Consider the following 56,277-nt stretch of genomic DNA (forward strand, 5'->3'; position numbering starts at 1 on the left):
GAACGCGATCTGAGCCACGATCGTCATTGGGACGTTTTCAACAGGACGGTCGCGCTGTATCCCGGCATCAAACCCGATCTGATCGCCGCACTGTACGCGGTGATGCCGGATCAGTGGATGCCCTTCGTCGATGCCCTCCCCGTCCTTCGTGAACTCAAGTCGCGCGGCGTCAAAATCGTGGTGCTGTCCAATATCGGGTTGGACATTCGTCCGCTTCTCGAGCGCACCGGTATAAGCGAACTACTCGACGGCGTCGTGCTGTCCTTCGAGGTGGGTCTGGTGAAGCCCGATCCGGCGATCTTCGCCCGCGCGCTGGACCTACTCGACGTTCCGGGCAGCCAGACCCTGATGGTCGGCGACAGCCCACGAGACGACGTCGGCGGAGTTCCTCTCCAGATCCGAACGTTGATCCTGCCTCGAACAGATGGTCCGGTTCACGGCCTGGAAACGGTTCTCCAGATGGTCGGGAATCGGCCACTCTCCTAGTCCGGCCGTGCGTCAATTCGAGCGGTCCGTTCTCGGCACGATCGGATCGATGGGCTGCTCGGGACTGTTTTCGGCTTCCAACCAGTCGGCCAGGTTGAACGTGCTGCCGCACATGCCGCATCCCGCCCGACCGAAAAGGTAGGTGAGCCCGTCAGCGAGGGTCGCGTCGCCGCCCGCGATGGCCGTATCGTGCATCCAGCGACGTATTCCTGCCAGTTCGCGAGCCGGGGCGGGGTAAAGCGGGACATGGTGGGTGTCGCCGTCGTCATAGTCGCGGATCGCTGAGTAATGCCCATAGTCGCCGATGACGACCGTGAGCCGCGTAAGGCAATGGGGGCAGCTGACGTGGTAATGCTCATCGGTGAAGTCAAGGCTGATCGAGGCCCAGAAGGTGTAGCCGGCGAAGGCGAGGGTGTCCCGCAGCCGCTCGATGAGCGCCGGCCCGGCCCGTGCGGCGAGGCGGGCCTGGCCGAGGCGGTGCAGCACCGCTAGAGCCTGCGGATCGGTCCGGACCAGGTCGTCGTGTTCGTGGTATCGGTGCAGCGTGCGTGTGATCACCGCGGCGATATCCAGCGCCCGGTCGCGGTGCTCGCCGGCATCGGATCGCGCGAGCCGGCCGAGTTCGGGCAGAGCCGCGAACCCGGCCGAGCAGCAGCATTCGGCCTCGACGATCAGCCGGCCATCGAGCTCGTCCCATAGGGCGGCATCGGGCTCGCGCCCGAGCCGGTCGAGCAACTCCCCGACGATGGCACCCGAGTCACCTCGCGCGTCGCGCACCGAAGTCCAATCGATCACCGATCGACTGGCCTTCGGCGAGGAAACGCAGCCGTCATCGGGGCGTTGGGCGGTAGACGAGTTCCTGGGTGCGCCCGTCGAGTGTCCGGCTTTCGAGCAGTTCGAGGTCGAAGTCGCCGGCGCCCCGGAGGATCGGGCTGGTGCCGGTCTGTCCGGAGATGACCGGGAAGATCGTCACCTGCAGGCGGTCGACCAGTCCGGCGGCCATCAGGGCCCAGTTCAGCGACAGGCTGGCCTGCGAACGCAGCGGTACGTCGGATTCCTGCTTGAGTCGCGCGACGATGTCCACCGCGTCGCCGCTGACGATTTTCGCGTCGGGCCAGCCGAGCGTGTCCCGCAACGTCGACGAGATCACCGTTGCCGGCATCCGCATCGTGCGGACGTTCCACTCGTCGAGCGTGTGGGGATCGATGCCGGCGGACATGATCTGCGCGTTCTCCCGGAAGGTGGTGGCTCCGAAGACCATGCGCTGCTCGGTGTCGAAGATCGCCGCGCGGTGCGCGAGCAGTTCAGGACCTTGCTTGCTCCAGTATCCGCCCCAGTCGCCAGGCTCGGCGTACGAGCCGTAGCCGTCGAGGGTGGAGAAGACGTCCCAGGTGTACGTGGCGGTCATGTCGGTTCCCTTCATTCGTGGCGGCTGTTCTCACCGTGTCTACGAACAGCCGTCACCCGATCCGACACACCGCGCAAAACTTTTTGCGAAGGGATCGCCGTCAGTCGGTCGGGGTGCGCAGCATGGTGTCGAGCCGGCCGTCGCGGTCAGTGTCGATATAGGTGACGTCTGGCACCCCGTCACCGTCGAGGTCGACCTGCACCACATCGGCGATGCCGTCGCCATCGAGGTCGGTGACCACCTCCACCGAGCCGTCCCGGTGCCGGCTCACGATCGAGTGCGCCGCGGTGTCGACCCGGGGTGCCGGCTCGGGGATGGGCGCCGGCTCCTGCCCGTAAGACGGCTGCGGGCCGGGCTCGCTCGCGTACGCCCCAGCCGGGTCGGTGGCCAGGTCCGCGCCGGCGCCGGCCGGGTCGATCTCCTCTTCCGAGGGGTAGACATCACCGCGCAGGGCGGGATCACCGTAGCTGCTCATCGGCGTACCGTTCCCAGACGGAGCCGGCGGTAATCGTTACCGTGCGTAGTCGCGACGTAAGCCTTCATCGGCCGATGATCTCATGGACCGCTTCGGCGATCGCCGGTATCGCGGCACGGTCGGTGATTCCGGCGATGCAGGCTTCGATCGCCTGGCGAATGACGCTCTGCTCCCGATGACTGACCTCGATGACGGTATCGCCGCGAAAGTCGGGACGGACCACGACCAGCCGGTAGGCGCCGGTCGGGTCGGCATCCGGATACCAGCCAAGATCGACGAGGTAGCCGTCCGGGTCGACCTGCCAGGCGCCGTCGACGACCCTGCAACTGCGCATCTGCAACAGGTCCTGGGAATGGTGCGGGCCGGACTCGACGAACGTGTTGTACTCGACCAACCAGCCAGCGGGAACGCGCAACGGCACCAGGGCTCCCGGGACATCCACACCAGGCACGGTACTCGGCTGTCATGGCTACCCTGTGGTGGACGGATCAGGGGGTGGTGCGTTGCAGCCGGGGTCGGGTGGATGGTGGCGGTGGCCCGCGTCGACGACTGTGGGTTCGCTGGTGCTCGCCGGCATCGCGGCTTGGTCGATGCTCTGGTACGCCAAGCGGTACGGCACCAACGATGCGTTCGTCGAAGACTTCCGCGGGTGGATCGGCGTTGCCGTCCTCTCGCTCGGCATCTGGATGGTGCTTTTCCTCCGCGGTGTCGCCACGGTGTGCGCACACCGTCGGATATGGCCGCAGAGCCGGCTCTGGTGGATGTGGCATATCGGCGCCTACGCGCTCCTGGTCGCCGTGGTGCTGGCACTGCTCGCGCTGAACAACGCCACGCAGACGATCGTCGTACCGATCGAGGGTTTTGCCGTCGTCACCCGCGCGCTGATCCTGCTGGCCGGCGTGGCCGCGGGCCCGTGGGTGCTGATCGTGTGGCTGGCGCACCAACAGTTGCGGGCGCTGCGGGTGGAGGTGGGGCAGATTCGCTCGCCGAAGCCGGCCGAGCAATTCGAGATCGGAGCTGTGGACGGCCCAGGGATCAACGCGACGGTGAAGCGCAGTCTCGCGGTCTGGAAAGTCATCGAACGATCCGCCCTGTCGTTGGCGGTGCTGGTCTCCAGCGCCGTGTTCCTCAGCGGCGCGCTCCGCTTGGCCCTGATCAACTCCGGGGCGCTCGACGAGGCGGTCTTCCCCGTTTCGGCGGTTCTCGGATACGGCGCCTTCTTCGCCGTCGTGCTGGCCGCTGTGGTCGTGCCCCTCGTACTGGCCTGGCGGTCGACCACTATGCGTCTGGTCGAGCGCGCTGTCGGCGTGCCGAGGTGGGGAATTCCAGACCAGACCTGGCTCGACGCCCAGGACCGTCTTTATACGCGACTGCGTCTCGACGCCAACATCCTGCGCCGCCCGATCAGCGCCTTGAGCATCGCCTCCCGCTACTCACCGCCCTATTGGCCACCCTCGTGCCCACGACATAGCCGGCCGCGCCTCAGAGGCTTATCCAGCAGTACAGGTGGTCGCCAGCCGCCTGGGCACGGCGGGCCAGCCCGCTCAGCTCGGTCAGCACGCCGGTCAGGGGCTCGATCGCGTCGTCGCCGCCGTAGATCTCTTCGATGCCGGACCACCACGTCGCCAGCTCTGGCACCTGTGCCGCCTCGACACCCGCCAACGCGTCACGCGCCTGATCGTCCAGCACGACGACCCACGGACCCTCGTAGTCTTCCGCGGACTCGGCGCCTGCTGGCCAGACCAGCCCTCCGCCTATCACGTCAGCACCGTCATCGTCGACGCCGAGGATGCGCTCGACGAGCTGGCCAAGCGTCACAGCCGGCTCTATCCCCTTGGCATCGACCGAATCAGCGGCCGGCTCCTGTCCATGATGGATCGGTGAGCCGCCGTCGGTCACCTGCATCAGCTTGGCCACCGACGCCGCGTCGGCCGCGCGGAAGTAATCACACAGCACACCCACGCGCCACACCATACGCCCGCCCTGCGACAAACCCGCCGAAGCGCGCTCGTTTCAGGGATGTGGACACGTGACGTGGTCGACCTGGAAAAGAGGCGGGCTCGGGGTTTTCGCCGCGCGCGCGACGAATCCGAAGGTGACCGAGGCTCCGGCCGAGATGGACCCATTATGACTCGCGTTGACCGCGGTGGCGGCGGTCCCCGAGGTCGTGATGACGGCGTTCCAGTGCGCGACGACAACGGTGGGTTCTTGGAAGGTCCAGGTGACGAGCCACTTCTCGTAGGCGGGTGGCTTCAGATTCGTGACGGTCACCTCCGCCTGGTAGCCGCCGGCCCATATCGACTGGAGCTTCCACAGGCAGTGGCAATCGGGGCATTTGGCCAGTGCTGGGCTGGCGGGGATCGCGACGAGCCCGGCAGCCGCAAGCGTTGCGACGAGCATTCGAGCAAGCCAAAGTCGCATGAGGACTCCCAGTCGTCAGATAGGACGGGGGAACACGGGTAGCGTAGACTGCCCGAGCGTGTTGGGCATAGATCGGATTGACTGCGCCCCCGAAGACCACCTCCAGGATGCCGGGGCGGTCTTCGCGGTGTTCGACCAGCAAGACTCAGGCAACGTGTCGTATGGCGTCGAGGTCGACGGTGGACGGTATTTCGTCAAGACCGCCGGACGCCCCGATCTCGACCTGCCACACCTCACCCACGGTCAGCGCGTCGGACTGCTGCGCAACGCGATCCGGATCGCCCACAAGTACCCGCACCCGGCTCTGCCGCGACTGGAGCGTGTCATCGAGTCACCGCACGGACCGATGCTGGTCTACACCTGGGTCGACGGCGAGCTCCTCGGTGTCCCTCGCGACAGGCGCGATGATCCGGCTTCGGCGTACCACAGGTTCCGGCACCTGCCGATTGAGCGCGTCGTCGCCGCGCTCGACACCATCGTCGACGTTCACGACCTGCTCGGCCGGGGCGGCGAGATAGCCTGCGATTTCTACGACGGGTGCCTGCTCTACAATTTCACCACCCATCGTCTGTCTATTATGGACCTGGATAATTACCGTGCTGGCCCGTTCCGCAATGAGATGGGCCGGATGTTCGGGTCGACCCGCTTCATGGCACCGGAAGAGTTCGTCAAAGGCGCGATGATCGACCAGCGAACCTCTGTGTTCACACTGGGGCGTACGGTGCTGGTTCTGCTCGGTGACGGCACCATGAACCCGGAGGCGTTTCGCGGTGCCGACGGGCTCTGGAGCGTCGCGACGCGCGCATGCGAAACCGAGCCCGAACGGCGTCACGGCAACCTGGCGGAGTTCTGTGCGGAGTGGCGCACGGCCAGGTCGAGGCACCGCGGCGGCATATAACTTTTCGGCGGCCGGCGTGTCGGCCGGCGTGTCGCCTGGCGGGGCAACGATCACCGCACAAACGTACGAGAATCAATGCGTGCGGGAAACGTTGGAGCAGCTCAGGGAGATCGCCGGCCACTGCGCCGGCACCCCCGCATGGTCGCTGTCCAACCCCGACCTCGTCGACGCCCTCCACGCCGCGCACGACGCGCAGCAGATGCTCGCCGCCACCACACTCCACCTCATCCGCGAAATCGAAGGCCGCAACCTCCCCATCGCCCAGCAGGCCGCCAGCACCGCCGTCTGGCTCCGCGAACGCCTCCACGTCAGCATCCACACCGCCCGCCGCACCGTCGACCTGGCCAAGACACTCGACCAACGCCCGACACTGGATGCAGCGCTATCCACGGCGGCGGTCAACGTCGAGCAGGCCCACATCGTCGCCAAGACCGTCCACGACCTCGCCGACGAAGCCGCACCGGATGTGGTGGACCTGGCCGAGAAAGCCCTGATCGCGGAGTTCGCCGGCTGGGAACCATCCGCCTTCCGCAAGGCAGCGCATCGGATCCTGGCGCACGTGGCACCGGAAGTGGCCGACGAAGCCGACCGGCGCGCCGCCGAACGAGACGAGAAACGCGCCCAACGGACACGGGCGTTCACGCTGACCAACAACGGTGACGGCCGGTTCCGGGTCACCGGCTGGCTGGACGCTGAGGCCGCCGCGATCGTCAACGCCGCCCTGGATCCGTTGTGTAAGCCCGACCTCGAACGCACACCGGCCCAACGCCGCGCCGACGCGCTAGTTGAGGTGTGCCGGCTGGCGCTACGCACCAAGCAGCTGCCGGACAACGGTGGGGACCGGCCACAGGTCGTGATCACCGTGCCGTACGACGTCGTGCGTAAGGAGCTTGGGCACGGACAGCTGGACACCGGCGAACGACTCACCGCCGAACAGGTGCGACGCTTGGCCTGCGACGCCCACATCCTGCCGATCGTCCTGGGCGGGCAGGGACAGATCCTCGACGTCGGACAGCAACGGCGGCTGTTCACCGGACCACTACGACGGGCGTTGGTCGTACGGGATGGTGGATGTGCTTTCCCCGGATGCGACCGACCACCGCAGTGGTGCGACGGCCACCACATTCGACATTGGACAGACGGCGGCGATACCGCGCTGAACAATGGCGTCCTGTTGTGTGGATACCATCATCGGCTTATCCATCGCGGGGAGTGGGAGGTGCGGATGGCCGATGACGGCAGGCCCGAGTTCATTCCACCGGCCTATGTGGATAGCGAGCGCAAACCTCGCCGCAACATCTACCACCAGCGGACATAGGACTCATTACCCACCTGCCAGACCAGACCTCACTCAAATGCCGATGAGCGCTCGCGACTTAGCGGATCTGGATCGTGGTCGGGGGTACGGAGGTGTGCTGGAGGCCGTCTGGTCCCTCGACGTAACCGGAGGCGCTCCAGGTCGCGGCCGCCCGGCGGTAGGGGTTGCCGTCGACGGTGGACACGCCTGCTGCGAACCATTGTGGACTGCCGTCGCAGACGGTTGGCGTGAGGTAGCCGATGCCGCGGCGGGTCGCGCCGTTGACGCGTTGCTCGACGCTCAGGTCGATGACGCCGCGGTCCGGGACACCGTCGGGGAATGGGCCGCACCTGTACTGCCCGACGAGGACGACCGTGGTCGGAGCGTCGCTGAGCAGGGCCCAGCGGGCTCCGACCGTGAGGCCGGCGTCAGCGGTGGCGGTGGCAGCCGGTGTGAGGACGAGAACGAGGGAGAGGACCAGCATGAGGGTGGTCGCGATCCGGCGCATCACACCCCTCCTATCGTGGTCTGGCGATTGCGGCCCTTGGAAGCCATGGGGAGCGTATCCAGGGTCGCTGATCGATCGGCTCGGCCGATCGTGTAGTCGCCCTCCCGCTTCAGGTCGAAGCTGACATGGGTGCCGATCCACCGCCGGGCCGTCTGTCACCTCCCACTCGACCCGCTCGGCCGGGCGCCGTTACCCCATCTGGTCTCGCAGGGCGGCCAGCGGGCCGTCCCAGTCGCGGGCGAGCGCGGCGAGGAACTGCTGGGCCACCTTCATGGGCGCGGAGTCCAACCGGTAACGGACCCGGCGCCGCTCGCCCGGCTCGGCCACCACCAGCCCCGCCTCGGCCAGCAGGGCAAGATGTTTGGCGATGGCCTGCCGGGTGATCGGCAGCCGGGCGGCCAGGTCGGTGGCGGTGGCCGGCCCTTCGGCCGCGAGCGCGGCGAGGATGCCGCGCCGGCTCGGGTCGGCCAGGGCGGCGAAGACCTCCTGCGCCACAGCCTCGGGGTCAGGCTTGTCCATCGAGGTACGCCACCAGCTCGCCCAGTTCGTTGGTCCAGCCGTCGGTGTTTCCGGACAGCGCGGTCTTGTGCTCGGACTCCGGCAGCTGCGCGAACCCGGTCTCGACCATGGTCAGTGCGGTGCCGGCGCCGGCGGGCTCCAGCGTGAACTCGACGTACGTACGGCGCGGATCGCCTTCGGGAAGGCCATAGATCGGCCAGGTGTAGCCGAACACGCGCGGCGGCTCGACCCGCTCGATGGTGAGCGTGGCGGTGTCACCGCTGTCCCAGCTCAGCCTGACCTGACCACCCACACGCAGGTCGATCTCGGCACCGCTGTTGGCGAACCAGGTGCCCAGGCCCTCCGCGGTGGTCAGCGCCGCCCAAACCCGCTCCGGCGGGTGCGCCAGCTTGACCGTGCGCTCGATGCGGTCGGGGAATGCCATGTCGTCTCCTCAATAGCAACCGTTCAGTTGCTACTGAAGCTATAGCAATCACCTGGTTGCGTCAAGCCGCGCGGGGTGAGGCTGCGGGAGCAACGGTCTCGCGCACGACGGACGTCGCGGTAGCCCGGCATGTCTTGGAATAGATTTTCTAGGTCGGGGTGACCTTCCAGAGCCGGACGTGAGCGCTGTTCCACGTGGTGGCGATCGCGCCGGTCCGGGGGCTGGCCGCCATCGTCCCCTCGCGCGGGTCGACGGGCTCGCCGCCGAAGGTGGTGACCTGGCGGCCGGTGCTCAGGTCCCAGAGGCGAAAGGCGTCCTTGAAGTCGGTGCTGACCAGTAGCTTGTCGGACAGGAAGGCGAGCTGCCCGCCGTGTAGCGTCGGCTGCTCGGTGAGGGTGGTGATTTTGCCGCTCGCGACGTCGAGCAGGCTGATCGCGTTGGTGACGGTGGTCAGCGCCAGTGTCTTGCCGTTTGGGCTGAAGACGGCGCGTTCGAAGCCGTCGAGACGCTTGGTTTGCTTGCCGGTAGCCACATTCCACAGTTGGACGGTGCCGAGGTCGGGTGTGGACGCTCCGGTGAAGGTGGAGCTGCCGGTAGCCAGCACCCGGCCGTCCGGGGAAAACGACACCGACCACGCCGTCTCCCTGGCGGTGGTCAGGACGGCGTATTCGCCGCCGTTGGTCGGGCCCCACAGCCGTACCTTGCCATCGAGGTGGGCCGAGGCGAGTGTGCGGCCCGTCGGACTGAACTGGATGTCGACCGGGGTGTGCCCGATATCGTCCATTGTGGTCTGTACGTCGCCGGTGGCCACGTTCCAGATCCTGATCTCGCGCCCGGCGGCGCTGACGTAGGCACCCGCGACCGAACGGCCATCCGGAGCGAACGCGAGCGTGTCGGCGGCGCCCTTGACGAGGGTCTTCACCTTGGCTCCGGTGCGCACGTCCCACAGTTGGACGGTGCTGTCCAGGCCGGCGGACACCATCCGGGTCCCGTCCGGGCTGAACGCCAGGCTGTCGACCAGGTCGCTGTGCCCTTTCAGGGTCACGCCGGCGGCGACCGGCGAAACCGGCGGCGACGGGGAAGCAGGTGGCGTCGCGGACGCACTACCCGTCACGCGCGACCCCTGCCCCTGCTCCCGCTGTCCATTGTCGAGCCAGTCCTGGACGGGCACGGCGGCGGCCAGCAGGATGGCGACCGCCGCGGCGGCCCACCACCGCCGCGCCCCGCGCCGGCCCGCGACCGGCGGCGAAATGGGCTCGGTGTCCAACGTGGACGTGGCCTCGGCGGGGACCGTCGGGGCAGCCGCGGTCGGTGCCGCCGCAGCGAACAGGCTGCCCTCGGCGACCGCCAGTTCGGGCCGCTCCAGGGCTACCGGTGCGACACCCAGCCGCTGGTGCAACAGCGTCGCGGCGAGCGGCATCCGGGAGCCGCCACCCACCAGGACCAACCCGACCAGCCGCTCGGCGGTGACCCCGGCCGCCGAGATGGCCGCCTCGGTCGCCTCGACGGTGCGGGAAAGCATCGGCAACGCCAGCCGTTCCAACTCCTCGCGGGTCAGCGGCGCCGTCTCGCTGAAGACGGGCAGCGCCACGGTGGTCGCGGCCGCCCGCGAGAGCAGCTCCTTCGCCTCGCGCACGTCGTCGCGCAGCTGGCGCAGGCCGCGCCGATCAGCGTCGGTCTCGGCCGCGAGCATCGCACGCCAACGCGCGGGATCCCGGCGGGCGTAGGCGCCGCCGAGGTGTTCGATGACGGCCGCGTCGATGTCGAGCCCGCCGGCGTCGGCCAGGCCCCGAACGGCGGCCACCTCGAAGCCCGACGCGGTGCGGCGGATCACCGAGGCGTCGAACGTGCCGACGCCCAGATCGTAGACCGCCAGGTGGCCGCCGACCGGCAAGCGGTCACCGACCGCCCGCAGGAAGTGGTGAGCCGCCGCGACCGGCTCGTCGACGAGGCGTACCGCGGTCAGGCCGGCCGCCTCGGCTGCGGCGGACAGCACCGCTCGGCGTGGCCCGCCCCAGCCCGCGGGGCAGGTCAGAACCGTTTCGGTGGGCGCCTCGCCGGCCACCCGGGCGGCCTCGGCGCCGACCCGGCCGAGCACAGCCGCGATCAGCGCGGTCACCGGCGTCTCGTCCGCGCCGAGGAGCACCGCGCCGTCGTCGACGCACCGCTTCGGGTTCGGCTCCAACCGGTCCGGTGCGCCCCGGCCGGCGAACAGCGCGTCGCGCCCGGACAGCAGCGGACCGGCCGGATCGCGCCACACCGCCGACGGCAGCAGCTCGGAGCCGTCGAACAGTAGCGGCTTGATCGCCCCGTCCGGCCAGCGGAGCACGGCCACCGTCGTCGAGGTGCCGAAGTCGACACCGAGGCGATAACCTGCCATGCCCGTCGATGCTACCGATCCCCGGCACACCGCCGGCCGGGTCCGCTCGTGGGGCGACTTGCTTTTTTGCGCAACCGCCCATTGCGCCTTTGCGAAGTGGCCCGGGCCGCCCGTGCGCTTGTATTCCCAGCCAGACGGCCCTGCCGGAGGTGCGGTGGGGAACGGGGCGTCATGTAGGGGGAACGATGGGCACTGCCGCGGACATCCGTTTTCAGGTGCTGGGGCCGTGGGAGGTGACCGGCGCGCGCGGTCCGGTGCCGATTCCGGCCGGCCGGATGCGGGTGCTGCTGGCCTCGTTGATGATGTCGATCGGGCGTGCGGTGCCGATCAAGACGCTCGCGGAGCGGGTCTGGCCGGAGCAGCGGCCGTCCCGTGTGCCAGCCACCCTGCACACGTATGTGGCGCGGCTGCGCCGCCTGTTGGGGCAGGACGCCATCCAGACCACGCCGGGCCACTACCAGCTCGCGGTGGCACCACACCGGATCGATCTGTGGCTGTTTCGCGACCTGCTGCGCCGGGCGAGCGCCGCCGGCGAGGCGCACCTGGAACTGGATCTGCTGCGGCAGGCGCAGGCACTGTGGCGGGGCCAGCCGTTCACCGGCGTGGACTCGACCTGGCTGGACCATGAGGTGTCGCCGCTGATGATGGACGAGTGGTTCGACGCCACCGAGCGGCGGATCGACCTGGAGATGCGTTCGAACAACCCAGGCGATCGGATCGGCGAGCTGCGCGAGCTGGTGACCGCGTATCCGGCACGTGAGTCGCTCTGGGTACGGCTGGTCGCCGCCCTGCACCGTTCGGGACGGCGGGCCGAGGCACTCGACGCGTACCAGCAGGCCCGCGACGTGCTCACCGCTGAGCTGGGCCGGGAGCCGGGCGACGCGCTGCGGCGGACGCACCGTCGGGTCCTACTGGATGGCGGCACGGCGCAGCCCGCACGGGGCACGCCGGTCTGTCACCTGCCGCGTGAACTGACGACCTTCCGCGATCGGGCGGAGCTGGCGCAGTTGCGCCGGCTGACGGCCACGATCGAGCGGAACGAACGGCTCACCCATATCGTGGCGATCGAGGGTCCTCAGGGTATCGGCAAGACCACGCTGGCGGTCCATTGGGCGCGTCAGGTCGCGGCCGCGTATCCGGATCTGCGCATGCATCTCGACCTTCGAGGGTACGGTCCGGGCGAGCCGATGACGGCGTCAGCGGCCCTGGAGGCGCTGCTGCGCGGCGCGGGCGTGCCCACCGACCTGATTCCGCCGGGGGCCGACGAACGGGCCGCGATGTTGCGTGGCACGCTCGCTGGTCGCCGGGTGTTGCTGTTGTTGGACAACGCGCGCGACGCGAACCAGGTTCGCCCGCTGTTGCCCGGTGCGGACAGCCTGGTCGTGGTGACCAGCCGCACCCGGTTGCGTGGCCTGTCGATCCGGGACGGGGCGCGCCAAGTCACGCTCGGCCCGCTGCCGCCGCACGAGGCGCTCGCACCCGTGGGCGGTCGATAACGGCCTCCTTCCTCGAGCGGTGCCAGCCTGGTTGCGCTTCTGTGCTTAAATCCGTGCCGAGAGTGGACCTCACGGGGGACGGATCCATGACCGGCGGCGTGCGAAAACTGACGATCGGCAAGGCTGTGCCGCTCCTACCACGGTGGGGGCTGTCCGCCGACGCGGACCTGGTTTATCGCTATCTGGTCAGCTTCGGCCCGCAAACCACCACCGCGGTCGCGGCGAGCCTGGGTCTGGGGCTGCGACGGGTCCGCACCGCGCTGGAGCAGCTCGAGGAGCCGAGCCTGGTCCAGAGCGTCGGCGAGCCGTCCGGCTCCGGTTTCGACGCGACCTGGCACGCGATACCGGTGAACAAGGCGGTGACGACCCTGCGACGGCGCGCCGCACCGCGGGTACCGGCGGCGGCCGCCGTCGCGTCCCAGCCTGTCGCGGACCGCCGTTTCGCGGTCCGGCATCTGCCTGACCGCGCGGCCAGCCGCCGGCGCATCGCCGAACTGGTGACGGTGGAAAGCGTGGAGCATCTGTCGATGAATCCGGAGGAGGTGATCAGCTCCGAGGCCCTCGCGGTCGCCGCTCCCATGGACATCGCGTTGCTCGAGCGCCGGGTGCGGCTGCAGTCGTTGGGGCGCGCACCCACCGACGGAGACCGCCTGTCGCGACACGCGACGCGTCTGGCCCAATTGGGAGGGATGTACCGCGAGGCCACGCGCCTGCCGCACAAGCTGATGATCTTCGACCGGCGGATCGCGTTGGTCGCCGTCGACCCACTCGACCTTGACCACGGCACCTGGGAGTTCGACGATCCCACCGCCGTCGACTCGTTGGTCCGGCTGTTTCTTCGCCACTGGACGGATGCCACCGACCCGCACCGGGACGGAGTGCGGGACATCGTGCTCACGCCGCGGGAGAAGGCGGTGATCGCACTGCTCGCCGAAGGGCACACCGACGACACGGCCGCGCAGCGACTCGGCATGTCCCGCCGTTCCATCACCTACGCGCTCCGGGGACTGATGGACCGGATCGGCGTGGAGAACCGATTCCAACTCGGGCTGGCCCTTGGCGCCATGTACGCCGCCACCCCACCGCAGAACACGTTCACCGAGGGAGACGACCGATGAGACGCTTCGGAACGGCGTTGGCCGCGATCCTGCTCACGCTGCTGGCCGCCACTCCGGCGGCGGCCACCGAGCTCCCGTGGGAGCGACTGTCCTGTACGGCCGGCAGCCTCGACACGATCGAAACCGGCACCACGAACGGCATTCACTTCCTCACCCTGGCCGGGCACCTCGACTGCGCCGACCCAGCGGGCACCGGCGCTACCTTCGGTTTCGCCAGCTATCGGGGAGGGGATAACGGGTGGGCACCACAGTCGACAATGGGACGGTACGCGCCTGTCCCTCCGACGCCGTTCTCCATGCAAAAGACGGTGCGGCCCGGGCAGCCGACATTCGGCATCTGTGTCGTCACCGACAAGGTGGTTCGCGTGGCGTGCGTCGAGGTCGCATGGGATCCGGCACAGCAGATCGCCGTGGCACGCCCGCTGCCCACCAAACACCCGCTGGTCAACGTGAGTGCCACGGTTTACGACGGGCCCGGCAACGCGTCGACCAGCCCCGCCTGCGGCACCTGCTGGTGACGGCAGGATCGGGCCTACGCGATCAGTCGCACAGGCCGAGTGACCGGACCAGATCGACCATCTCGGCGCGATAGAGAGGGCCGGCCGCGCGGGGTCAGGCGAGGGTCTGGCCGCCGTCGACGGTGAGGACGCTGCCGGTGACGTACGGGTTGGCCATCAGGAAGACGGCCGCGGCGGCCACCTCTTCCGCGCTGCCCAGTCGCCCGAGCGGCGTCGCCGCCCCGGCTGCCAGGATCGCCCCGTCCGCCGCCGTACCCGGGTCGGCGCCGTGGCCGAGGAACGCGCGGATCAGCGGCGTGTCGGTGCTGCCGGCCCGGATCGCGTTCACCCGGATCCGTCGCGATGCGAGCTCCACGGCCAGTCCCCGGGTCAGGGCCTCGATAGCGCCCAGGCCGGCCGCCGCCAGGGCGGTTCCCGGCAGCGGGCGCTTGATGAAGTCACCGGAGACGAAGGTCAGCGATCCGCCGGCGGGCAGCCGGGACTCGGTCACGCGGGCCGCCGCGTAGGCGGCCCAGAGCCGGCTGTTCACCACGACCGCGCCGAGCTTACGATCGATCGCCGCGAGCGGCCCCATCGCCAGCGTTCCGGCGGTGACCAGCACATGGTCGATCGAGTCGACCGGATCGAGCGCGTGCCGCAGCGCGTCTTCCTCGCTGGCATCCGCCGCGGCGGTGACGACAATGTCGTCAGGTCCGGGCGCGGCCGCGCGGATGACCGCCGCCGCGGCGGCCAGCCGAGCCTCGTCGCGGGCTACCACGACCACGCGCGCGCCGATGGTGCGCAGCAGGACACCGGCGGCCAGACCGATCCCGGAGCTGCCACCGGCCACCACGACCGTCTGCCCGGCCAGTGCGTGCGGCAGCGGAGTCCGAAGTGGAACCGGTGTCTCACTCATGTTTCCTCCGACGGGTTGGCCACCCCCCGTCGGCGCGGCCTCTGGCATCGAGGCTATGCACACCCCCTGCGACGATCCATGATTAGAACGCTCGATTTCCTAGCAGATCGTCTCGCTGCCACGGGCTACCGTTGCCCCCGTGGACGTACTCGACGACGTGCTGACGGTGACCCGAGTGGGCGGCGGCCTCTCCGGTCGCCTGGTGGCTCGCGCACCGTGGGGCCTGCGCTTCGACGCGGCCGGTGCCGCCAACTTCCACATCGTCATGCGGGGAGAATGCTGGCTTCGGTTGGACGGCGACGCCGACCCCGTGCTCCTGCGGGCGGGTGACGTGACGCTGCTACCACGAGGCGACCCGTACACCGCCGCGGACCACCCCGACCGGCCCACGATCCCGTTCGCCAGCGCGCTGACCGAACGTGATCACGCCCGCACCGCGACAGTCGGCGGCGACGGGAAACAGACGGTCATCATCTGCGGCGCCTACGACTTCGGTACGGACCTGACCCATCCACTGCTCTCCGCGCTGCCTCCGTTCCTGCACCTGCCCGCGACGCACGCGACAGGCGGCGGTGCCGTCGACACGGCCGTCCGCCTGGTCGCCGCCGAACTCGACGATCCACGACCGGGACGGCAAGGCGTGACCGCTCGACTCGTCGACGTGCTGCTGGTCTACATCCTGCGCGCCTGCCAGCAGCGATACGGCAACGCCACCCCCGGCTGGATCGGTGCACTCGGTGACCCTCAGATCGGCCGCGCGGTGGCACTCATGCACGAAGCACCCGAGCGGCGCTGGACGGTGGCCGAGCTCGCCCAAGCCGTGGGCCTGTCCCGGGCGGCGTTCGCGCGCCGCTTCACCGCTCTGGCCGGCGAGCCGCCCCTGGCCTACCTGACTCGGTGGCGCATGATCACGGCCGCGACGCTACTCCGGGAAAACACCGAGCCGCTGTCAGTCATCGCCAGCCGGGTCGGCTACGAATCGGAGTTCGCGTTCGCCCGCATTTTCCGCCGCACCCACGGCCAGCCTCCTGGCCGCTACCGAGCCCTGGCCCATACCCGATAGCGACCAGGCACACGTAGAGCGTGCGCGCTGGAACTTGGTCAGTCGACGCACACCGCTTCGTGTGTCGACCGGAAGACCCAGGTGCCGCCACCGGGAGACATGTAGATCATGAAGGTGTTGTAGGTGCCGGGGGTGCAGTCGTGTCCGACCGCGAGGACGGCGGCCCGGGCCCTCTGTTCGGCCGCGCTCTGCCCGGCCGCGTAGGTGCTGCCCGCCCCATCGGCAGTGGCGCTTCGGGGGGTGTCGTATCCGTCGGCGTGCGCGGCCACGGGCGCGGCTAGCAGGCCGACCGCCGCCACCGCTGAGACGACGCCGAGCCGGTGGAGCCAGGTGACTTTTCGCATGTTCTCTCCCATCCTTAGATACCGAAGTTCGGATTCATCCCCGTCCGCGCGGAGGCGAAAGTCTTCTCGTACGCGTCCAGGCTCCGGTCACTGGAGAACAGCTCACGGGCCAGGAGCGCCTTCTCCTCCCGCCAGTCTCGCGAGGTGGCCGCCATCTCCAGGATCGCGCTCTCCAGTGCCTCCGGGTCACGCGGCGGCACCAGCTTGCCGAAGCCCGTGGAGGTGACCGGGGACCGGCCGCCGGGCAGGTTGGTGGTGACCGACGGTATCCCGCACATCATCGCCTCGGCCTGCACGATGCCGAAGGATTCGGCCACCGACGGCAGGGCGAACACGTCGATGGAGGCGTAGAAGTCGTCGATCTCACGCCCTCGCAGTTCGCCCAGTACGGCGATGCGCCGGTCCTCGCCGATCTCGGCGCGCACATCGGCCAGGTTGTCGCCACCGGCCACGGTCAGGTAGTTGCCCGCGATCAGCAGCCGGGCGTCGGGGTCGGTGATGCGACGGAAGGCTCGCACGAGGTACACGATGCCCTTGTCCTCGACGATCCTGCCGAGGAAACCCACGTGGAGGCCGCCGCCCTTCCGGTAGCTCGGCTGGCCGCCACGCCGGTCCAGGCACGGTGCCGGGATCGCTTGGAACTCCCGTCGCCGCATGAGAGGCCAGAATTTCGAGTCGTGGGCCTGATCCTCGCTGTAGGCGACCACCGCGGCGGAGCGGCGGATCGCCGACCGCGAGGTGACGTCGGAGGCGCGCATGGCGACCGTGTTGAGCAGTCCCGGCGGCAGGTACAGGTCAATGTGGAGGGTGCTGACGATCGGGGTGCGGCGCACGAGGTTCGCCACGATCGCGGCGTCGGCCATCGGCAGGTTGAGGTGAAGCACCCCGGACCGGCGGGCGAGCCGGGCCGTCATCGCCGGGTAGCCGGGGCTCAGCGGCGTCCGGCTGAGCCGCCCGAGAACCGGTGCGCGATAGACGTCGACACCGGCGATGGTCTCGCGGGACGGGAGCGACCGCTCGTGGCGGGTGGTAGCCACGGCCACTCGCCAGCCGCGCGCGGCCATCCCCTCGGCGACGGTACGGGCGGTATGGGTCAGCCCGCTCACGTACGGCTCGTAGTAGGTGAGCGCGACGGTCAGGTCGTACCGTGTGTTCGTTTCGTTCATCCGCATGAGTTTCCTTCCCGGCACTCGGATATCGACATCGTCAGGCGCTGCGCGCGATGGTCTGACAGGCCGTCCGCGAGCACCATCCGATATCGACGCACAGTCACTTCTTCGGTGGTGAACAGCCAGTCCAGGCGCCACAGCGGCATCCCGAAGCGCGCCCAGGTGGCCGGGTAGACCGAGCCCGTCGCCCGCGTGGCGTCCCTAAGCCGGTCGGGCAGCGCACGCAGCAGGCCCATCGCCGGTGACGTGTTGAGGTCACCGGCCAGCACGATCGGGAACGGGTTGCCCGCCACGTCGGCGGCGAGCGCCCGGTAGTTGGCCCGCCGTACGTCGTGACCCTTTTCGCTGTCGGGCTCGAAGAACGGCAGACCCACCGTGGGTACGGTGAAGTGAGAGTTGTAGAACGACACGACACGGCCGCCGACGAGCAGGTCGGTGCGGAGCGTCTTCGCCGTGTAGTAGTCGGGCATCCGCGAGTCGGTCGGTGGCAGGTCGTTCCACCGCTTGGACAGCCACGGACGCAGATCCAGAGGTCGCTCCAGGACGACCGGAAATCGGGACAGGGTCACGAGTTCGCCGGCGACCACGACGTGGAAGCCGGGAAACTCGCGGCGTAGCCGTTCGGTGTCGTCGATCCGGATCGGCAGCCAGTCATCGCTGAAGTAGAGGTACTCCTGCAGCAGGTAGACGTCGGCTTTCTGCTGGCGCAGGTACCGGTAGAAGCGGTCGGTGTCGCGCGAGGGCCCTTCGGTCTGCTCCACCGGTTGGTCCCAGTACCACGTGTTCCACGCGAACACGGTGATCGCTCCGGGCGGGATCGGTGCGGACCGGTGCCACAGAGCCGTGACGTTCACGCCGGCCATCGACCAACCCACCGCCAGCGACAGCACGGCCGCCACCGCCACCGCGCCGCGGGCGGGACGGGCCAGCGGCGCCACCGCGAGCAGCGCCACCGGAACGACCGCGAACGCGAGCGGTGGCGTCAACTCCGGAATGGTCCACCACCAGGCGCGGCCGGACACACCCCGGTGGGCGACGACGAAGGCCAGCCAGGCGCCGGCCGCGGACACCACCACCCAGGTTCGTAGGCGCCACCGTCGCGTGCCGCTTCGCGGGGCGGCCTCGGCCTCGATCACCACGGGCCACTCCTGGCGGCGAGCAGGAATCCGCCGGTGAGAGCCGCCCACAGCACGGCGTTGACGACCAGCACCGGGTCTCGCACCAGGGTTCGCGCCGGATCACCGCCGGCCCCGCGTACCAGCGCCAGCTGCAGGTAGCGGAACAGTCCGAACAGCGCGAGCGGGGCCACGAGCGCCGCCGCGGTCGACCCGTACCCGCCGAGTGGGGCCTCCGTGCGCAGGTAAAGGAAGTAGGAGCCGGCGGTCAGCACCGCGGTCAGCACCATGAGCTGCTCCGCGAGGGTCACCGTGTACCCGCGCAGCGCCGGCCGGTGTGCCGCGCCGACCGACACCAACTCCTGGCGCCGCTTGCCGATGGTGAGCAGAAGGCAGAGCGTGAACACGCAGATCAGCAACCAGCCTGAGGCGGTCACCTCGATGACCACGTAGCCCTGCATGAGCCGGAGCAGGAACCCGGCGGCCACCAGGAAGACGTCCAGCAGCGGCACGTGTTTGAGTCCCAGCGAGTATCCGGCGTTGAGCACCAGGTACACGCCGATCGGCCAGGCCCAGCTCCACGGCTGGCGGCTGAGCACCCCGGCGAGCAGGACCAGCAACGCCGCACCGAACAGGGCCACCGCGGTCATGGGTACCCGACCGGACGCGATGGGACGGTACCGGTTGGTGGGGTGTGCGCGGTCCCGGTGCCGGTCGACGGCGTCGTTGAGCAGATAGACCAATGAGGACGCGATGGTGAACGCGGCGACCGCCCATGCCAGCCGGCCCAGGGCGGCCAGCCGCCAGATCTCCAGATCCAGCAACGGCAGGCCGACGGCGAGCACGTTCTTGACCCACTGGCCGGGCCGGGCCAGCCGGACGAGGTCACCGGCGGAGACCGCGAGGCTGGCCGGCGCGGTCCTGGTCGAAACCGCCATCAAAAAAACACCTTCGCCGCCCGCAAGGCCCCTTGCGACCACGGATCGCGGCTCGTGCGCCCCGCCCGGCCACGGCCACCGCCGGGTTGTCGCTCACACCACCACTGGTACGTGCTGCGCAGCGCCTCCTGGTTGGAGTACCGGGGTTCGAACCCGAGCCGCTCGCGTACCTTGTCGGTGCTGACGTAGGAGTCACTGAGCAGCTTGCTCACCAGCCGCCCGTAGACCGGCGAGAGACCGGTTCGCTGCAACAACCGCAGGACGGCCGCAGCGGGTCGGGCCGGGATCGACACCACCCGCCGGTGGTGGCCGGCGGCGTCCAGTACCGCCTGAAAGTCCTCCCGCAGCGTGCCGAACCGTGCGGCCGCCACGTTGAAGGTGTCGTTGGCGAGGGCCGCTGGGGCGGTGAGCGCGGCGACCACGCAGTCGGCGAGGTCTTCCACCGCGCACATCTGGATCCGCACGTCTCCCCGTCCCAGCACCGGGAAGTTGCGGCCCTCCTGGGCCCACTCGAACAGCATCGCGAACAGCCCCATCCGCCCCGGTCCCAGAAAGGTCTTCGGGCGCAGGATCGGTACGCAGAGCCCGCCGGCTCGGAACCGCTCGCATACCTCCTCGGCGGCGGCCTTCGCCCGCCCGTACGCGTCGACGGGGGTGCGTGGATGCTCCTCTGTGGTCGGCACCACGGTCGGCAGGCCGTAGACCGCTGTCGACGAGATGTGCACCACCCTCGACACGCCGGCCTCGCGGGCGGCGGTGAGGACGGTCCGGGTACCGTCGACGATCACCGACTGGATCTCGGGCTCCGGATAGCTGGGCAGCCCCGCGGCGCAGTGCACGACGGCGTGCGCGCCCTCGAAGGCGCGGGTCATCGCGGGCAGGTCCCGGACGTCCGCGACCGCGTACGGCACGTCGTCGAACGGATCGGCGGCCGGTCGGATGTCCACACCGGACACCGGCCACGCCTGCGCGCGCAACCGCCGCACGAGCCAACCGCCGAGCATGCCCGCAGCGCCGGTGACCACGACCCGGTCCGGTTCGGTCACCATGCGGCGCCGGCCTTCTCCCGGATGAACCCGGTGAGCAGTCGCCGGAGCCCGACGGCCAGGGTCTCCTCCAACGCGGTGAGGAAGTACTCGATCTCGGCCGGTTCGATCACCAGAGTGGGCGCCACCATCAACGGGTTCTCGACGTTCGGGCTGTAGTAGGTCATGACGCGGTGCTCGCGGTAGAGGTGCGCGATGACCGAGAGCGTGATGAGCTTGGTCCGGAACCGCGGGTCCTTTGTGAACCCTGGCACCAGCTTGCCGGCCAGGTCGAGCAGTTTCGGTCCGCCGCCGAGGAAGACACCGTGCAGCGCGCCCACCCCGGTGGTGCGTTCGACCGCCTCCGGGTACGCCTTGCGGATGCGCTCCAGGCCGGGCGTGAGGATCGCCTCGATCGCCCGTGCCCGAGCCGGATAGTCGTCTTCGACGACCACGTTGACCGCCTCGATCGCGGTGGCCGTCTCCTCACCGAACCCGTAGTACGTCGTACTGTGCAGGATCACGTCGGAGAGCCGGTCGTACGCCTTGCGGAACAGCGGCTCCCGCGCGGTGTAGCCGGAGATCGACGCCTTCCCGCCGCCGAGAGACTTCGAATACACGAGGATGTCCGGGACCAGCCCCTCGTGCCGCATGAAGTGGAACAGGGTGCCGGTCTTCCCCCAGCCGGTGTAGATCTCGTCGAAAATCAACACGATGTCTTCGGCGGTGCAGAGCCGCCGCAGCTCCGTGAGCGCCGGCCCGGACCACGATCGCAGGCTGGAGGCGCTGAACGGTTCGACCATCAGCGCGTAGACGTCACACTTGCCGTCGGGCTTCCGGGTCGCCTCCACCGCCGCCCGCACCGCCTCGACATCGCCGTACGGATACACCACTGCGTTCGGTAGGCCCGGAAACTGGAAGTGGTTCTCGGCCGAGCCGGTGAGGCTGCCCGCGCCCAGTGTCTTGCCGTGAAAGCTGATGTCGGCTCGCAGGATCGTGTTCCGGCGGCCGCCGTGATACTTGTACGCCATCTTGATGGCGCCTTCGTTCGCCTCGGCGCCGGAGTTCGGGAAGTACGAGATCGCGAGATCGCCGGGCAGCAGTTCGGCGATGTTGTGGCTGAGCGCCGCCACGTACGGCGAGAAGAACGCCTTGTGCACCTCCATCCGGCGCTCCCGCGCGAATCGCTCCCGCGCGGCCAGCACGCGCGGGTGGTTGTGGCCGTGGTTCAGCACGCCTACCCCGCCGGACAGGTCCAGCACCCGGGTGCCGTCTCGCATGTAGATCCATGGGCCTTCGGCCCGTTCGACCAGCTCGCGGCCGAACCCGAACGAGTTCATCAGCGATACCTGGCTGCGGCTGACGTACCGCCGGTAGAGGTCGTGCACCTGTTTGGTGGACAGCTCCTCACAGTCCTCTACGCTCATCAACTTAGGCATGAGTGGTGGCCTCCTTGGTTCGATGCAAAATCTCTGCCGTGGCGAGCGCCGCCCCGCCCAGCAGCACATCGCCGACTGTGGTCAGCAGCCGGCTGGCCAACGTCACCGCCGTGGCCGCCGGTACCGGCAACACCGCCGCCAGGGCGGCGAGGAGCATCGCCTCGCGTACCCCGAGACCGTCAGGCACGACGACCGCCAGCAGCCCGACGACGGTGGCGAGGCTGAACCCGCCCACGCACAACGCCAGTGACCGCAGCGGCGGGGCGCCCATCGCGACCGCCAGCAGCCACAGGTGCAGCCCGGAGACGAGCCACGACAGGCACTGCGCGACGACCGCGATCCGCAGCCCGCGGGCGGCTGGCCAGTTGGCTGGCAAGGGCCGGCGCAGCAGCCGCGCCCCGAGCAGCCCGAGGCGGCTGATCAGGCCCGGCCACAAGGCGAGGGCCAGCATCGGCACCGACGCCAGCGCGATCCACAGGGCCGTGCCGGAGAGCAACTCCACACCGGCCAGCAGCCCGATCGTGAGGCCGGTCAGGTGGACCAGTGCCATGCTGCACAGGCCGCTGCCCAGCATTCGGGGCACGGTCACGCCGTTGGCCGTCGCCACCTTGACCTGCGCCACCATGCCGGGCACCTTGCCGGGCACGTACTTGGCGAGATAGCCGACGAAGAAGATGCGCATGACCTGGGGCAGGCCGACCGGCGGGCCGCCGCCGAGCAGGACCGCTCGCCACGACAGCATGCCGAGCAGCGGTCCGACGACGGCCGTCGCCAGCGCGGCGGCGAGCAACAGGCTCACCTGCGAGGCGTCGCGCTGCCCGAGCATCTCGGCGACCACCGACCAGTCCTGGCCGGCGAGCGCCCGGACGATCCCGACGACCACGACCGCCCCGAAACCAGCGAGGAGCAGCCGCCACGCCAGCTTCCGCCACCCGGGCGGACTGTCCGCGTCCGCCACTACCGGTTCCCTACCGCGACTCGTGTCCGGTGCCCGAGCACCTCGCGCGCGACGCGGAACAGTCCCGCGCCGTGCCCGAGCACGAGGGCGACGTGCACGAGCAGGTGCACGGCGGCCGCGAACACCGCGAACCGGGCGCCGCGGCTGCGGTACGTGTATCCGACGAACTCGTGGTTGGCGACCACGAAAACGCCGGCGAGCAGCGGCCACGTCAACAACAGCCATGGCGCGAAGGGGATGGCGGGGACCGTCAGCAGCGTGAGCGCCGGCGTGATCAGCGACGTCCGCGCCGACCAGTCCAGATGCCAGAACCGGGACAACGAGATCATGTCGCCCCGGGCGCCGATCGCGCCGGCGCGCTGGCGCCGCCAGGTGCGCAGCATGATGAGCGGCTTCACGCTGGCTCGCAGAAACTGCTCCCGCAGCAACGGAAGCAGCCGGTCGACGTCGTCGTGCCGGGTGAGCACGGCGTCGGTCACCACGAGCCGGTACCGTTCCGGCAGCCGGGTGCCGAACTCGTCGTCTTCGATGTGCCGCAGGTCGCCGTCGAACCCACCGGTGGCCTCGAACACCGCTCGCGGGATCAGCGAGGCGGTGAAGACCGCGCTGGTCTCGCGCCCCACCGTCTTACGGCGCCAGAAGTACTCGAACGACAGCTGGTACGCCTCCACCGGCCCGTCGTCGAACAGCGGCTCCGGATGGTAGATCCCTTGCACCATCCCGCAATCGGGAGTCTCGCGCAGTACCCGCACCGCGTTCTCGATGGCGTCCGGCTCCAGCGCGGTGTCCGAGTCCACAAAGAACAGCAGCGGCGCGGTGGAAGCCGCGACACCGGCGTTGCGTGCGGCGGCCGCACCCCGGTTGACCGGCAGCTCGATCAGCCGGAACGGGGGCAGGTGATCCCGCTGATCCCGGCGATCCCGGGCGAACTCCCTGGCGATGTCCGGCGAGCGGTCGGTACTGCGGTCGTCGACCACCACCACCTCTGCCGGCGGGTGCGTCTGGGCGTACACCGACTCAAGACACGCCCGCAGCACCTTCTCCTTGTTGTAGTTGGGCACGATCACCGCGACGGCGTCACCGGCATGCGTCGTCATCGGATCCCCCGGATCGCCGCGTACCCGACCCTGAGCGCGCCGATACCGGTGCCGAGCACGGCGACGGCGTAGAGCACGGTGTGCATGCCGACCGTGAACGCGGCGAAGCCGGCCCCCCGGAACCGATAGGCGTACCGGAGGAAGTCATGGCTCGCCGCGGTCGACCCGATCAGCAGCGCCAGCCACACCAACGCCAGCGATGGCACGGCCGCCACGAACGGCAGGGTGAGCAGGCTGAGCCCGGACAGCGCCAAGCCAGTCGGCGACATCGCGTGTACGCGCATCCCGGCCCCGGCGTTGCGCCGCCGCCACACCTTCCGCATCAGCATGGGCGTGCGGGTCGCGAAGCGCCACTGCTCGCGCAGGAACGGCCAGAACCGGTCGACGTCGTCGTGCCGGGTGAGCACCGTATCCGTGACCACGAGCCGGTACCGTTCCGGCAGCCGGGTGCCGAACTCGGCGTCCTCGCCGTCACCGTGGCGCAGGCACTCGTCCAACCCTCCGGTGGCGTCGAACGCCTCACGGGTCACGAGACTGGCGGTGAACAGCGTGGCGGTGCGGCGACCCACGCTGCGACGGCGCCAGAAGTACTCGAACGCCACGCGGTACGCCTCGACCGGCCCGTCGTCGAACAGCGGTTCCGGATGGTAGATCCCCTGCACCATCCCGCAATCGGGAGTCTCGCGCAGTACCCGCACCGCGTTCTCGATGGCGTCCGGCTCCAGCGCGGTGTCCGAGTCCACAAAGAACAGCAGCGGCGCGGTGGAAGCCGCGACACCCGCGTTGCGGGCCGCCGACGGACCCCGGTTGACTGGTAGCTCAATCAGCTTGCACGGCGGGGCGAACTCCGTGACGAATTCCCGGGCGATCTCCGGCGAACGGTCGGTACTACGGTCGTCGACCACCACCACCTCCGCCGGCGGGTGCGTCTGCGCGTACACCGACTCAAGACACGCCCGCAACACCTTCTCCTTGTTGAAGTTCGGCACGATCACGGCAACCCCGTCGGGCCGCGACTCGGTCATCCCACTCCTTTCGACGCCTCGGGCAGGAGCCGCGCCGAGCCGGCCCTTCTGAGCCAGGCCGTGGCCAGCACGAGGAGCGCGGCTCCCATGACGAGGTAGAGCAACTCGGTCGGCAGTACCCAGTCGCGCGGTGACATGTCGACCCAGCCCAGCACCCAGACCGTCCACCACGGCAGCGGAATCGCGAAGACCAGCCAGAGCGCGGCGAACAGCGCGCGTGCGGGACGCCAACCGCGCCGCACCAGGGCCGCGACGAGAGCCAGCACCGGGACGCACCAGATCCAGTGCGTGTACCAGGTGACCGGCGAGACGAGCAGCCCGGTCACCCCGCACAGCACGATCGCGAGCAGTTCCTCACCGCGCCGGCTGGCCCAGACCGCGACCGCCAACCCCATCGCGGCGACGGCGACACTCGCCACGATCCACCCGGGCTCCCACGACCCCGGAAGGACGTTCACCCAGACACCTCGGACGGAGCTGCCGTACGCCTCCTCGCCCGGTGGACGGGTGCGGTCGCTGTCGACGAACGCGCCGCCCCAGAAACTGAGCGATGGCGCGGGCAAAAGCAGGAAACCGAGGCCGACGGTGCCGAGGAAGCTCAGCGACGCGATCACCGCCGCCCGGATCCGGCCGGTGAGCAGCAGGTACGGCACGAAGATGAGCGGGGTCAGCTTGATGCCGGCGGCGATCCCGATCAGGACGCCACGGTACCTTCGCGGGGTCCACAGTAGATCCGCGAGCACCAGCAGTACGAGCAGGACGTTCACGTTGCCCAGCAGCAGGGTACCGATCACCGGCGACAGCGGGAGGGCCGCCAGGGTGCCGGCGAGCACCAGCTTGCGCCGGCGGGCCGGCTCGTGGACGCCGACCCGGTCGAGCGTCAGCCACACCACACCTTGCAGGCAGAGCACCGACATGGCCGTCCAGAACCAGTACACGGTGTCCAGCCCCAGCCACCCGAGCGGTGCCATCAGCAGTGCCGCGAAGGGCGGATAGACGAACGGGTATCCACTGTGGGCGAAGTCGTACGGCGACCCGCCTGCGAGGACCCTCGCGCCGGCCTCCCGATAGATCGACAGGTCACCCGGGAAGCCCGCGAAGCGCTGCTGCACGTCCGCCACGGCCTGGGTATCGGCCAGGTCGCCCCTGGCCCAGGTGAGCACCAGCAGCAGCACGGTGGCGGTGATGGCCGCCGGCAGCAGCATCGCGGCGACTCGCCAGGCGCCTCGGGCCACCAGCCGGCGCGCGGTGCCGATCGCCCCGCCGGTCGCGGTCGTCAGCTGGTAGAGCAGATGGACGGCGGCGAACCGCAGCCCGAAGCCGAGCCCACGGCTGGCGACGACCCGGCGGTAGGTGCCGCTGTCGAACACGACCGCGGCGGCCAGCAGGACGGCCGGCACCACGGCACCGGCCGCCCCGGTCAACAGCGGCAGCGGCAAGCTCGACGCCGCCGCCAGGATCAGGCCGCCGGCGAGCACGCGAGCGAGCGAACCGCTGGGTCCGCCGCCGGCGCGCCATTCGAACGCGCTCGTGTACGCCCGCTGGAACACCTTGGGCAGCAGCACGCGCAGCGTCGAATCGTGGTCGTGTACGCCCGCGATCGCCGCGGTGCTGCGCACCTCGTACCGTTGGCTGAGCCGCCATCCGTACTCCGGCGCCTCCGTGTGCCGCAGAGCGGGGTCGAACGGCCCGATCTCGCGGAACACGTCGGCGCGCATCGCGCACAGCGCGGTGTGCAGGCCCGTTATCGGACCCTCCTGCACCAGCCACCAGTGATACATCTGCAGGGCGCGGTACTGCGCGACCAGCGTGCGCGAGCGCAACGACTCGGGGCGCAGTACTCCGCAGATCGCGCCGAGCCCTGGCGATGATCGCAGGGCAGCCACGGCCGCCGCGACGCTGCCCGGTTCGAGGGCGACGTCGGCGTCCAGGAAGAACAGGATGTCGCCGCGGGCATGGTCCGCACCGAGATTGCGGGCGGCCGACGGGCCTTGATTGATGGGGAGCCGCAGAACCGTGGCGCCCATGGACTCCGCGATCACACCAGAGTCGTCGGTGCTGCAGTCGTCGACGACGATGATCTCGACGGGTGCGTATGTCTGCCCGATCACCGAGCGTAGACACAGCTCAATTGTCTCGGATCGGTTGTAGCAGGGGACGATGACCGAGACCAGCGGTTCCACGCAGCAGGTCCTCCCATGATCAGTAGCGCACCGGCACGTTGGCATGCTCCGATCGCGGCGCGGGAGCCACAAATGATCGTGCCCAAGTTGTTATCGACTCGCTTCTATGTTGCGCGAATCCGCAATACCGGCCGCGCAATCACGCACCCGCTCACCCCGGTTAGGTGTTTTCACGGATTGCGCCCTCGCTCGAACACGTGGTGGAATCGCCCGGGACATACGCAAGGAGCCGGTTTGCCAATTGGATCGCGCGCGCAGGACGCCATTGTGGTGGCACCATCCATACCCTCTCTCGCGCACTGGGGACGGTCCGCCGACGCCGACCTCATCTACCGGACTCTCATCACGTTCGGCCCGGCCACCGTCAGCGAGCTGCATCGAGATGTGGGCATGCCGTTGCGCCGGATCGTCGCCGGCGTCGACGAGCTAGCCTCGATCGGCGCGATCGCGAGCCACTCCCCCACATCGCGGCGGGAGCCAACCTGGATCCCGAAGCCGCCCGCGACGGTCCTGGCGTCCCTGCGACGGATCCGCCGAGCAGAACTCGAACTGTCCACCGCCGGCCAGAGCCCGCCACCGGTCACCGCGCAGCTCCTGGCCAGTTCCCAGAATGGAAGAGGCGGGCTGCGCCACCTCCGCACCCGCGCACTGACGCGCGCCCGCCTGGCCGAGCTGAACGCGGTCGCCGTCCACGAGCATCTGGCGATGAACCCCGAGCGAGCCTTCGACGCGGCGGCGGCGAAACCGGCCGTCCACATGGACCGGCTGGTACTGAGTCGCGGCGTGCGCATGCGGGTCGTCGGTGTGCACGCCTATGAGCCGGACCCGCTGATCTCGCACGGGCGCCGGCCGGCGGAGCCCAGGCCGGACTACCGCGCGACAGCGTCCCTACCCATGAAGCTCATCGTCGTCGACCGGAAGATCGCCTTCTTCCCCGTCGACCCCGACAACATCGAGCTTGGCTACCTCGAGGTGGCGCAACAGCCCGTGGTGTCCGCCCTCGTCGGCCTCTTCGAACGGCACTGGGAGTCGGCCCGAGACCCCTGGGAGTGGGCGGTGCCTCAGATCGCCCTGAACCCCCGCGAAGAGGCCCTGGTCACCCTGCTCACCAAGGGCCACACCGACGCCAGCGCGGCACGACACCTGCGCGTCAGCCCGCGTACCGTCACCGCCATCCTGCGCGGCCTGATGGACCGGCTGGGCGCGGAGAACCGCTTCCAGCTCGGCCTGGCCCTCGGCACGCTCCGCGCGGTCGCGCCGCCAACCGTGGCCCCGGCCAACACATCCGACCAGGAGACCACATGAGCCGTCTCGCCCGCACCTGGATGCGCCTCGCCGTCTGCGGGTCGGCGGCTCTGCTCACGGCCGCCTTCGGGGCGCCAGCGGTCGCCGCCACACCCGACCCGGCAAAGCCCATCGTCGTCCAGCCGCCATCGTTGTGGGACGTCGCGCCGTGCGCGACCGGCGACCTCACCGGCGCCGCGACCCTTGACGGCGACGGGCGCCGGCACCTGACGCTCACAGGCTGGATCCAGCCGTGCGCAGACACCAAACACACCAACGGTTACGGCATGGCGTATTACTACGCCGACACCGCGGTGGTGTCCTGGGCCTTGAGTCCATATGCGACACTGAGCGGCCCGACCGCGTTCGTGGCGACCGCGTCGTTCGGCCCGGTAGGGCAGGAGCCTCTGGAGACGTCCTACGGTCCGCTCGCGGCGGTGTGCGTGGTGCGCGGCCCGATCTCTCCGGTGGCATGCGTCAGGCTCACCCAACCCGACGGCGGCCCGCCCACCTTCGCTCCAATCAGCACCGGCGACCCGCTCATCACCTCGGTGCCCGTCCAGTGGCGCAACAACACCTGGGTCCAAGACCAAACCTGCGGCAACTGCGTCTAGCACCCCGTCGCGGTAGCTCAAGGTCTATGGACCGCACTTGACTAACATGTCAACATGGTTGACATGTCGATCAGCGAGCGGGACATCGCGCTGTTCTTCCTGGGCTGGCGCGGCTTCGTCGACACCGCTGACGCGGTCCTCGCCGAGCACGGGCTCGGGCGGGTCGATCATCGCGTCCTGTACGTCGTCGTGCGGCAGCCCGGCATCACCGTCAGCGAGCTCGCCGGCGCGCTCGGCATCAGCCGGCAGGCCCTGCATCGCCCGTTGTCTGGCCTGCTACGCCGCGGCTACGTCACCCGGTCGGCGTCTGCGCGAAGCGGCCGTGAGCGGGCGCTGTCGGCCACCGCGGCCGGTGCGGCGGTCGAACGCGCGGCGACCGGTCCTCAGCTGGCGCAGCTCGAGCACGTCGTGGCTGCCGCCGGCGACGCCGCTCTCGCCGGCTGGCGCGCGGTGATGCGTGGCCTCGCCGAGGCGACCATGGCAGCCGCCCCACCCCGCACCCGCCACCTCATCGAAAGCTGACCATGCGATGCCAAGCCTGACCGAACAGTTCCTTGACCTGCCGAGTGGACGCACGCACTACCGCGTCGACGGGCCGCCCGGCGGGCCCGTCGTCGTCCTGGTCCCCGGCGCCACCCTGCCGATGTTCGTCTGGGATGGACTCGCCGAACCGCTTGTCGAGGCCGGATACCGCGTGGTGCGCTACGACCTGCTCGGCCGGGGCGCGTCCGCTGTCCCGCGGGTGGCGTACGGGGCAGACCTCTACCGGCGCCAACTCGTCGAGCTGCTTCAGCGGCTGGATGTCGCCGGGCCTATCCACCTCCTGGGGCTGGCGTTCGGGGCGATCATCGCGGCGGACTTCGCCGACCGGCATCGCGAACGGCTCGCGAGCCTGACCTATGTGGCGCCGGACGGGTTCGGCGTCCACACCACCCGGTTCGGTCGCCTGATGAACCTTCCCGGCGTCGGCGAACTCGTGCTCAGTGTCGCGGACTGGTAACCGTAGCCGCCTGTCTCGTGCCGGTTGTCGCGGTCGGTGACTTCGACTGGTGCGCGTCGGTGGTGATGCCGATCGTCTTCGGCGGGGCGCTGTGGCTGTCGTGGGTCGCGTGGCTCGGGATCAAACGAGCGCGTGTGCTACGCACGCTCAGCGAGGTGCGCGCCAAGGTGGAGCCGTCGAGTCCAGAGTGGAACTGGTTCGAGCGGGCGTGGTCGGCCACGACGCGGCTGGACAAGCTCGCTCGCCGGGCGCTGCCGCGCCCGTACGCCGACAACCTGCGCGCGCAGGTGCGGAGCACGGCCCGGGACATGTACGGGCTGGCCGGCCACGCGAGCGAGCTGGCCCGGCGGATGAAGTCGATCGACGCGGCCCGGCTCGACGCGGAGGCGAGGCAGTTGCACGCCCGCCGGCAGACCGCCATCGGCGACGCCGCGCTGGCGGTCGACCGCTCGCTGACCGCCGTGTCGGACCAGCGGGCCGTGCTCGAGCGGATGACGCTCGCTCGCGAGGTAGCACTGGCCCAGCTGGCCTCCGACACCCACGTGCTGGAAGGGCTGCACGCGAGGACGCTCGAGCTGGGCGCCAGCCTCAAGACGGCACCCGTGCCGCCGCGAAACGCCCTGGACGACCTCACGCTCGAACTGGAGGGCCTGCGGGTGGGCCTGTCCGAGACGATCGAGCGGACCCGCCAAGCCATGACCGGCGCGTCACCCGGGTAGGGCCAGGGGTCGCAGTCGCAGCAGGCTGGCCTCGGCCGGCGGTAGGGACAACACCAGGTCGGCGGTCGCGACCGGTTGGAAGGTTCCGGTTCGCGGGTCGAATCGCTGGGCGGTACAGGCCTGGGCGTCCAGCCGGACGACGACGGTACTGGTTTCTCGATGGCTCGCGTTGCACACGAACAGATGCCGGTCCGGTCCGGCGCCCGCGAAGGTACCGGCGATGGCGTTGCCTTCGATCGACCTGACCCACGGGTCCGGGCGGAACGCGCTGGCGCCCCGCGGGACCTGGTCGACGTGCGCGACACCGGTGGACCGCAGACCGCGCAGTTGGCGGGCGACCGGCGTGAGCCATTCGGTGTTGATCCGCCTCACCGCTTCGTACCGCGGCGTGCGTAGGCCACGGTGGACGAGAGCCGGCTCGAAGTCTTCGCCTCTGCTGGGGTCCGGCGTCCAGTAGGTGAAGTACTGGAATCCGGTGAAGCCGTACGCCAACGCGGTGTTCACCTGCCAGAGCATTTCCCGCGCGTTCGGCTCGCGGTGGGCGTGGTAACCGAGGGTCTGAAGGTACAGCCACGCGGGGATTCCCCGCCGTAGCGCGTGCCCGCGGATCGTGGCCAGGTCGTGGAAGTAGTGAGGATCGTCCACTTCGCACAGGAAGGGGTACCGGTCGAACGAGAGAATCGCGGGGTCGACGGCGTCGACGAACCCGCCGACATACTCGTCGTACGGTTCGATCGCCGAACTGGGCAGCAGGTTGACGTAGGCCAGGAGCCACGACGCGCGCTGCCGGATGATGTCGACGGCCAGCGCGAGGTTGGGGAAGCGGTCCGGCTCCGGCTCGTCCAGGAGCCCGATCCCGGCGAAGGAGGGATGCGGCAGGTAGTCGTCGATGACCTGGCGCAGCAACGCCTGGGCGTCCGCGGTGGCGAGGTCGAAGTGTCGCATGAGCACATCGATCCGGGAGTCGCTGGCCACGACGACCCGAAGGCCGACCTCGTCGGCGCAGGACAGCGCGTGGTGCAGGATCTTCGGGTCGTTGAGGTAGTTGCCGGTGATCACCAGGTTGGCACCGAGGTCGGCGATCTCCCGGTACCGCTCGACGGTGGTCTCCTCGGGTGGCGGCGGCCAGAAAATCGCTATCGACGGTTCACGGCCGGTCGACAGCGAGGGGCTCACAGCGGGCTCCGGGTGATGCGACCTTCGTACCTTGCTTCCAGCCGCTGGTTGTGTTCGTCCGAGCCGGCGATGTTCGCCGACAGGTAGGTGGGTGGGGGAAACCCGCGAGCCGTGAGCCGGTCGATGGCGTGGGCGACCATCATCTGCACGGCGATGGCCGATGTGATCGACGAGACCGCGCAGACCGGGCCGTGCTCGGTGGCCAGCAGGGCGTCACCGTGTGGCGCGTGGTTGTCGATGACGATGTCGGCGATCTCGAAAAGCCTCTTGCCGGACGGGTGCCGCGAGGTGATCGCCTGTGAGTGTTCCAGCGAGGTGATCGCGATGACCGGGATCTGCTTGTCCTTGGCCAGTTGGGCCATCTCGACGGTCGACCCGTTGCCGCCGGAGTTCGACGCGATGACGAACGCGTCCAGCGGCCCGATCCGGTGCAGCGCGAACACGCGGCGGGCGGTCTCCGGGTCGCGCTCGGCGAACGTGTCGATGCTGTCGGGTGCGGCGCCGCCCAGGATCACCAGATCGCGCAGCGCGAGCTTGTTGGTCGGTACCAGGCCACCCGCGCGACCGGCGACCTCCAGGGCGACCGCCTCCGAGTGCCCGGTCCCGTAGGCGTGAATCACACCGCCCGCGCCGACCGCCTCCGCGAGCACTTCGCCGGCGGCGGCGATCTGCGGCCGCTGGCTGTGCAACATGGACTCGATGCGTGTGCTGGCGGACGTGACGAAGACATCCGGCAGGCTGGGCCGCAACATTACCTCCGTGGTATCAACGGTTCATCCCGGCCGTGAGGCCGGCGACGATCTGGCGGGTGGCGATCCCGAAGAGGATCACCAGTGGAAGGGTCGTCATCACGAGTCCGGCGAACAGCGTGCCCCAGTCGTTCTGGAACCGTCCGAAGAAGTGCGTGAGCCCGACGGGGATGGTGAGCTTGCTCTCGTCGCGCAGCAGGACCAGTGGGTAGAAGAAGTCGTTCCACAAGGGAACGAACTGGAAGACCACGACGGTGGCGATCGCCGGTCGCACCAGCGGGAGCATGATGTGGCGGAAGGTGGCGAACGGGCCGGCACCGTCCAGGGCGGCCGCCTCGTCCAGCTCGCCCGGCAGCTGCCGGAAGAACGCGCTGAGCACGAAGACGTTGAACGGCACCGAACCGGCCGCGTACACCAGCATCAGCCCCAACCGGGAGTCGACGAGGTTGAGTCCGTCGAGCAGGTAGAACAGCGGCAGCACGCCGAAGTGGCCGGGCAGGGTCATGCCGGAGATGAAGTATCCGATGAAGAAGCCGCGACCGGTGAACTTGCGACGGCCGAGCGGGTACGCGGCGAGTACCGACACCGCCGCGCCCAGGATGACCGCTCCGGTCACCACGACGACCGAGTTCAGCACGTAGGTGGAGAACGACGCCTCGGTCCACGCCCGGGTGTAGTTCGACAGGTAGAGCTTGTTGGGCAGGCCAATCGGATCGTTGAACAGGTCCTGTGTCGGTCGCAGCGAGCCGAGCACCATGACGAAGAGGGGAATCATCGCCACGAGGGCGTACCCCCACAACATGAGCGGCACCATTACCGCTCCCCTACGCGGCGTCACATCGCCTCCTCTCCCTGGCGCAGAATCCGGTTCAGCAGGATCGTGGTGCCGAAGATGAAGGTGAACAGGAACACGGCCAGCGCCGAGGCGGTGCCCACCGCGTTGATGTCGCCGCTGGCGAAGGCCGCCCGGTAGAACAGCAGCCCCAGCACGTCGGTGGACCCGGCCGGCCCGCCGCTCGATCCGCCCAGCGCGTAGACCAGCGCGAAGGTGTTCATGCTTCCGATGAAGCTGAGCACGGTGATGGTGCCGATCGCCGGACGCAGCAGCGGCAGGGTGATGTGCCAGAAGACCCGCCACGAGGACGCGCCGTCCACCCTGGCGGCTTCGGCGTACTCGGCCGGGATGCCACCGATGGCCGCGCTGAAAAGCAACATGGGGAAACCGACCCACTGCCAGGTGGTTATCAGAATCACCATTGGCAGGGCGGTGCTCGGGTCGCCCAGCCACGGCTTGGCCAGTTCGTCGGGTCCGATCGCCCGCAACAGGGTGTTCGCGGGGCCGAACGTCGGGCTCAGCAACAGCGTCCAGAGATACCCGATGACGAGCGGATTGACCAGGTAGGGCGTGGCGAAGATGATTTGCAGCGCCCGCTTGCCCCGGCGGGCCCGGGAGAACGCCAGCGCGAAGGCGAGCCCCATGGTGTTCTGCACCAGCATGGTCCCGGCGAACAGCGCCAGGTTGTGTCCGAGCGCGGGCAGCAGTTTCGACCGGAACGCCTCGTTGGTGAACAGCCCGACGTAGTTGTCCACGCCGACGAAGGCGTCTCGAACCGTGCCCTTCCAGGAGAAGACGCTGTAGCTGAGACCGGTCAGGAGCGGGTAGACGACGAACAGGGAGTACAGCAGCAGGGCCGGTACCAGGAACAGGTACCAGGTGCCGGCCCTGCCGCCGCGGCCACGGGTGGTTACCGGGGCTTGAGCCATGTCGCCACACTCGCGTCCAGCTTCGCGGCCGCCTGCGCGGCGGTGATCCGGCCGAGCAGCATCTCCTGAAGTGCCGCGGAGAACACCGTCTGGGACGACGGGTTGCCGTACGCGAACTCGTTCATGAAGTACCGGGCGCCGTTGGAGGTGTACGTGCCGGCGACCTCGCGCAGGATCGGGTCCTTCGGTTCGACCCCGGGTACCGCCGAGAACTGCACGACGGTGTCCGTGTAGAGCTGGCCGTACTTCTTGCTGGCCAGCCACGACAGGAGCTTCAGCGCCTCCTCGCGGTGTTTGCTGTTGGCGCTGACCCCGTACGAGCCGTCCATGAAGCCCGGCAGCAGCGCCTTGCCGGCGACGGATCCGGGTGGCGGCGGCGCCGAGAAGGTGCCCAGGTCCAGGCCGGGAGCGTTGGTGCGGAAGAAGTTGACCTCCCAGATGCCGCCTGGGAACATGGCCGCCTTGCCGGCCGAGAAGAGCGTCTGGGCATCGGTGTACGAGACCCCGGCGACGTCCTTCGGGAAGTACGGCTTGAGTTGGTTGACGAGGTCGACGCCGGCGACGAAATTCGGGTCGGCGAACGTCTTCTTGCCCGCCTTCACCTCGTCCAGGAACGCGTCGCCGCCCCACCTGGAAGTACCGAAGATGCTGGTGATGATCGGCAGCGTCCAGTCGTCCTTGCCGCCGACCGCGAACGGCACGATCTTCGCGGCCTGCAGCTTCTGCGCGGCCGCGATCATGTCTTCCCAGGTCTTGGGTGGTGCGATGCCGTTGTCCGCGAAGATCTTCTTGTTGTAGATGACGTGGAGGGTCTGGATGGCGAAGGGCACGCCGTAGACCTTGCCGTCGGTGTCGCCTTTGGCGCCTTGCAGGACACCCGCGTTGAAGTCGGCCAGTCCCGGTACCGAGGAGTTGTCCAGCGGAACCAGCCGACCCGCCGCCACCAGCGGTTGCAGGGGCGCGCCAGCGCGCAGCCAGGCGACGTCCGGACCGTCCTTGCCGGCCAGACCGGTGGACAGGATGGTGTCGTATTCGGTCGCCGTCGTGAAGGAGCGGGCGTCCACCTTGACGCCGGGGTTGTCCTTTGTGTACTCGGCGAACATCTTGTCGTAGTTGGCTTCCGGACCCCAGCCCCACACGGAGAGGGTCACGTTTTCGTCATCGCTTCCGCTGTCGGCGCCGGGGGCGCAGGCAACGAGGGCGGTCAGGCTGGCCACGGCCAGCACAGCCACCCGACGGGTCAACCGCATCGGGTTTCTCCCTCGGTTATCTCATGGTCAAAGTGTCAACGAATGGGCAGGCGGTGCCGGCTCAACGCGGCAGCGGCCCGATCCATGGCCTGCTCGCTGGCGTCGAGCGTGCGCTGCACGACGCCGATGTACAGGCAATCCAGAATGAGCATCTGGGTGTGGCGGGCGGCGAGCCCGCCGACCCGGAACGGCGCGTCCTGCGCCGCGGTGGTGAGCAGGATGTCCGCCGCGTCAGCGAGCGGCGAACGGGGAAAGTTGGTGATGACTATCGTGGTGGCGCCGCGTTCCCGGGCGACCCGGATCGGCTCGACGACCTCGGCGGTGGCGCCGGAGTGCGAGACGGCCAGGGCGACATCCCGGTGATCACGAACGTTGGCGCTGCAGATCGCGTCGTGTACGTCCTTCCACAGGTGACAGGGTCGCCCGATCGAGTGCAGCCGCAACTGCACGTCCATCGCGACCCCCGCACTGCCGGACACCGCGTAGACGTCGATCGTCCGCGCCCGGCTCAGCGCGGCGACGGCTCGCTCCACGGCGGCCAGGTCGAGTTGTGCGGCGGTGTCCTCCATGGATCTGGTGTCGCTGGCCACGAGACTGGCCACGACCTTGCTCATGGGATCTTCCGGGGAGAAGGCGATCAGCGGCCGGCCCCGATCCCGGCCATCGTCGCGACCCACCTCGGTCGCCAGAGCCAGCCGCAGCTCCGCGTACCCGGGTAGATCGAGCTCCCGGCAGAACCGCGTGATGGTGGTCAACGACGTCTCACAGCGCTCTGCCAGTTCCGTGATCGTCGCGCTCGCCACCGCACCCGGGTCCGCCAGGATGCGTTCCGCCACCCGCTGATGCGCCACGGTGAGTGTTGGTGCCACGGCCCGGATCCGGGTGAGGATTCCGGTCCGCAGACCCACCTGAGGGGAATCATTATCGCGAGCAACGGTCATGGTAGTTAATCCTCACCGTGGAAGATCATGCTGTCAATAGTTCGTCGCGACGAAACATCGCGGCGACCTCGGCGCCGACCTCCGCGCGCAGCGCCAGCCACGCGGCGCCGGCCGCCGGATCCGCGCTCACCGCCGGACGCACGGACCACCGTGCCGTGGCGCCCTCACGCACGATCCGCGCCACTTCCCCGCCACCGTCCAGGACCCCGCCGGCGAGCACCAACGGGCGCCCCGCCACCGGCGCCAGGGCGGAGACGGTCTCCAGCAGCGCCGCGCCGGCCGCGCGCAGGATGCCGGTGGCCACGGGGTCGCCGTGCCGGTGCGCGGCCGATACGACAGGTGCCAGCCTCGCGAGCCGCACCGGCACGTCGTTGTACACCGCTGACAGCACCGGCTCGCGTCGTGGCGGCACGCCCAGCGCCGCGGCGACCGGGTCGATCATGCTCGTGGGCGCGCCGTGCCCTTCCAGGGCCGCCAGCACCGCCCGTACCGCCTGGCGGCCCAGCCAGAAACCGCCGCCGTCGTCACCCAGCAACCAGCCGTTGCCGTCCACCGTGCGGGAGATCCGCCCGCCAGCGAACTCCGCCGACGCGGCACCGGTACCGGCGACCAGCAGGTAGCCATCGGCCTCAGCGGTCCCGGCGGCGAACGCGGCGGTGAGGTCGGAGACGCAGTCGACGACGGGTGCCGGGCCGCCCGCGGACAACCGTTCCGCCAGGTCCCGGCGGACCTCGGTCTCGAACGAGGCGCCGCCGCCGGCGGCGGCGACCAGGACCCGGCCCACCCGGCGACCGGGAGGCCCGGTCGCCGGGTCGAGCGCGCCGGCCACCGCCGCGCCGATGGCGCGGACGGCGGCCGGCACCCCATGAGCCACCGGATTACCCGGGCCGGAGGTTGACCGCCCGCACACCTGTCCGTCGAGGGTGGTGACTACCGCGCGGGTACGCGTTCCACCCGCGTCCACCCCGACGACAAGATCGACCCCGGTACTGGCTGACTCAAGATCCACTGGCGCAGTTCTCCCGGCCTCAGTTCAGCCGCTTGATCCGGTTGAGCGCGGGCGGCGCGAGCGGGGACGCGGCGGTCAGATACGACTCCAGGGCGTCGATGTCGCGCGTCTTCTCGACCCGGTCGGTGCCCTCGGTCAGTACCGAGAACCCGTCCCCACCGGCGGCGATGAACGAGTTGACGGTGATGCGGTAATTGGTCTGCGGATCGATGACCGTGCCGCCCAGCGTGATGCTGGCCGGATCCACCTTGTCGCAGGCCGGTCGGGCGTTGTCCCACGTGTACGTGAAGCCCTTGGACACGCCGAGCACCCGTGGATACCGCGGGTCCTGGCCACACCACTGTTGTTCGATCAGCCGCTCGAGCTGCGTACCGGTGAGCGTCATCGTCACCAGCGCGTTGCTGAACTGCTGTACCCGTAATGCCTCGCCATGGGTGACCAGGCCGGGCACGTCGTTGCCGGTGGGCGAGACGATGAGGTCACCGCCGATCCCGCCCCCGTACGGCGGCTGGAACCCGATCTGGGCACCGCCGCGATCAGGCGCCGAGGTCGCCGCCAGCCGGGCGTCCGCGAGCACGTGCGCGATGGTGGACTCCCCCGCCGGGTTCCGGGTCGCCGTCAGGTCGCCAGTGATCATGCCGACCGGGCGGTCCAGCAGCGGCTGCCCGATCCTCTCGTACCGCTCCCGCAGCTCGGCGATCCGCCGGTCGGGCCGCACGTCATGGGTGACCGGCACGTTGCGGGCGCGGACGCTGGTCGGGTTGCCGGTCGCCTTGTCGATGGTGAGATCGACCTTGGTGATCTCACGGCCGTAGGCCGTGGCCTGGGTCACCGGAATGCCGTTGACCACGCAGTTGTAGCCGTTGTGGGTGTGCGCCGAGAAGACCGCGTCGATCTCGGGGTCGAGCTTCTGCACGATCGGCACGATGCCGCCCACGAGGTTCTTGCACTCGTTGGACAGGCCACCACCGGACTGGCCGCCGCCCTGGTGTATCAGTACGACGATGGTGCGCACGCCCTTGGCCTGCAACTCGGGCACCAGCGCGTTCGCCGTCGCGGCCTCGTCGCGCCCCTCCAGGGGCGCGGTCGGTGACGGCGCCTCGAACAGCGACCTGGCGTGGGTCAGCCCGATGATGCCGACCTTCACACCCTTGACCTCCTTGATGAGGTACGGCTTGAAGGCGGGCTTGTTCGTGGTGGTGTCGACGATGTTGGCGCCTAGGTATTCGAACGAGGCACCGGCGAAGCCGTTTCCGTCCTGGCAGCCGTCGATCGGATGGCAGCCGCCGTTCTCCAGCCGCCGCAACTCGGCCAGGCCCTCGTCGAACTCGTGGTTTCCGACGCTGGAGGCGTCGAGCTTCAACATGTTCAGGGCCTCGATGCCCGGCTCGTCGTGGAACAGGATCGAGGTCACCGGGCTGGAGGAGACCAGGTCACCGGCGCCCAGGCGCAGCGTGCCCTTGGGGTTTTCACGCTGCAGGCGGTCCATCTGCGCCGACAGGTACTCGGCACCGCCCGCCAGCACCGGCCCGCTCTCCGTCTGGACGTAGCTGGCCGGCATGGCGGAGTGAAAATCGTTGATATTGAGGAGCTGGACGTCGACGGTGGACGACCCCGCGAACGCCCCCGGCGACAGCGCCAGGGGCGTCAGCGCGGCGACCGACGCGGCGACGACGACCCTCACCTTCCGATATTTCATTGATCCTCCCTCTGGGGCAGAGCGAGCTGATCTTATGAGGATCACGGCCGCCACGTAAATAGTTCCGCAAATGGGAACGTTGAAAGAAAATTATTCACTAGCCCTTCACATGACAACTGCAACGGTAACCATTACCGTGAATACTTAACGTGACGAATGTGTGGCACACTGTCGCGCACCACCGGATCAAGGGGAGGTAACCCAATGCAGCGACGCACCATCCTGCGCGGCCTGGCCGCCGGCACCGTCGCCGGTCCAGCCGCGGCGATCCTCGGCCCAGGCGCGGCGCGGGCCGCGAGCGACTACCACGTGGTCACCACCGAACAGGTCAGCAACCGGCTCCTGACCTTCAACAAGTACGCCCCCTTCACCGACGCCAACGTGCTCTGGAGCTTCAGCCCGGGCGGCGGCGGCTGGTCCAACCTGTCCGACGTGAAACTGCGCAACACGGCGCACCACGGTTGGATCGCGCTGGCGACCGCGTCCAGCGGCCAGGCCGGCATCATCAACATCGGCGGCGACACCCACACCAACCTGAGCCACCTGATGTGGAGCGCGACGCCGGGCGGCAACCCGCACGCCATCGAGCGCATCCCCAACAACGGGTCGGTGGTCGTCGCCAGCTCCCACGGCTACCTGACGGTGTACGCGCCGAGCGCCATCAGCGACCCCGGCACCCTGGCCGCGGTGCAGACCGAGAGCCTGCCCGGCGCGCACGGCGTGCTCTGGGACCCGACGTACGAACTGCTCTGGGCGATCGGTCAGGACACGCTACGCGGATACGCGGTCGAGGGAACCTACCGCAACACCCGGATCAGGCACTACGGCGTGACCGTCGGCCTCGGCGCCGGAAACCTGGGCCACGACCTGCAACCGGACTACAGCAACAACCAGCGGCTACTGTGTACGGCCACCGACGGCGTGTACGAAATCAACACCGCGGGCGGCACGTTCAGCAAGGTGAAAATCTCCAGCGAGACGCTGGTGAAATCGTACGTGCGGCACTGGGACGGCGAGGCCATCTCGGTACGCGCGGACGACGTCGGCTCGCGTGTCTGGGGCAGCCCGACGGTGCGGTTCTCCGCCTCGCCCGACCAGACCCGCTCCGGCGCCGAGTTCTACAAGGCGCGCATCTGGGCAGTCAACCTCGAATAAAGCCCGGCGCTTGGGATTGGTGACCCACTCAGGAGGTGATGACACCGCGCTGGGCTGGGGTGCGGCTCCAGATGTCGTTGCACTCGGCGCAGACGGCCTCGGGAATCCATCCGAGCCGCATCAGCCCGGCGAAGACCTTGCAGCCAACGCAGAACGCGAACACCGACTCGAGCGTGGCGGCCACGATGACCATGCCGAGAACGACGTACGCGGCGCCCACTTGCCCGAACCCGAGCGCGAGTACCGCCGCCGTCACGGTCAGCACCGCGCCCATGCCCTGCGCGAACCGCTTCGGCGGCCCGGCCACCGGCTTGGCCGCCACCGGCAACCGCGGCGTGATCACCCGCGTGACGAGCTGACCCAGCGGACTGAGCGTCGGCCCGGTCAGCACCCGGGCGACGAACCCGTACGCGATGACGGCCGTCAGCCAGGGCTGGTCCAGGACGATGGTCGCCCCGGACAAGATGACGACGCCGCCAGCGACGAGGCGCGCCGACACCTCGTTTACCGGGTTGGGAAAACTGAACAACGACCTGGTCACGGCGCGATCCTACTCCCGACTAATCCCATCGGACCAGTATGGGCCCGTCAGGCGCGGCTTCCCGCGCCTACAGGTCCTTGGCCATGTTGCGGCCGGTCTCGGTGAAGCCCAGCTGCTCGTAGAGGGCCCGGGCGCCGGTGTTGTGGGCGAAGACGTGCAGACCGATTCTGGTCAGCGCGTTGTCGTGGCACCAACGCTCGGCGGCCAGCATGATCGCACGGCCGTAGCCCTGGCGGCGTAGGTCGGGTTCGACGGCGATGTTGTAGACGACCGCAGTGTTGTGAGTCACCTTGACCCAGAGGAAACCGACCCGGCGGTCGCCGTCGTACGCGTACCAGAAATGGTGACCGGCGGTCGCGGACTCGTCAGGAAGCAGTCGCGTGTAGGTGTCGGCGGCATTGCGGGCCGCGTCCTGCGCCGATTCTCCCGACGCGGCCAGGCTCTGCGCGTAGTGCGCCTCGGCCTCGGCCCGCCACGGCTTGTACTGATCCTCGGTCATCGGCTCCAGCCGTACGTCCGCCATGGCCGCCAAAGTACCGAGCCAAAAGGTTCAGCGGTTGTCGCCGCTGCCTTTCAGCATGCCGCGGTCTTGGCGGCTGGCCAGCTTGGCCAGGTTGGCCGTCGCGATGTCGTCCAGCGACAGGTCGAGGTAGTCGGCGAGCACCGCGACGTACCAGAGCACGTCACCGAGCTCCTTGGTGATGTCGGCGCGGTCGATCCGTGACTCGTCGCTGTCGTGGTCGCGAATCCACTTCTTGAACTTCTCGGCGATCTCACCGGATTCGCCGACCAGGCCGAGGACCAGGTGGAGCAGCTCGTTCTTCTTGTCGCGGGGAGCGGCGGTCCGAAGGGCGCCGCGCTGGTACTCATCCAGGTCCATGTCGGATCATTATGGTGGCGAGGTGCTGGATGCCTTCCTCGATGTGGCGGGAGCGAGCCTGCTGTATCCCATGACGAGGGCTCCAGGCTGGTCCCGTGCCGGGCTGGCCCGGTAGCGGTCCAAGGCATGTACGAGGATGCCGTGCTCGGCGGCGGTGGCGGCGAGGTGAGTCGCGTCCACGCGGTCGGGCAGCCTCACCAGGACATGCAGGCCCGCGGAGATGCCGGTCGCACCGCAGGCCGGCAACTGTTGGCGCAGGGCGGCGGTGAGCGCGTCGCGGCGCTGGCGGTAGCTGCGACGGGTTCGCCGTAGGTGCCGGTCGAGGTCGCCGCGCTCGATGAACTCCGCGGCGGTGGCCTGGATGATCGAGCTGGTGAACCGGTCGCCGCGCGCGCGGGCGGCGACCACCTCGTCGCGTAGGGCCGAGGGGACGACCAGCCAGCCGAGCCGCAGCCCGGGTGCCAGGCTCTTGGAGAGGCTGCCGGCGTGGATGACGTGGTCGGGTGCGACGCCTTGGAGCGCTCCGACGGGGTGGCGGTCGTAGCGGTACTCGGCGTCGTAGTCGTCCTCGATGATGTAACCGCCGCTGGTGCGGGCCCAGTCGAGCAGGTCGATCCGTCGGCTGGCGGAGAGCACGACTCCGGTCGGGTACTGGTGGGCGGGCGTGACGAGCACCGCGCCCGCTCCCGACGCGGCCAGCCGATCCACTCGCACCCCCTCGCCGTCGACCTCGACGGGGTGCCAGCTGGCGCCGGCCCCATCGATCTGCTCCCGCCAGTTCGGGTGGCCGGGGTCCTCGACGGCGATGCCGCGCTCGGCGAGCACCCGGGCCAGCAGGCTCAAGCCGTGCGAGAAGCCGTTGCACACCACGATGTTGTCCGGCTCACAGGACCCACCCCGGACCCGGCCCAGGTAGCCGGCCAGCGTTTCGCGTAGAGCTGGGAGACCGGCCGGGTCGCTGTAGCCGAGTGACTGGTCGGGCAGGGACCGCATCGCCGTGCGGGTGGCGCGGGCCCAGGCCGCGTGTGGGAACAGGCCGACGTCCGGGGCTCCGGGGCGAATAGCCCTCGGCGATGAGCTGGTGATAGGCCGCGATGACGACACCGCGGGTGACCTGGAGGTCTGCGGCGAGCGCTCGGGACGAGGGCAGCCGGACGCCGGGGCGCAGCCGCCCCGCCCTGATGGCGTCGCGCAGGCTCCGCTCCAGCTGGGCGCGCAGGCCCCGCGGGCGGGAGCGGTCGAGCTTCACGAACAACTCAGGTGAACTGGTACTCATAACTCGTCCAGAATTGGAACTCTTATCAGCGCCACCCTATCCATACCGTTGGGGGCATGCTGCGCGCTGCGGCGCCCGACCTGTCCCGCATCGGTTCCAGCGCGCTGCGCTACTACGACCTTCCCGTCAGGAGACGACCATGAACACCATCGAGACGCGCCCGGCGACCGGAAAAGTGCTCGTCTTCTTCACGATGTCCCTCGACGGGTTCGTGGCCGGACCAGACCACGACATGGGGTGGATGACCGGCTTCACCGCCCAGCCGGGCCTCATCGACGAGTACATCGAGACCACCGGCGCCGTGTTGGCGGGTCGTGACGGATTCGACAGTGCCATTGGCGACTCACGGCCGTGGGGCGGGAGGTGGGAAGGGCCGATCTTCGTCCTCACCCACCACCCCGAGGACGCACGGCCCACGCCTGACATCACGTTCCTGTCCTGCCCGGTGCGGGAGGCGGTGCGGATCGGGCTGGAGGCGGCCGGAGGCAAGAACCTCGGGGTGTTCTCGCCGAACATCGGCGCCCAGCTTCTGGAACTGGGACTGATCGACGAGATCGACATCCACGTCGCACCGATCCTGCTCGGCGACGGGATCCGGCTGTACCACAACCCCGGCAAGGCGCCGATCCGCCTCCACCGGCTCGACGGCAGCGATCCCACGGCGGCCGCCCGCGTACGGTACCGACCCGCTATCGACGGACGTCGTATCGCAGATGGGTGACCCGGTCGCCTTGGACGATCCGCGGATCGCCGAGCAGCACGGGTGAACCGTCATACGCGCCGAAGAACCGGACGCCCTTTCCGAACACCACCGGTACCAGGTCCACCTGAAGCTCGTCCACCAGGCCCGCGGCCAGGGCCTGACCCAGCAGGTCACCGCCGCTCAGTGCCACGTCCTTGTCACCGGCGGCGGCTTTGGCCTGTGCGATCGCACTCGCCAGGCCATCTGTGACGAACGTGAACGGCGCGTCCGGAAACGGCCAGTCGGTCGGCGGATTGTGAGTCACCACGAAGACGGCGTCGCCGGCCGCGGGGCGGCCGTTCCAGCCGTTGGTGATATCGAACAGGCGACGGCCGATGACCGCCGTGCTGACCCGTGACCAGGTTTCCTCCATGTACGCGGCGCTGGCGGCCGAGACGTGGAAGACCCGCTCCGGGTCGCCGCCGTTGAAGGGCACATCCCCGTTGCCGTACCAGTCGAAGAGCGGACCTACCTGGTCAGACTCGTCGGCGATGAAACCGTCCAACGAGACCGTCGCGCTCGCGGTTACCTTGCTCATGGTGTGACCCGCCTTCCGCAGACCGGATTTGCCCGGGACGTCGGAGCCGACGACTCGGACCGGACAGTGGCCGCGAGGAAGGGAGCCCCTTGATCGACTACCGTTGGCTGCTGGTGACAGGTAACCGTGATGTGAGTAGGAGTATTCGATGGCCGCAGCACACCGGCTGATCAGCGAAGTCCCCGTGGCTGGCAAGGAGACCGGCCCGTACGGCATCACCGCCGGCCCTGACGGGGCACTGTGGACCACTCTTGTTCACAGTGGACAGATCGCACGTGTCGTGCCGGACGGCGAGGTGACAACCTACACGCTGGACTCGGCGGCGTGCGGCCCTTCGATCATCACCTCCGGCCCGGACGGCGCACTGTGGTTCACCCGCAGCCGCGACCACCAGATCGGCCGCATCGCCACCGACGGCGCCACCACCTCGTACCGCACGCCCAGCGCGGACAGCGGACCGTTCGGCATCGCCACAGGCCCCGACGACGCCCTCTGGTTCACCGAGATGAACACCGACACCATCGGCCGGATCACCACCGAGGGCGTCGTCACCGAGTTTCCGCTGCCGGTCAAAGGCGCCTTTCCCTCGATGATCGCCGCGGGCCCCGACCACGCGATGTGGTTCACCGTCAACCAGGCGAACGCGATCGGCCGGATCGATCTCGACGGTGCGATCACCCTTCACGAACTCCCCACCGCCGGCGCCGGACCGGTCGGCATCACGGCCAGCCCCGACCACGCCCTGTGGTTCGTCGAGATCCTCGCAGGGCAGATCGGCCGGATCACGCCAGACGGCAAGATCCAGGAGTTTCCGCTGCCCGACAACGCCGCCAAGCCCCACGCGATCGTCGCTGACCCAGCGGGCGGCTGCTGGTTCACCGAATGGGCCGCCAACCGGATCGGGCACATCAGCCCTGACGGCGCGTTCCGCCACTACGACCTGCCCAGCCCCGCCTCCGAACCCCACGGAGTCACCCTCACCCCAGACGGCACTGTCTGGTCGGCGTTGGAGATAGGCACAATCGCCCGCCTCATGCCGCCGCCCGAGCCCATCTCCATCGATGACGGCGATGGGCTCGGATCATGAACGCTGACTAGCCGAGCACGATGGCGGTCGCGCCGACTCCGTTCATCCCGCCGAAGATGTCCTCGTAGTAGATCCGCCACGCGCAGCTGCGCGTGGGGGTGTCCAGCACGTACCCGGTGCACGGCACCTGGGTGTTGGTCTTGTCGATCGCGGTCAGGGTCCCGGTGGCGAAGACCTGGCTGGTGTTCGCCGAGTTCACGATCTCCACCGCTCCGCCGCTGTCGCCGTTGCCGCCGCCGTTGGTGTGTGCGGTCTGCTCGGCCCGGACCTGGCCGCAGACGACCCCGATGCCGAGGACGTTGATGCACTGGTTGATCGCGACCACCTGGATGGAGCACCGGGTGCCGGAGAACGAACCGGTGGTACAGACGAAGTTACCCACCTGGCTGGCCACCCGGCCGACCACCGGGTTGCTGAACTCGCTGACCACGCCGCCGGCGGCGTTGGTGCTGTTGTTGAACACCCGGCCCGCGGAGTTGCCCGCGATGATCAAGGTGTCGGTGCCGGAGTTCTTGTTCATGACGGTGCCGATGACCTGGCCGGTCGGATCGGTGGCCACGTTGCCGTTGTTGGCGCAATGGGCGGCCGACAACATCCGGTTCACGCCACCATGGACGACCGCGAAGCCGGTCGAGCAGGAGCCGCCGACGCTCTGCCAGCGTCCACCGCCCCACCACGGCGGGCTGTCGTCCACCCGGCTCGCCGGTTCCGCCGACACCCCGGTCTCCACAGTCACCGGTACGCCCGCGTAGCTTGCCGCGCTGGCCAAGCCATGCTGGGTACCGGCGACCAGACCGGAGCCGTCCGCGCGCGGGCCGACCGACGTGATCTCGCTCCCGGCCTTCGCGACCAGCCTCGCCGCCGCCGCGCTCAGCTCCTTCTGGGAATACGCGGCGGAATGCACAGTGACCGGTACGAAGGCCCGCGCGGCGGCGATCAGCCCGGCCGGCGCCCGACCTTTCCAGTAGACCCGCAACTGCTTGCTGGTCGGGTCGGCGACAACCCCGGCGAACCCGGCGCCGGTGCTGACCCGCGCGGCGGCGGCGTTCATCTTCTCCTGGACCCGTAGCAGCTCCGCCCAAGATGCGAAGCCGCCCGGCACGGGCGTGCTGGCGACGACCGAGCCGGTCCGGGCGGCACCGGCCGGTGCCGCGCTCGCCGGCGCGGCGGTCAGAGCCGTGGCGAGCAGCGCGATGCCGAACCCGGCCGCCGCCATACGCCGTAGCGTGGTGTGTCTCATGTGCTTCCTCCCCATATGAGGCGCGCGGGCGAAGGCCCGCACGCCGGACGATGCCAAAGCCGCGGGGCGGACGCCGGGAACGCTGAACACCACTGGACACCACTGAACAAAACAAAAAGCGGCGTGAGCTACCGCGACGCCCGCCGTGCGCCATGCCGTTGCTCCCGCGGCCTCACCCGCCGCCGTCGCACGACCAACCCGGAACTTTGTCGAGGGTGTGGCGATGAGTTCCTGGCGGTGCCCGAGTCTGAGCGTCTGGGTGGGGCGGACAGGGAACCCGCCGACCCGACATCATTGACTCGAATCGGACCAGCAGGGGGCGTTGTGAGCGGTATCAGGGTGTTGGTGTCGGGAGCGAGCATCGCGGGGCCGGCGCTGGCCCACTGGCTGCGCCGGCGCGGGGCCGAGGTGACCGTGGTGGAGCGGGCTCCCGAGCTGCGTCCCGGTGGGCAGGCGGTAGACGCCCGCGGCGTGGCCAGGGAGGTCATCCGGCGCATGGGGCTGGACGCGGCGGTGCGCGCGGCCCGCACCGAGACCGCCGGCGCGTACACCGTCGACGTGGACGGGAACGTGCTGGAGACCTTCCGCGCGGACGACGACGGCGGCGACGGGTACATCTCGGAGATCGAGATCCTGCGCGGGGATCTGTCCCGGGTGCTCTACGACGACACCCGCGACGGTGTCGAATACATCTTCGGCGACCGGATCGCCGAACTCACCCAGGACGCGGACTGGGTCGACGTGACCTTCGCCGGCGGCGACCGGCGGCGCTTCGACCTGGTGGTCGGCGCCGACGGGCTGCACTCCGCGCTACGGCCGACGGTCTTCGGGCCGCACGAACGGTTCGTCCGCCACCTTGGCCTCGTGCTGGCCTTCTACAGCGTGCCCAACGAGTTCGGGCTGGACCGCTGGGTGATCGACTACCAGGACCAGGTATCCGGGCGCTCCGCCGGCCTGCGGCCAGTCCCGGACGCCACCCAGGCGATGGCCATGCTCTCCTTCCCCGCGCCCGACTTCGACATCGACTACCGCGACATCGCGGCCCAGAAGGACCTGCTGCGCGAGCGGATCGCCGGCCTGGGCTGGCTGACCCCGCGCATCCTCGCGCACCTCGACGACACCCCCGACTTCTACCTCGACCAGGTCGCCCAGGTAGTGATGGACCGCTGGTCCAGCGGACGGGTAGCGCTGCTCGGAGACGCGGCGTTCAGCTCGTCGCCGTTCTCCGGAGGGGGCACCGGAATGGCCCTGGTCGGGGCCTACCTCCTGGCCGGAGAATTGGCCGCCGCCGGGTGGGACCCGCAGGCCGGGTTCGCCGCCTACGAGGCCCGGATGCGCCCGTTCGTCGAGGCCAACCAGGAAATCGGCCGGCTACACGTGCAAAGCCGCAGCCCCGCACCGGACGCCGCCCCCGCCCCGGAACCCGACATGGACGCGATCATGGCAGTCGTCGAACGCGCGATCAACGGCGTCGACCTGCCCGACTACGCAGAAGTCCCGGACTGAAGCCTCAGTCGTGCTTCGATCGTGCTCGACCAGCAAACCACATTGATGCATTCGCGAGCCATTTGAAGACAATCTCTAGTCGCAATCGGCCGAGCCAATAACGAACATACGCGAAGCGCATGCGAGGCCGAGCCCTCAATTCCTCCAATGCGGCCCTTTCCGAATGATAACGCTCCGCAAAAATGGCGGATGGGTCTGAAAGCGCTCCCATACCAGGGCTCCCTTGGTGCGGTTGACTTTGACACGGCTGTGGCTTGATGCCCGATTCGCCCGTTACGCCGCCCCGTCTCCACGCCCTGCAGGCGACCACGCTCAGGCGATGCACCCGGCCTGAGCGGCGCATTAACGATCGTCTCAGATTCGCTCACTACGAAGTACCCAGCGGGCCGTTGCGAGTACGCGGCAGGCCGCTGCGAGGCATCAGACAAGCGTGGAATCCGTATGTAGGAGGCTAGTAATGGCAGTCAACGCAGCGCCGTCCGGGGAAGCGCCGGCCGGTTGGTTGGCAGGGCGGTGGGTGCCGTGGTTGGTGATCGGGTTGTGGGTGGCTCTGGCGGCGGTCATGGTGCCGCTGAGCGGAAAGTTGAGCTCGGTCACCACCGACAGCGCCGCGGACACCCTGCCGGCCAGCGCCGAGTCCACCAAGGTCGCGGTGCTGGAGGACAGTCTCCCCGGCGGTGAGGACAACACGTTCGTCTTCGTGTACCACCGCGCCGGCGGCATGACCGACGCCGACCGCGCGACGGTCGAGCGCCACTACGACACCCTTGCCAAGCGGTACCCGCCGAAGGTGGCGGCCCCGGCCGGCGAGGACGACGAGGGCCCACCGACGATGCCCTCCACCGATGGCAAGGCGATGATGTTCACCCTCGATGTGAGCACGACCTACGGCCCACCGGAGGCCATCGTCGGCCCACTGCGTGACGCCGCGAAGGACCGCCCCGCCGGCCTGGAACTCGACGTGACCGGCCCGGCCGCGGTCGACGGCGACATGGACGCCGTCTTCGACGGCATCGACCTGCAGGTCTTTCTCACCACCGTCGTCGTCGTGACGCTCCTGCTGATCCTCACCTACCGCAGCCCGGTGTTGTGGTTCATCCCGCTGGTGGTGGTGGGCGCGGCCGCACTGACCGCGATGGCGACCGTCTACCTGCTCGTCAAGGGCTTCGGCATCGTGGTCAACGACCAGAACTCGGCGCTGCTGACGATTCTGGTGTTCGGCGTCGGTACGGACTACGCGCTGTTGCTCATCGCCCGGTACCGGGAGACACTGCACCACCACGAGAACGTCCGGGTCGCGATGGTCCACGCGTTACGCGGCGCGGCGCCGGCCATCGTCGCGTCCGCGGCCACCGTGATCGCCGGCCTGCTCTGCCTGCTCGTCGCCGACCTGAACAGCACCAGCGGGTTGGGCCCGATCGGCGCGGCCGGCATCCTGTGCGCGCTGGTGGCCATGCTGACGCTGTTCCCGGCGGTGCTCGTGGTGCTCGGCAGGCGGATCTTCTGGCCGGCCATCCCGCGGTTCAGCACGGTCGTGGAGGAGAAGCCGGGTCTGTGGGGACGGCTTGGCACCGCCATCAGCCGCCGCCGCTGGGTGGCGACGCTCGGCTCGCTCGGAGCCCTCGGCGTGCTCGCCATCGGGCTGGCGGGCAACACCGGCGCCCTGCGGGAGCAGGACCAGTTCCTGTCCGCGCCGGAGTCGGTCACCGGCTTCACCGTTCTCCGCCAGCACTTCCCGGAGCTCGGCGGCCAGCCGATGACGATCTTCACGCGGCCGGCGTACCAGGAGCGGGTGCTCGACGTCGTCAAGCGCACTCCCGGCGTGGCCCTGGCCATGCCGGGCCAGACCAGCGGTGGCTGGGCCGACATCTCCGTGTTCCCGACCGACGCGCCGGACACCGCCGCGGAGTACGACACGATCAAGCGGGTGCGCACCGCCGTGCACGCGGTGAACGGGGCGGAGGCGATCGTCGGCGGGCCGAGCGCGGAGAACCTCGACACCGAGGTGACCACCAGCCGCGACGAGAAGCTGGTGATCCCGCTGGTGCTCACCGTCGTCCTGATCGTCCTCGGGCTGCTGCTCCGAGCGATCGTGGCCCCGCTGGTCCTGATGGCGACCGTGATCGTCTCATTCGCCGCGGCCTTCGGCGGCAGCGTGTTCGTCTTCGACACGATCCTCGGGTTCAAGGGCGTCGACTATTCGGTGCCGCTGCTGGCATTCCTGTTCCTGGTGGCGCTCGGCGTCGACTACAACATCTTCCTGGCCAGCCGGGCCCGGGAGGAGACCGTGCGTCTCGGTACCAGAGAGGGCATGCTCAAAGCCCTCTCCGCCACCGGCGGCGTCATCACCTCGGCAGGCCTGGTCCTGGCGGCCACGTTCGCGGTCCTCGCCACACTTCCGCTGGTGATGCTGATCGAGGTCGGGTTCCTGGTCGCCTTCGGCGTGCTGCTCGACGCCCTGCTGGTGCGGTCGGTCCTGGTGCCGGCCCTCACCCTGCTGATCGGCCGGCGGATCTGGTGGCCGAGCCGGCTGTCCCGTCCAGCGGCGGAGCTGCCGGACGGTCAACGGTCGCGCGCCGGCGATGAGGAGCCCGCGCTGCAACGGTGAGCGCGGCGGCACGGACGAGATCCGGGACGGGCACCCAGGCCGTCCCGGATCTTTGTCATGACCCGGCGGGCGAGGCAGCGGCTGGAAGGTCGACCCGAAGCAGCGCGCCACCGCGTGCGGACCGGGCGACGGTGGCCCGGCCGCCGTGGGCGTCGACGACCCGCTGCACGATCGACAGCCCCAGACCGGATCCCGGCAACGCCCGGGCGCTGTCGGCACGGTAGAACCGGTCGAACACCCGCGGTACGTCGGCGGCGTCGATGCCCGGCCCGGCGTCGTCGACCTCGAGCACCGCCGACGCGCCCTCGGCACGGAGCCGGACCTGGACCGGCTGGTCCGCGGGAGACCACTTGCCGGCGTTGTCGATGAGGTTGAGCACCGCCCGTTGGAGCGCGGCGGGACGCCCGCTCACCCACACGGAGGTCACGTCGAGCGCGACCTCGATGTCGGGCACACGGGAACGCGCCCGGGTCACGGCGGCCACCACCACGTCGGCCAGGTCGAGTACCTCGGTGCTCTCGTCGCTGACGTCACCGCGCGCCAGGTCGGTCAGCTCGGCGGCGAGGGTGCTCAACTCGACCACCTGGGCGCCGAGATCGTTGAGCAGCCGGGTCCGGCTCTCCGCCGGCAGTGCGCTGTCCAGGCTGCCGCGCCGATCGAGCCGGATCAACAGCTCGACGTTGAGGCGCAGGCTGGTGAGCGGGGTCTTGAGCTCGTGGGCGGCGTCCTCGGCGAGCAGCCGCTGGGCACGCCGGGAGTCCCGGAGCGCGGCGAGCATGTCGTTGATCGACTGGATCAGCCGCCGGATCTCCCCGCCGCCCTCATCCGGGATGTCGGCGTCGAGATCCCGGGTGTGCGCGACGCGTACCGCGGCGGCGGCCAGCCGGTCGATCGGTGCCAGCCCGGCCCGCGCCACGGTGCGCCCGCCAAGGGCGCCGCCGACCACGCAGAGCAGCCCGATCAGCAGCATGCCAAACCCGAACCGGTTGATCGGGCTGTCGTCGGTGACGCTGGCCACCTGGACCGCGCCGTCGCCCGCCCGCAGCGTGTAGATGTGGTACCCGTCCTCGTCGCTGTCGTTCGACTCCATCAGGTCGGCCGACGCGCCCCGCGCCACGCGCACTGCTTGCTCGCTGACGGGGGGCAGCGCGGGTTGGCCGGCCGGCGTCCGGGTCGAGCCGTCGGGCAGGATGACCCGCACCAGCCGGCCGGATCCGGGATACGGCGCTAGCTGGACCTGTGCCAGACCGGCGCCCTCCGCGTTCGTCGCCAGGACGCGGGCGTCGGCGCGCAGCTGGTTCTCGGCGGTGTCCCGCAGCTCCCAGTCCAGTAGCTCGCTGGCCACCTGGAAAGCCACGAACACGCTGACCGCGATGGCCGTCGCCGCGATCACCGTCAGCCTGGTCCGCAGGGACCGCCGGCGCCACCATCGGGTCAGCCCGCGCGGTTCCCGGCCGGCGGGCCTGCTCACGGAGGAGTCTCCCGCAACGTGTATCCCAGGCCGCGCAGCGTGTAGATCAGTCGCGGCTCACCCTCGGCCTCCATCTTGCGGCGCAGGTAGCTCACGTACACCTGGAGGTTGTTGGCGGTGGTGCTCATGTCGAAGCCCCAGATCGCCTCGAACAGCGCGTCGCGGGTCAAGACCCGGGTCGCGTTGCGCACGAGGACGTGCAGGAGGGAGAACTCGGTCCGGGTCAGGTGCAGCGACCGCTCACCCCGCCACGCCTCGAACCTGTCCGGATCGAGCCGGACGTCGGCGTACGACAGGACCTGCGACTCCTCGTCGGTCGGCGTGCGCCGGCGCAGCAGGGCCCGCACCCGGGCCAGCAACTCCTCGGTGGCGAACGGCTTGGGCAGGTAGTCGTCGGCGCCCGCGTCCAGCCCCGCGACCCGGTCGGAGACCTGATCCCGGGCGGTCAGCATCAGTACCGGCAGCTCCTGACCCGCGGCCCGCAACCGCCGGCAGGTCTCCAACCCGCCGAGGCGAGGCATCATCACGTCGAGGATCAGCAGATCCAGCGTGTCACCGCCGGCCCCACCGACCCCGTCGAGCACGGCGAGACCGTTGGCGACGGTGCTGGTGTCGTAACCCTCGACCTGGAGCACCCGCTCCAGCGACTCACGGATGGCCGCGTCATCATCCGCGATCATGATCCGCACGCCGGCCCGCCCCCTTCCATTCGACGCTTTTGCCGCTCATTGTCCCCGATCAACCTGAGGCCAGGATTAGAGCGTCGCTGGGGACCGCGCTCTTACGCGAACCAGCGCTCGTGCAGCTTGCGCAGCGGCGCGGGCGCCCACCAGTTCCACTCGCCGAGCAGGCTCATCAGCGCCGGCAGAAGCAAGCCGCGGACGACGGTGACGTCGAGCAGCAGCGCGACCGCCATCGCGAAACCGATCTCCTTGACCGCTGTCAGGTCGCCGAGCAGGAAGCCGAGGAACACCACGCCGATGCACAGCGCGGCCGCGGTGACCACCGGCCCGGATTTCTCGATGCCGGCGCGTACGGCGTGGTCGCTGGCGGGAGTCTGGGAGAGAGAACGCCGGTCCCACTCTTCCTTGATCCGGGCGAGCAGGAACACCTCGTAGTCCATCGAGAGCCCGAATACGAACACGAACAGCAGGACGGGTGTGGTGAGGTCGATCGCGCCCCACGAGTCGAAGCCGAACAACGCGTCGCCGATGCCCCACTGGAACACGACGACCAGTACGCCGAGCGTGGCGAGCAGGGTGAGCGCGTTCATCAGCAGCGCCTTGACCGGTATCACCAGCGAGCCGGTCAGCACGAACAGCAGCACCGCCGTAGCCAGCACGATGACCACCAGCGCGATCGGGAACCGGTTGGCCACCGAGTCGCGGTAGTCGACCAGTTCCGCGGCGGCGCCGCCGACGAGCACCGGGAACGGCGGGTCCATCGCCCGGATCGCGCGTACGACGTCGCGGGAGGTCTGGCCGGCGGTCTCGTCCTCCGGCGTGACGTCGATGATGGCCGCCGGTGCGGCGATGTCGGGGCGCGGCTGGATCCGCAGCACGCCGTCCAGCGTGTTGAGCGCGTTCATGAAGTCGCGGACCGGGGCGTCGGCCGGGTCGGCGTCGACCACCACGACGATCGGCTCGGCCTGGCCGCCGCTGAAGTCGCGCTGTACCACTTCCTGCAGCTTGCGGGCCTCGGCCCCGGCGGGCAGCGCGCGGGCGTCGGAGTTTTCGAGGTTGACCGCGAACACGAACGGCAGCGACAGCACGAGAAGGCCGGCCGTGACGGCGAGCGCGACCGGCGCCGGCCGGCCCTGCGCGAAAACGGCGAGCCGCGCGAGCAGGCCCGGAGCCGTGCCGGCCGCGCTCGCTGAAGCTGAGGGACGGCGGAACGCGAGCACGCGGGTGGCATCGCCGGTCGCGGGGATGCGGCGGTGCGCCGCGGCGATGAGCGCGGGTACAGCGGTCAGGCCGGCCAGCGTTGCCAGCAGTACCGCGACCGCGCCGCCGAGCGCCATGGCACCGAGCAACGGTTCGGCGAACGCGTACAGGCCGAGCATCGCCGTGGCGACCGCGAGGCCGGAGATCAGCACGGTGCGGCCGGCGGTGGCGGTGGTACGGGCGACCAGCTCCGCGACCGGGGCGTCCGGGTCGGCGTCGCGCTCCTCCCGGAACCGGGCGATGACCAGCAGCGCGTAGTCGACGGCGAGCCCGATGCCGAGCAGGGTGACCACGTTGACGGTGAACTCGCTGACCCCGGTGAGCGTGGTCAGTCCGAACAGGCCGAGCAGCGTCACCGACACGGTAGCCAGCGCCGCGGCGAGCGGGATCAGGCCGGCCACGAAACCGCCGAGGATCAGCACCAGCACGACCAGCAGGACGACGATCGCGACCGACTCGCCGAGGGCCGCGTCCGCGATGGCCTGGTCGGCGAACGCGCGCTCCGCGAGCTTCTCGCCGCCCACGAGTACCTCGGGCGCGTCGATGCGGTGCAGCGCGCCGGCGACCGCGTCCTCCACCCGCTCCCGCCGGTCGTCCGGCAGGCCCCGCTCCAGCTCGATCCGGATCAGCGAACTGCGGTTGTCGGCGCCGATCCGCCCGCCCGCGGCGCCGTACAGGTCCTCGACCTCGGTGACACCGTCCATCTCGCGGAGCTCGCCGGTGACCGTGGTGACGTCGTCGACCAGCGCCTGGTCGTACACGTCGCGCCCACCGACGACGGCGATGACCAGCGGACCCTCGGGCTGCAGCTGGTCGCTCCGCCGGTCCGCGAGCTGCGACTCGGCGTCCGGCCGCAGGCTGCCGGTGGTGGTGAGCCGGTCGAAGACCTGGCCTCCCAGGAACAGCCCGGCGGCGATCAGGACGAGCCAGGCGCCGAGTACCGGCCACCGCCAGCGGGCGCACGAACGGCCGAGCGCAGCGCAGATCACCGGGGCATGCAAACACCTTCCCTTTGGGGGCGCCACCCGGCGTCCGGACGGCCGCGGGCGCCGATCGACGGGCGCCATCGGGACCGACGGTCACGTTTGGCCGGCGGCGGGCGGTCGTGTCGGGCAGCCGACACCGAAGGGATTTCGCATCCCGTTACGCTGCGCCGGCCTTGGGGTTCCGCGTTTGGGGAGGGGAATGCCCATGCTTCGGCGTGCGCTGAGTGGTTTCGTCGCGTTGGCGACCGTGTTCACGACGTTGTCGTTCGTCGGTCGGCAGCCCGCGTCCGCGGTGGCGCTGCCGAGCGGTTTCCAGGAGCAGATCGTCTTCAGCGGTCTCAGCTCGCCGGTGGATCTGGAGTTCGCGCCGGACGGCCGCGTCTTCGTCGCCGAGAAGGGCGGCCGGATCAAGGTCTTCGACGACCTCGCCGACACGACCCCGACGGTGTTCGCCGACCTGTCGGCCAACGTGCACAACCAGTGGGACCGGGGCCTGCTGGGGTTGGCACTGGCGCCCAACTTCCCGGCGAGCCCGTACGTCTACGTGTTGTACACGTACGACGCGCCGCCCGGCCAGACCGCACCGGTCTGGAACGACGTGTGCGCCAACGCGAACGACGGGCGCTGCGTGGTCACCGGCCGGCTGTCCCGCCTCCAAGCCAGCGGCAACACGATGACCGGCGGCGAGCAGGTGCTGCTGCACGACTGGTGCCAGCAATTCCCGAGCCACTCCATCGGCGACATCGCCTTCGGCGCCGACGGGATGCTCTACGTCGCCGCCGGTGACGGCGCGAGCTTCAGCGCGGTCGACTACGGCCAGCTACCCGCCGGGGCGCCGACCAACCCGTGCGCCGACCCGGCCAACGAGGGCGGGGCGCTGCGATCGCAGGACATCCGCAC

Annotated in this window: 57 protein-coding genes and 1 pseudogene (2 of these 58 only partly in view); 18 read left to right on the forward strand and 40 right to left on the reverse strand. The window is 69.5% G+C overall.

The genetic code is table 11. From position 1 onward, the window contains the following. Nucleotides 1–486: the 3' portion of an HAD family hydrolase gene (locus QMG73_RS08490; RefSeq protein WP_281893582.1), read on the forward strand. The gene continues 222 nt to the left of window position 1, outside the view; 486 of the gene's 708 nt are visible here — the last part of the coding sequence; the start codon falls outside the window, past its left edge; the stop codon is at nt 484–486. A 12-nt stretch (nt 487–498) separates the two neighbouring features. Here the strand turns inward: QMG73_RS08490 and QMG73_RS08495 are convergent, their stop codons facing one another. The 7 genes from QMG73_RS08495 to QMG73_RS08525 all read right to left on the reverse strand — a co-directional run bounded on the left by QMG73_RS08495 (nt 499) and on the right by QMG73_RS08525 (nt 4,769). Then, nucleotides 499–1,221, reverse strand: a complete 723-nt coding sequence (locus QMG73_RS08495) for a hypothetical protein (RefSeq protein ID WP_281893583.1) — start codon at nt 1,219–1,221, stop codon at nt 499–501. A gap of 94 nt (nt 1,222–1,315) precedes the next feature. Continuing rightward, complete coding sequence (locus tag QMG73_RS08500; RefSeq protein WP_281893584.1) at nt 1,316–1,894, reverse strand: dihydrofolate reductase family protein; 579 nt, start codon at nt 1,892–1,894, stop codon at nt 1,316–1,318. A 100-nt stretch (nt 1,895–1,994) separates the two neighbouring features. Beyond that, a complete protein-coding gene (locus tag QMG73_RS08505; RefSeq protein ID WP_281893585.1) occupies nt 1,995–2,369 on the reverse strand; it encodes a hypothetical protein in 375 nt (124 codons plus the stop codon). Nucleotides 2,370–2,433: 64 nt separating this feature from the next. Continuing rightward, the gene (locus QMG73_RS08510) at nt 2,434–2,811 is read right to left on the reverse strand and encodes a hypothetical protein (protein ID WP_281893586.1); all 378 of its coding nucleotides are present in this window, start codon (nt 2,809–2,811) and stop codon (nt 2,434–2,436) included. A gap of 336 nt (nt 2,812–3,147) precedes the next feature. Next, nucleotides 3,148–3,447 carry a hypothetical protein gene (locus QMG73_RS08515; RefSeq protein ID WP_281893587.1) on the reverse strand — a complete coding sequence of 100 codons (300 nt, stop codon included), beginning with the start codon at nt 3,445–3,447 and terminating at the stop codon, nt 3,148–3,150. A 404-nt stretch (nt 3,448–3,851) separates the two neighbouring features. Then, nucleotides 3,852–4,331, reverse strand: coding sequence for a hypothetical protein (locus QMG73_RS08520; protein ID WP_281893589.1), 480 nt, complete (start codon nt 4,329–4,331; stop codon nt 3,852–3,854). Between the two features lie 51 nt (nt 4,332–4,382). Next, nucleotides 4,383–4,769, reverse strand: coding sequence for a cellulose binding domain-containing protein (locus QMG73_RS08525; RefSeq protein WP_281893590.1), 387 nt, complete (start codon nt 4,767–4,769; stop codon nt 4,383–4,385). Between the two features lie 79 nt (nt 4,770–4,848). Here QMG73_RS08525 and QMG73_RS08530 point away from each other — a divergent pair, with 79 nt between their 5' ends. Together QMG73_RS08530 and QMG73_RS08535 are read left to right on the forward strand one after the other, a co-directional pair. Further along, nucleotides 4,849–5,688, forward strand: coding sequence for a serine/threonine protein kinase (locus QMG73_RS08530; RefSeq protein WP_281893591.1), 840 nt, complete (start codon nt 4,849–4,851; stop codon nt 5,686–5,688). A 79-nt stretch (nt 5,689–5,767) separates the two neighbouring features. Continuing rightward, on the forward strand, nt 5,768–7,006 hold the full coding sequence (locus QMG73_RS08535) for an HNH endonuclease signature motif containing protein (RefSeq protein ID WP_281893592.1): 1,239 nt from the start codon (nt 5,768–5,770) through the stop codon (nt 7,004–7,006). A gap of 58 nt (nt 7,007–7,064) precedes the next feature. Here QMG73_RS08535 and QMG73_RS08540 read toward each other — a convergent pair whose 3' ends face one another. The 4 genes from QMG73_RS08540 to QMG73_RS08555 form a co-directional block, all read right to left on the reverse strand. After that, entirely contained in the window at nt 7,065–7,493 is a 429-nt protein-coding gene (locus QMG73_RS08540) for a hypothetical protein (protein ID WP_281893594.1), read from the reverse strand. Between the two features lie 189 nt (nt 7,494–7,682). Continuing rightward, entirely contained in the window at nt 7,683–8,012 is a 330-nt protein-coding gene (locus tag QMG73_RS08545; protein ID WP_281893595.1) for an ArsR/SmtB family transcription factor, read from the reverse strand. Next, nucleotides 7,999–8,436, reverse strand: a complete 438-nt coding sequence (locus QMG73_RS08550) for an SRPBCC domain-containing protein (protein ID WP_281893596.1) — start codon at nt 8,434–8,436, stop codon at nt 7,999–8,001. Before QMG73_RS08550 ends, QMG73_RS08545 begins: the two co-directional genes overlap by 14 nt. Before the next feature lie 148 nt (nt 8,437–8,584). Then, the gene (locus tag QMG73_RS08555) at nt 8,585–10,816 is read right to left on the reverse strand and encodes an Hsp70 family protein (protein WP_281893598.1); all 2,232 of its coding nucleotides are present in this window, start codon (nt 10,814–10,816) and stop codon (nt 8,585–8,587) included. Between the two features lie 185 nt (nt 10,817–11,001). Here QMG73_RS08555 and QMG73_RS08560 point away from each other — a divergent pair, with 185 nt between their 5' ends. From QMG73_RS08560 to QMG73_RS08570, 3 genes are all read left to right on the forward strand, one after another. Further along, a complete protein-coding gene (locus tag QMG73_RS08560; protein WP_281893599.1) occupies nt 11,002–12,312 on the forward strand; it encodes an AfsR/SARP family transcriptional regulator in 1,311 nt (436 codons plus the stop codon). Between the two features lie 98 nt (nt 12,313–12,410). Continuing rightward, nucleotides 12,411–13,430: a helix-turn-helix transcriptional regulator gene (locus QMG73_RS08565; protein WP_281893601.1), complete on the forward strand. Its 1,020-nt coding sequence runs from the start codon at nt 12,411–12,413 to the stop codon at nt 13,428–13,430. Further along, the gene (locus QMG73_RS08570; RefSeq protein WP_281893603.1) at nt 13,427–13,948 is read left to right on the forward strand and encodes a hypothetical protein; all 522 of its coding nucleotides are present in this window, start codon (nt 13,427–13,429) and stop codon (nt 13,946–13,948) included. The genes QMG73_RS08565 and QMG73_RS08570 overlap by 4 nt, the downstream gene beginning before the upstream one ends. Before the next feature lie 94 nt (nt 13,949–14,042). Here QMG73_RS08570 and QMG73_RS08575 read toward each other — a convergent pair whose 3' ends face one another. After that, a complete protein-coding gene (locus QMG73_RS08575) occupies nt 14,043–14,843 on the reverse strand; it encodes an SDR family oxidoreductase (RefSeq protein WP_281893604.1) in 801 nt (266 codons plus the stop codon). Nucleotides 14,844–14,982: 139 nt separating this feature from the next. Between QMG73_RS08575 and QMG73_RS08580 the strand changes: the two genes are divergently transcribed. Beyond that, a complete protein-coding gene (locus QMG73_RS08580) occupies nt 14,983–15,906 on the forward strand; it encodes an AraC family transcriptional regulator (RefSeq protein ID WP_281893606.1) in 924 nt (307 codons plus the stop codon). 38 nt (nt 15,907–15,944) lie between these two features. Here the strand turns inward: QMG73_RS08580 and QMG73_RS08585 are convergent, their stop codons facing one another. The 10 genes from QMG73_RS08585 to QMG73_RS08630 form a co-directional block, all read right to left on the reverse strand. Next, the gene (locus tag QMG73_RS08585; protein WP_281893608.1) at nt 15,945–16,250 is read right to left on the reverse strand and encodes a hypothetical protein; all 306 of its coding nucleotides are present in this window, start codon (nt 16,248–16,250) and stop codon (nt 15,945–15,947) included. 14 nt (nt 16,251–16,264) lie between these two features. Next, the gene (locus QMG73_RS08590; protein ID WP_281893609.1) at nt 16,265–17,416 is read right to left on the reverse strand and encodes a glycosyltransferase family 4 protein; all 1,152 of its coding nucleotides are present in this window, start codon (nt 17,414–17,416) and stop codon (nt 16,265–16,267) included. After that, nucleotides 17,413–18,558, reverse strand: coding sequence for an endonuclease/exonuclease/phosphatase family protein (locus QMG73_RS08595; RefSeq protein ID WP_281893611.1), 1,146 nt, complete (start codon nt 18,556–18,558; stop codon nt 17,413–17,415). The genes QMG73_RS08590 and QMG73_RS08595 overlap by 4 nt, the downstream gene beginning before the upstream one ends. Next, on the reverse strand, nt 18,552–19,472 hold the full coding sequence (locus QMG73_RS08600) for a UbiA prenyltransferase family protein (protein ID WP_281893612.1): 921 nt from the start codon (nt 19,470–19,472) through the stop codon (nt 18,552–18,554). The genes QMG73_RS08595 and QMG73_RS08600 overlap by 7 nt, the downstream gene beginning before the upstream one ends. Next, nucleotides 19,472–20,521 carry an NAD-dependent epimerase/dehydratase family protein gene (locus QMG73_RS08605; RefSeq protein WP_281893614.1) on the reverse strand — a complete coding sequence of 350 codons (1,050 nt, stop codon included), beginning with the start codon at nt 20,519–20,521 and terminating at the stop codon, nt 19,472–19,474. The genes QMG73_RS08600 and QMG73_RS08605 overlap by 1 nt, the downstream gene beginning before the upstream one ends. Further along, nucleotides 20,515–21,837, reverse strand: a complete 1,323-nt coding sequence (locus tag QMG73_RS08610) for an aspartate aminotransferase family protein (protein WP_281894363.1) — start codon at nt 21,835–21,837, stop codon at nt 20,515–20,517. The genes QMG73_RS08605 and QMG73_RS08610 overlap by 7 nt, the downstream gene beginning before the upstream one ends. A 91-nt stretch (nt 21,838–21,928) precedes the next feature. Next, a complete protein-coding gene (locus QMG73_RS08615) occupies nt 21,929–22,894 on the reverse strand; it encodes a lysylphosphatidylglycerol synthase domain-containing protein (RefSeq protein WP_281893616.1) in 966 nt (321 codons plus the stop codon). Next, a complete protein-coding gene (locus QMG73_RS08620; protein WP_281893617.1) occupies nt 22,894–23,991 on the reverse strand; it encodes a glycosyltransferase family 2 protein in 1,098 nt (365 codons plus the stop codon). Before QMG73_RS08620 ends, QMG73_RS08615 begins: the two co-directional genes overlap by 1 nt. Then, nucleotides 23,988–25,016: a glycosyltransferase family 2 protein gene (locus tag QMG73_RS08625; RefSeq protein ID WP_281893618.1), complete on the reverse strand. Its 1,029-nt coding sequence runs from the start codon at nt 25,014–25,016 to the stop codon at nt 23,988–23,990. The genes QMG73_RS08620 and QMG73_RS08625 overlap by 4 nt, the downstream gene beginning before the upstream one ends. Then, entirely contained in the window at nt 25,013–27,199 is a 2,187-nt protein-coding gene (locus QMG73_RS08630) for a glycosyltransferase 87 family protein (RefSeq protein ID WP_281893620.1), read from the reverse strand. Before QMG73_RS08630 ends, QMG73_RS08625 begins: the two co-directional genes overlap by 4 nt. A gap of 234 nt (nt 27,200–27,433) precedes the next feature. On the opposite strand from QMG73_RS08630, the gene QMG73_RS08635 reads away from it, so the two are divergent. Genes QMG73_RS08635 through QMG73_RS08655 form a run of 5 tightly spaced genes read left to right on the forward strand, consistent with a single transcriptional unit; the run spans nt 27,434 to nt 30,816 of the window. Next, on the forward strand, nt 27,434–28,504 hold the full coding sequence (locus QMG73_RS08635) for a LuxR C-terminal-related transcriptional regulator (RefSeq protein ID WP_281893621.1): 1,071 nt from the start codon (nt 27,434–27,436) through the stop codon (nt 28,502–28,504). Then, nucleotides 28,501–29,097, forward strand: a complete 597-nt coding sequence (locus tag QMG73_RS08640; RefSeq protein WP_281893622.1) for a hypothetical protein — start codon at nt 28,501–28,503, stop codon at nt 29,095–29,097. The genes QMG73_RS08635 and QMG73_RS08640 overlap by 4 nt, the downstream gene beginning before the upstream one ends. Nucleotides 29,098–29,151: 54 nt before the next feature. Next, complete coding sequence (locus QMG73_RS08645; protein ID WP_281893624.1) at nt 29,152–29,619, forward strand: MarR family transcriptional regulator; 468 nt, start codon at nt 29,152–29,154, stop codon at nt 29,617–29,619. 7 nt (nt 29,620–29,626) lie between these two features. Further along, the gene (locus QMG73_RS08650) at nt 29,627–30,097 is read left to right on the forward strand and encodes an alpha/beta fold hydrolase (RefSeq protein WP_281893625.1); all 471 of its coding nucleotides are present in this window, start codon (nt 29,627–29,629) and stop codon (nt 30,095–30,097) included. A 17-nt stretch (nt 30,098–30,114) separates the two neighbouring features. After that, nucleotides 30,115–30,816, forward strand: coding sequence for a hypothetical protein (locus QMG73_RS08655; protein WP_281893627.1), 702 nt, complete (start codon nt 30,115–30,117; stop codon nt 30,814–30,816). Here the strand turns inward: QMG73_RS08655 and QMG73_RS08660 are convergent. The 8 genes from QMG73_RS08660 to QMG73_RS08695 are packed head-to-tail and all read right to left on the reverse strand — an operon-like array spanning nt 30,805 to nt 39,404. Beyond that, the gene (locus QMG73_RS08660; protein WP_281893629.1) at nt 30,805–31,992 is read right to left on the reverse strand and encodes a hypothetical protein; all 1,188 of its coding nucleotides are present in this window, start codon (nt 31,990–31,992) and stop codon (nt 30,805–30,807) included. The genes QMG73_RS08655 and QMG73_RS08660 overlap by 12 nt on opposite strands. Further along, a complete protein-coding gene (locus QMG73_RS08665; RefSeq protein ID WP_281893630.1) occupies nt 31,989–32,744 on the reverse strand; it encodes an SIS domain-containing protein in 756 nt (251 codons plus the stop codon). The genes QMG73_RS08660 and QMG73_RS08665 overlap by 4 nt, the downstream gene beginning before the upstream one ends. Before the next feature lie 13 nt (nt 32,745–32,757). Next, nucleotides 32,758–33,555 (reverse strand): carbohydrate ABC transporter permease, encoded by a 798-nt coding sequence (locus QMG73_RS08670; protein WP_281893631.1) that lies wholly within the window; start codon nt 33,553–33,555, stop codon nt 32,758–32,760. Between the two features lie 20 nt (nt 33,556–33,575). After that, nucleotides 33,576–34,505, reverse strand: a complete 930-nt coding sequence (locus QMG73_RS08675) for a carbohydrate ABC transporter permease (RefSeq protein ID WP_281893633.1) — start codon at nt 34,503–34,505, stop codon at nt 33,576–33,578. Beyond that, complete coding sequence (locus QMG73_RS08680; RefSeq protein ID WP_281893635.1) at nt 34,487–35,755, reverse strand: ABC transporter substrate-binding protein; 1,269 nt, start codon at nt 35,753–35,755, stop codon at nt 34,487–34,489. The genes QMG73_RS08675 and QMG73_RS08680 overlap by 19 nt, the downstream gene beginning before the upstream one ends. A 35-nt stretch (nt 35,756–35,790) precedes the next feature. Beyond that, on the reverse strand, nt 35,791–36,663 hold the full coding sequence (locus QMG73_RS08685; protein ID WP_281893636.1) for a MurR/RpiR family transcriptional regulator: 873 nt from the start codon (nt 36,661–36,663) through the stop codon (nt 35,791–35,793). A gap of 58 nt (nt 36,664–36,721) precedes the next feature. Further along, a complete protein-coding gene (locus QMG73_RS08690; RefSeq protein WP_281893637.1) occupies nt 36,722–37,705 on the reverse strand; it encodes an N-acetylglucosamine kinase in 984 nt (327 codons plus the stop codon). A gap of 19 nt (nt 37,706–37,724) precedes the next feature. Next, a complete protein-coding gene (locus QMG73_RS08695) occupies nt 37,725–39,404 on the reverse strand; it encodes a bifunctional metallophosphatase/5'-nucleotidase (protein WP_281893638.1) in 1,680 nt (559 codons plus the stop codon). Nucleotides 39,405–39,608: 204 nt separating this feature from the next. Between QMG73_RS08695 and QMG73_RS08700 the strand changes: the two genes are divergently transcribed. Next, nucleotides 39,609–40,559 (forward strand): DUF6528 family protein, encoded by a 951-nt coding sequence (locus tag QMG73_RS08700; protein ID WP_281893640.1) that lies wholly within the window; start codon nt 39,609–39,611, stop codon nt 40,557–40,559. 28 nt (nt 40,560–40,587) lie between these two features. Here QMG73_RS08700 and QMG73_RS08705 read toward each other — a convergent pair whose 3' ends face one another. From QMG73_RS08705 to QMG73_RS46585, 5 genes and pseudogenes are all read right to left on the reverse strand, one after another. Further along, nucleotides 40,588–41,100: a DUF4395 domain-containing protein gene (locus tag QMG73_RS08705; RefSeq protein ID WP_281893642.1), complete on the reverse strand. Its 513-nt coding sequence runs from the start codon at nt 41,098–41,100 to the stop codon at nt 40,588–40,590. A gap of 67 nt (nt 41,101–41,167) precedes the next feature. Continuing rightward, a complete protein-coding gene (locus QMG73_RS08710; RefSeq protein ID WP_281893644.1) occupies nt 41,168–41,623 on the reverse strand; it encodes a GNAT family N-acetyltransferase in 456 nt (151 codons plus the stop codon). Between the two features lie 27 nt (nt 41,624–41,650). After that, nucleotides 41,651–41,980: a nucleoside triphosphate pyrophosphohydrolase family protein gene (locus tag QMG73_RS08715; protein ID WP_281893646.1), complete on the reverse strand. Its 330-nt coding sequence runs from the start codon at nt 41,978–41,980 to the stop codon at nt 41,651–41,653. 9 nt (nt 41,981–41,989) lie between these two features. Next, on the reverse strand, nt 41,990–43,084 hold the full coding sequence (pdxR, locus tag QMG73_RS08720) for a MocR-like pyridoxine biosynthesis transcription factor PdxR (protein ID WP_281893648.1): 1,095 nt from the start codon (nt 43,082–43,084) through the stop codon (nt 41,990–41,992). Next, a pseudogene (locus tag QMG73_RS46585) lies at nt 43,083–43,256 on the reverse strand (GntR family transcriptional regulator); the annotation flags it as partial. The pseudogene QMG73_RS46585 and the gene pdxR, both read right to left, overlap by 2 nt. A gap of 139 nt (nt 43,257–43,395) precedes the next feature. Between QMG73_RS46585 and QMG73_RS08725 the strand changes: the two are divergent. After that, on the forward strand, nt 43,396–43,977 hold the full coding sequence (locus tag QMG73_RS08725) for a dihydrofolate reductase family protein (RefSeq protein WP_281893649.1): 582 nt from the start codon (nt 43,396–43,398) through the stop codon (nt 43,975–43,977). Here QMG73_RS08725 and QMG73_RS08730 read toward each other — a convergent pair. Then, complete coding sequence (locus QMG73_RS08730) at nt 43,946–44,536, reverse strand: dihydrofolate reductase family protein (RefSeq protein ID WP_281893650.1); 591 nt, start codon at nt 44,534–44,536, stop codon at nt 43,946–43,948. The genes QMG73_RS08725 and QMG73_RS08730 overlap by 32 nt on opposite strands. Before the next feature lie 148 nt (nt 44,537–44,684). On the opposite strand from QMG73_RS08730, the gene QMG73_RS08735 reads away from it, so the two are divergent. Further along, on the forward strand, nt 44,685–45,623 hold the full coding sequence (locus QMG73_RS08735) for a Vgb family protein (protein ID WP_281893651.1): 939 nt from the start codon (nt 44,685–44,687) through the stop codon (nt 45,621–45,623). Between the two features lie 7 nt (nt 45,624–45,630). Here the strand turns inward: QMG73_RS08735 and QMG73_RS08740 are convergent, their stop codons facing one another. Then, nucleotides 45,631–46,863 carry a chymotrypsin family serine protease gene (locus tag QMG73_RS08740; RefSeq protein ID WP_281893652.1) on the reverse strand — a complete coding sequence of 411 codons (1,233 nt, stop codon included), beginning with the start codon at nt 46,861–46,863 and terminating at the stop codon, nt 45,631–45,633. Between the two features lie 324 nt (nt 46,864–47,187). On the opposite strand from QMG73_RS08740, the gene QMG73_RS08745 reads away from it, so the two are divergent. Beyond that, the gene (locus QMG73_RS08745; protein WP_281893654.1) at nt 47,188–48,369 is read left to right on the forward strand and encodes an FAD-dependent monooxygenase; all 1,182 of its coding nucleotides are present in this window, start codon (nt 47,188–47,190) and stop codon (nt 48,367–48,369) included. Between the two features lie 457 nt (nt 48,370–48,826). Then, a complete protein-coding gene (locus tag QMG73_RS08750; protein ID WP_281893656.1) occupies nt 48,827–50,977 on the forward strand; it encodes an MMPL family transporter in 2,151 nt (716 codons plus the stop codon). A gap of 55 nt (nt 50,978–51,032) precedes the next feature. Here the strand turns inward: QMG73_RS08750 and QMG73_RS08755 are convergent, their stop codons facing one another. From QMG73_RS08755 to QMG73_RS08765, 3 genes are all read right to left on the reverse strand, one after another. Further along, complete coding sequence (locus QMG73_RS08755; protein ID WP_281893657.1) at nt 51,033–52,448, reverse strand: HAMP domain-containing sensor histidine kinase; 1,416 nt, start codon at nt 52,446–52,448, stop codon at nt 51,033–51,035. Continuing rightward, nucleotides 52,445–53,128 carry a response regulator transcription factor gene (locus tag QMG73_RS08760; protein ID WP_281893658.1) on the reverse strand — a complete coding sequence of 228 codons (684 nt, stop codon included), beginning with the start codon at nt 53,126–53,128 and terminating at the stop codon, nt 52,445–52,447. Before QMG73_RS08760 ends, QMG73_RS08755 begins: the two co-directional genes overlap by 4 nt. 101 nt (nt 53,129–53,229) lie before the next feature. After that, nucleotides 53,230–55,380, reverse strand: coding sequence for an MMPL family transporter (locus QMG73_RS08765; protein WP_281893660.1), 2,151 nt, complete (start codon nt 55,378–55,380; stop codon nt 53,230–53,232). 202 nt (nt 55,381–55,582) lie between these two features. Between QMG73_RS08765 and QMG73_RS08770 the strand changes: the two genes are divergently transcribed. Next, nucleotides 55,583–56,277 carry the 5' end (the start) of a PQQ-dependent sugar dehydrogenase gene (locus tag QMG73_RS08770; RefSeq protein WP_281893662.1) on the forward strand. The gene runs 2,758 nt beyond the window's last position, so 695 of the gene's 3,453 nt are visible here — the first part of the coding sequence; its start codon is at nt 55,583–55,585; its stop codon lies beyond the right edge, outside the window.

Origin of the sequence: Phytohabitans aurantiacus, from assembly GCF_027923225.1 — a bacterium.
In the GTDB taxonomy this organism is placed as follows: domain Bacteria; phylum Actinomycetota; class Actinomycetes; order Mycobacteriales; family Micromonosporaceae; genus Phytohabitans; species Phytohabitans aurantiacus.

What these genes read in the sequence shown, in the direction of transcription:
- QMG73_RS08500 (WP_281893584.1), bottom strand. Translation starts at nt 1,894, where the DNA reads ATGACCGCCACGTACACCTGGGACGTCTTCTCCACCCTCGACGGCTAC.
- QMG73_RS08505 (WP_281893585.1), bottom strand. Translation starts at nt 2,369, where the DNA reads ATGAGCAGCTACGGTGATCCCGCCCTGCGCGGTGATGTCTACCCCTCG.
- QMG73_RS08515 (WP_281893587.1), bottom strand. Translation starts at nt 3,447, where the DNA reads ATGACTTTCCAGACCGCGAGACTGCGCTTCACCGTCGCGTTGATCCCT.
- QMG73_RS08525 (WP_281893590.1), bottom strand. Translation starts at nt 4,769, where the DNA reads ATGCTCGTCGCAACGCTTGCGGCTGCCGGGCTCGTCGCGATCCCCGCC.
- QMG73_RS08540 (WP_281893594.1), bottom strand. Translation starts at nt 7,493, where the DNA reads ATGCGCCGGATCGCGACCACCCTCATGCTGGTCCTCTCCCTCGTTCTC.
- QMG73_RS08545 (WP_281893595.1), bottom strand. Translation starts at nt 8,012, where the DNA reads ATGGACAAGCCTGACCCCGAGGCTGTGGCGCAGGAGGTCTTCGCCGCC.
- QMG73_RS08550 (WP_281893596.1), bottom strand. Translation starts at nt 8,436, where the DNA reads ATGGCATTCCCCGACCGCATCGAGCGCACGGTCAAGCTGGCGCACCCG.
- QMG73_RS08555 (WP_281893598.1), bottom strand. Translation starts at nt 10,816, where the DNA reads ATGGCAGGTTATCGCCTCGGTGTCGACTTCGGCACCTCGACGACGGTG.
- QMG73_RS08560 (WP_281893599.1), top strand. Translation starts at nt 11,002, where the DNA reads ATGGGCACTGCCGCGGACATCCGTTTTCAGGTGCTGGGGCCGTGGGAG.
- QMG73_RS08570 (WP_281893603.1), top strand. Translation starts at nt 13,427, where the DNA reads ATGAGACGCTTCGGAACGGCGTTGGCCGCGATCCTGCTCACGCTGCTG.
- QMG73_RS08575 (WP_281893604.1), bottom strand. Translation starts at nt 14,843, where the DNA reads ATGAGTGAGACACCGGTTCCACTTCGGACTCCGCTGCCGCACGCACTG.
- QMG73_RS08585 (WP_281893608.1), bottom strand. Translation starts at nt 16,250, where the DNA reads ATGCGAAAAGTCACCTGGCTCCACCGGCTCGGCGTCGTCTCAGCGGTG.
- QMG73_RS08590 (WP_281893609.1), bottom strand. Translation starts at nt 17,416, where the DNA reads ATGAACGAAACGAACACACGGTACGACCTGACCGTCGCGCTCACCTAC.
- QMG73_RS08600 (WP_281893612.1), bottom strand. Translation starts at nt 19,472, where the DNA reads ATGGCGGTTTCGACCAGGACCGCGCCGGCCAGCCTCGCGGTCTCCGCC.
- QMG73_RS08605 (WP_281893614.1), bottom strand. Translation starts at nt 20,521, where the DNA reads ATGGTGACCGAACCGGACCGGGTCGTGGTCACCGGCGCTGCGGGCATG.
- QMG73_RS08610 (WP_281894363.1), bottom strand. Translation starts at nt 21,837, where the DNA reads ATGAACTCGTTCGGGTTCGGCCGCGAGCTGGTCGAACGGGCCGAAGGC.
- QMG73_RS08620 (WP_281893617.1), bottom strand. Translation starts at nt 23,991, where the DNA reads ATGACGACGCATGCCGGTGACGCCGTCGCGGTGATCGTGCCCAACTAC.
- QMG73_RS08625 (WP_281893618.1), bottom strand. Translation starts at nt 25,016, where the DNA reads ATGACCGAGTCGCGGCCCGACGGGGTTGCCGTGATCGTGCCGAACTTC.
- QMG73_RS08640 (WP_281893622.1), top strand. Translation starts at nt 28,501, where the DNA reads ATGAGCCGTCTCGCCCGCACCTGGATGCGCCTCGCCGTCTGCGGGTCG.
- QMG73_RS08645 (WP_281893624.1), top strand. Translation starts at nt 29,152, where the DNA reads ATGGTTGACATGTCGATCAGCGAGCGGGACATCGCGCTGTTCTTCCTG.
- QMG73_RS08650 (WP_281893625.1), top strand. Translation starts at nt 29,627, where the DNA reads ATGCCAAGCCTGACCGAACAGTTCCTTGACCTGCCGAGTGGACGCACG.
- QMG73_RS08665 (WP_281893630.1), bottom strand. Translation starts at nt 32,744, where the DNA reads ATGTTGCGGCCCAGCCTGCCGGATGTCTTCGTCACGTCCGCCAGCACA.
- QMG73_RS08670 (WP_281893631.1), bottom strand. Translation starts at nt 33,555, where the DNA reads ATGGTGCCGCTCATGTTGTGGGGGTACGCCCTCGTGGCGATGATTCCC.
- QMG73_RS08675 (WP_281893633.1), bottom strand. Translation starts at nt 34,505, where the DNA reads ATGGCTCAAGCCCCGGTAACCACCCGTGGCCGCGGCGGCAGGGCCGGC.
- QMG73_RS08680 (WP_281893635.1), bottom strand. Translation starts at nt 35,755, where the DNA reads ATGCGGTTGACCCGTCGGGTGGCTGTGCTGGCCGTGGCCAGCCTGACC.
- QMG73_RS08695 (WP_281893638.1), bottom strand. Translation starts at nt 39,404, where the DNA reads ATGAAATATCGGAAGGTGAGGGTCGTCGTCGCCGCGTCGGTCGCCGCG.
- QMG73_RS08700 (WP_281893640.1), top strand. Translation starts at nt 39,609, where the DNA reads ATGCAGCGACGCACCATCCTGCGCGGCCTGGCCGCCGGCACCGTCGCC.
- QMG73_RS08710 (WP_281893644.1), bottom strand. Translation starts at nt 41,623, where the DNA reads ATGGCGGACGTACGGCTGGAGCCGATGACCGAGGATCAGTACAAGCCG.
- QMG73_RS08715 (WP_281893646.1), bottom strand. Translation starts at nt 41,980, where the DNA reads ATGGACCTGGATGAGTACCAGCGCGGCGCCCTTCGGACCGCCGCTCCC.
- QMG73_RS08725 (WP_281893649.1), top strand. Translation starts at nt 43,396, where the DNA reads ATGAACACCATCGAGACGCGCCCGGCGACCGGAAAAGTGCTCGTCTTC.
- QMG73_RS08730 (WP_281893650.1), bottom strand. Translation starts at nt 44,536, where the DNA reads ATGAGCAAGGTAACCGCGAGCGCGACGGTCTCGTTGGACGGTTTCATC.
- QMG73_RS08735 (WP_281893651.1), top strand. Translation starts at nt 44,685, where the DNA reads ATGGCCGCAGCACACCGGCTGATCAGCGAAGTCCCCGTGGCTGGCAAG.
- QMG73_RS08740 (WP_281893652.1), bottom strand. Translation starts at nt 46,863, where the DNA reads ATGAGACACACCACGCTACGGCGTATGGCGGCGGCCGGGTTCGGCATC.
- QMG73_RS08750 (WP_281893656.1), top strand. Translation starts at nt 48,827, where the DNA reads ATGGCAGTCAACGCAGCGCCGTCCGGGGAAGCGCCGGCCGGTTGGTTG.
- QMG73_RS08760 (WP_281893658.1), bottom strand. Translation starts at nt 53,128, where the DNA reads ATGATCGCGGATGATGACGCGGCCATCCGTGAGTCGCTGGAGCGGGTG.